This is a genomic window from Rickettsiales bacterium, assembly GCA_035765535.1.
Classification (GTDB): Bacteria; Pseudomonadota; Alphaproteobacteria; order Rickettsiales; family JABCZZ01; genus JABCZZ01.
On record DASTXE010000006.1, the window covers coordinates 1 to 57671 of the forward strand.

General features: G+C 51.7%; 59 protein-coding genes and 2 tRNA genes (1 of these 61 running past the window's edge). 25 read left to right on the plus strand and 36 right to left on the minus strand.

The annotated features are described in order from the left end of the window. On the minus strand, window positions 1-203 hold a 203-nt coding region (locus VFT64_08605), incomplete at its 3' end, for a hypothetical protein (protein ID HEU5047887.1). Window positions 204-231: 28 nt separating this feature from the next. Next, window positions 232-306, minus strand: a tRNA-Thr gene (locus VFT64_08610). A gap of 112 nt (window positions 307-418) precedes the next feature. On the opposite strand from VFT64_08610, the gene VFT64_08615 reads away from it, so the two are divergent. Genes VFT64_08615 through VFT64_08625 form a run of 3 tightly spaced genes read left to right on the plus strand, consistent with a single transcriptional unit; the run spans window position 419 to window position 3024 of the window. Next, on the plus strand, window positions 419-1849 hold the full coding sequence (locus VFT64_08615; protein ID HEU5047888.1) for a malonyl-CoA decarboxylase: 1431 nt from the start codon (window positions 419-421) through the stop codon (window positions 1847-1849). A 7-nt stretch (window positions 1850-1856) separates the two neighbouring features. Further along, entirely contained in the window at window positions 1857-2336 is a 480-nt protein-coding gene (smpB, locus tag VFT64_08620; protein ID HEU5047889.1) for an SsrA-binding protein SmpB, read from the plus strand. Beyond that, window positions 2320-3024 carry a SprT family zinc-dependent metalloprotease gene (locus VFT64_08625; protein ID HEU5047890.1) on the plus strand — a complete coding sequence of 235 codons (705 nt, stop codon included), beginning with the start codon at window positions 2320-2322 and terminating at the stop codon, window positions 3022-3024. Before smpB ends, VFT64_08625 begins: the two co-directional genes overlap by 17 nt. 2 nt (window positions 3025-3026) lie before the next feature. Here VFT64_08625 and VFT64_08630 read toward each other — a convergent pair whose 3' ends face one another. From VFT64_08630 to fliF, 8 genes are read right to left on the minus strand one after another with little or no spacing between them, the layout of a single operon-like run. Continuing rightward, the gene (locus tag VFT64_08630) at window positions 3027-3788 is read right to left on the minus strand and encodes an AAA family ATPase (protein HEU5047891.1); all 762 of its coding nucleotides are present in this window, start codon (window positions 3786-3788) and stop codon (window positions 3027-3029) included. Beyond that, the gene (locus VFT64_08635) at window positions 3785-4768 is read right to left on the minus strand and encodes an AAA family ATPase (GenBank protein HEU5047892.1); all 984 of its coding nucleotides are present in this window, start codon (window positions 4766-4768) and stop codon (window positions 3785-3787) included. Before VFT64_08635 ends, VFT64_08630 begins: the two co-directional genes overlap by 4 nt. A gap of 51 nt (window positions 4769-4819) precedes the next feature. Next, entirely contained in the window at window positions 4820-6940 is a 2121-nt protein-coding gene (flhA, locus tag VFT64_08640) for a flagellar biosynthesis protein FlhA (GenBank protein ID HEU5047893.1), read from the minus strand. Window positions 6941-6982: 42 nt separating this feature from the next. Then, on the minus strand, window positions 6983-8323 hold the full coding sequence (locus VFT64_08645; protein HEU5047894.1) for a sigma-54 dependent transcriptional regulator: 1341 nt from the start codon (window positions 8321-8323) through the stop codon (window positions 6983-6985). A gap of 12 nt (window positions 8324-8335) precedes the next feature. Next, window positions 8336-8629, minus strand: coding sequence for a flagellar motor switch protein FliN (gene fliN, locus VFT64_08650; protein HEU5047895.1), 294 nt, complete (start codon window positions 8627-8629; stop codon window positions 8336-8338). Window positions 8630-8644: 15 nt separating this feature from the next. Further along, window positions 8645-9400 (minus strand): FliH/SctL family protein, encoded by a 756-nt coding sequence (locus tag VFT64_08655; GenBank protein ID HEU5047896.1) that lies wholly within the window; start codon window positions 9398-9400, stop codon window positions 8645-8647. Window positions 9401-9410: 10 nt separating this feature from the next. Next, on the minus strand, window positions 9411-10433 hold the full coding sequence (gene fliG / locus VFT64_08660) for a flagellar motor switch protein FliG (GenBank protein ID HEU5047897.1): 1023 nt from the start codon (window positions 10431-10433) through the stop codon (window positions 9411-9413). 39 nt (window positions 10434-10472) lie between these two features. Continuing rightward, window positions 10473-12143, minus strand: coding sequence for a flagellar basal-body MS-ring/collar protein FliF (gene fliF / locus VFT64_08665; protein ID HEU5047898.1), 1671 nt, complete (start codon window positions 12141-12143; stop codon window positions 10473-10475). A 378-nt stretch (window positions 12144-12521) separates the two neighbouring features. Here fliF and VFT64_08670 point away from each other — a divergent pair, with 378 nt between their 5' ends. The 6 genes from VFT64_08670 (at window position 12522) to VFT64_08695 (ending at window position 17997) form a co-directional block, all read left to right on the plus strand. Further along, window positions 12522-12893, plus strand: coding sequence for a response regulator (locus VFT64_08670; GenBank protein ID HEU5047899.1), 372 nt, complete (start codon window positions 12522-12524; stop codon window positions 12891-12893). Window positions 12894-12910: 17 nt separating this feature from the next. Then, window positions 12911-14284, plus strand: coding sequence for a PleD family two-component system response regulator (locus VFT64_08675; GenBank protein HEU5047900.1), 1374 nt, complete (start codon window positions 12911-12913; stop codon window positions 14282-14284). Between the two features lie 89 nt (window positions 14285-14373). Next, entirely contained in the window at window positions 14374-15000 is a 627-nt protein-coding gene (locus VFT64_08680; protein ID HEU5047901.1) for a glutathione S-transferase family protein, read from the plus strand. 12 nt (window positions 15001-15012) lie between these two features. Further along, the gene (locus VFT64_08685; GenBank protein ID HEU5047902.1) at window positions 15013-15780 is read left to right on the plus strand and encodes a 16S rRNA (uracil(1498)-N(3))-methyltransferase; all 768 of its coding nucleotides are present in this window, start codon (window positions 15013-15015) and stop codon (window positions 15778-15780) included. A gap of 56 nt (window positions 15781-15836) precedes the next feature. Next, a complete protein-coding gene (gene gshA, locus VFT64_08690) occupies window positions 15837-17087 on the plus strand; it encodes a glutamate--cysteine ligase (GenBank protein HEU5047903.1) in 1251 nt (416 codons plus the stop codon). Window positions 17088-17103: 16 nt separating this feature from the next. Then, window positions 17104-17997 (plus strand): glycerophosphodiester phosphodiesterase, encoded by an 894-nt coding sequence (locus VFT64_08695; GenBank protein ID HEU5047904.1) that lies wholly within the window; start codon window positions 17104-17106, stop codon window positions 17995-17997. Window positions 17998-18001: 4 nt separating this feature from the next. Here VFT64_08695 and VFT64_08700 read toward each other — a convergent pair whose 3' ends face one another. Then, a complete protein-coding gene (locus tag VFT64_08700) occupies window positions 18002-19993 on the minus strand; it encodes an acetyl/propionyl/methylcrotonyl-CoA carboxylase subunit alpha (protein ID HEU5047905.1) in 1992 nt (663 codons plus the stop codon). A 283-nt stretch (window positions 19994-20276) separates the two neighbouring features. On the opposite strand from VFT64_08700, the gene VFT64_08705 reads away from it, so the two are divergent. Then, window positions 20277-20771, plus strand: a complete 495-nt coding sequence (locus tag VFT64_08705; GenBank protein HEU5047906.1) for a hypothetical protein — start codon at window positions 20277-20279, stop codon at window positions 20769-20771. Window positions 20772-20783: 12 nt separating this feature from the next. Here the strand turns inward: VFT64_08705 and VFT64_08710 are convergent, their stop codons facing one another. The 4 genes from VFT64_08710 to VFT64_08725 are packed head-to-tail and all read right to left on the minus strand — an operon-like array spanning window position 20784 to window position 22879. Continuing rightward, complete coding sequence (locus VFT64_08710; GenBank protein HEU5047907.1) at window positions 20784-21311, minus strand: FUSC family protein; 528 nt, start codon at window positions 21309-21311, stop codon at window positions 20784-20786. A gap of 47 nt (window positions 21312-21358) precedes the next feature. Then, a complete protein-coding gene (msrA, locus tag VFT64_08715; protein HEU5047908.1) occupies window positions 21359-21883 on the minus strand; it encodes a peptide-methionine (S)-S-oxide reductase MsrA in 525 nt (174 codons plus the stop codon). 58 nt (window positions 21884-21941) lie between these two features. After that, window positions 21942-22433: a peptide-methionine (R)-S-oxide reductase MsrB gene (msrB, locus tag VFT64_08720; protein HEU5047909.1), complete on the minus strand. Its 492-nt coding sequence runs from the start codon at window positions 22431-22433 to the stop codon at window positions 21942-21944. After that, window positions 22430-22879, minus strand: a complete 450-nt coding sequence (locus tag VFT64_08725) for a DoxX family protein (GenBank protein HEU5047910.1) — start codon at window positions 22877-22879, stop codon at window positions 22430-22432. Before VFT64_08725 ends, msrB begins: the two co-directional genes overlap by 4 nt. Window positions 22880-22962: 83 nt before the next feature. On the opposite strand from VFT64_08725, the gene VFT64_08730 reads away from it, so the two are divergent. From VFT64_08730 to VFT64_08740, 3 genes are all read left to right on the plus strand, one after another. Further along, window positions 22963-23502, plus strand: coding sequence for a sigma-70 family RNA polymerase sigma factor (locus VFT64_08730; protein HEU5047911.1), 540 nt, complete (start codon window positions 22963-22965; stop codon window positions 23500-23502). Between the two features lies 1 nt (window position 23503). After that, the gene (locus VFT64_08735; GenBank protein HEU5047912.1) at window positions 23504-24139 is read left to right on the plus strand and encodes a DUF1109 domain-containing protein; all 636 of its coding nucleotides are present in this window, start codon (window positions 23504-23506) and stop codon (window positions 24137-24139) included. 100 nt (window positions 24140-24239) lie between these two features. Continuing rightward, window positions 24240-24641, plus strand: coding sequence for a DUF2628 domain-containing protein (locus tag VFT64_08740; protein ID HEU5047913.1), 402 nt, complete (start codon window positions 24240-24242; stop codon window positions 24639-24641). Between the two features lie 24 nt (window positions 24642-24665). Here the strand turns inward: VFT64_08740 and VFT64_08745 are convergent. Together VFT64_08745 and VFT64_08750 are read right to left on the minus strand one after the other, a co-directional pair. Then, window positions 24666-24742, minus strand: a tRNA-Val gene (locus VFT64_08745). Between the two features lie 56 nt (window positions 24743-24798). After that, on the minus strand, window positions 24799-25608 hold the full coding sequence (locus tag VFT64_08750; GenBank protein ID HEU5047914.1) for a 2OG-Fe(II) oxygenase: 810 nt from the start codon (window positions 25606-25608) through the stop codon (window positions 24799-24801). Between the two features lie 116 nt (window positions 25609-25724). Between VFT64_08750 and VFT64_08755 the strand changes: the two genes are divergently transcribed. Both VFT64_08755 and VFT64_08760 read left to right on the plus strand, forming a co-directional pair. Continuing rightward, window positions 25725-27008 carry a DNA-directed DNA polymerase gene (locus VFT64_08755; protein ID HEU5047915.1) on the plus strand — a complete coding sequence of 428 codons (1284 nt, stop codon included), beginning with the start codon at window positions 25725-25727 and terminating at the stop codon, window positions 27006-27008. A gap of 42 nt (window positions 27009-27050) precedes the next feature. After that, window positions 27051-27191 (plus strand): hypothetical protein, encoded by a 141-nt coding sequence (locus VFT64_08760; protein HEU5047916.1) that lies wholly within the window; start codon window positions 27051-27053, stop codon window positions 27189-27191. 27 nt (window positions 27192-27218) lie between these two features. Here the strand turns inward: VFT64_08760 and VFT64_08765 are convergent, their stop codons facing one another. The 9 genes from VFT64_08765 to phaR form a co-directional block, all read right to left on the minus strand. Then, a complete protein-coding gene (locus tag VFT64_08765; protein HEU5047917.1) occupies window positions 27219-29204 on the minus strand; it encodes an SCO family protein in 1986 nt (661 codons plus the stop codon). A 6-nt stretch (window positions 29205-29210) separates the two neighbouring features. After that, window positions 29211-30842, minus strand: coding sequence for a methyl-accepting chemotaxis protein (locus VFT64_08770; protein ID HEU5047918.1), 1632 nt, complete (start codon window positions 30840-30842; stop codon window positions 29211-29213). Between the two features lie 34 nt (window positions 30843-30876). Beyond that, complete coding sequence (locus VFT64_08775) at window positions 30877-31194, minus strand: plastocyanin/azurin family copper-binding protein (GenBank protein ID HEU5047919.1); 318 nt, start codon at window positions 31192-31194, stop codon at window positions 30877-30879. A gap of 38 nt (window positions 31195-31232) precedes the next feature. After that, window positions 31233-32555: a hypothetical protein gene (locus VFT64_08780; protein HEU5047920.1), complete on the minus strand. Its 1323-nt coding sequence runs from the start codon at window positions 32553-32555 to the stop codon at window positions 31233-31235. Window positions 32556-32747: 192 nt separating this feature from the next. Then, window positions 32748-33845 carry a GNAT family N-acetyltransferase gene (locus VFT64_08785; protein ID HEU5047921.1) on the minus strand — a complete coding sequence of 366 codons (1098 nt, stop codon included), beginning with the start codon at window positions 33843-33845 and terminating at the stop codon, window positions 32748-32750. Beyond that, window positions 33845-35776, minus strand: coding sequence for an acetate--CoA ligase (gene acs / locus VFT64_08790; protein ID HEU5047922.1), 1932 nt, complete (start codon window positions 35774-35776; stop codon window positions 33845-33847). The genes VFT64_08785 and acs overlap by 1 nt, the downstream gene beginning before the upstream one ends. An 86-nt stretch (window positions 35777-35862) precedes the next feature. Beyond that, a complete protein-coding gene (locus tag VFT64_08795) occupies window positions 35863-36855 on the minus strand; it encodes a hypothetical protein (protein HEU5047923.1) in 993 nt (330 codons plus the stop codon). Between the two features lie 120 nt (window positions 36856-36975). Beyond that, a complete protein-coding gene (gene dapE, locus VFT64_08800; GenBank protein HEU5047924.1) occupies window positions 36976-38103 on the minus strand; it encodes a succinyl-diaminopimelate desuccinylase in 1128 nt (375 codons plus the stop codon). Further along, window positions 38100-38633, minus strand: coding sequence for a polyhydroxyalkanoate synthesis repressor PhaR (phaR, locus tag VFT64_08805; protein ID HEU5047925.1), 534 nt, complete (start codon window positions 38631-38633; stop codon window positions 38100-38102). The genes dapE and phaR overlap by 4 nt, the downstream gene beginning before the upstream one ends. A 103-nt stretch (window positions 38634-38736) precedes the next feature. On the opposite strand from phaR, the gene VFT64_08810 reads away from it, so the two are divergent. Both VFT64_08810 and VFT64_08815 read left to right on the plus strand, forming a co-directional pair. Then, entirely contained in the window at window positions 38737-39138 is a 402-nt protein-coding gene (locus tag VFT64_08810; protein ID HEU5047926.1) for a hypothetical protein, read from the plus strand. Beyond that, window positions 39023-40120, plus strand: coding sequence for an alpha/beta fold hydrolase (locus tag VFT64_08815; GenBank protein HEU5047927.1), 1098 nt, complete (start codon window positions 39023-39025; stop codon window positions 40118-40120). The genes VFT64_08810 and VFT64_08815 overlap by 116 nt, the downstream gene beginning before the upstream one ends. Here VFT64_08815 and VFT64_08820 read toward each other — a convergent pair. After that, window positions 40117-41184, minus strand: coding sequence for a COX15/CtaA family protein (locus VFT64_08820; GenBank protein ID HEU5047928.1), 1068 nt, complete (start codon window positions 41182-41184; stop codon window positions 40117-40119). The two genes, VFT64_08815 and VFT64_08820, sit on opposite strands and share 4 nt — an antisense overlap. 73 nt (window positions 41185-41257) lie before the next feature. On the opposite strand from VFT64_08820, the gene VFT64_08825 reads away from it, so the two are divergent. The 4 genes from VFT64_08825 to VFT64_08840 are packed head-to-tail and all read left to right on the plus strand — an operon-like array spanning window position 41258 to window position 47015. After that, on the plus strand, window positions 41258-42448 hold the full coding sequence (locus VFT64_08825) for an argininosuccinate synthase (GenBank protein HEU5047929.1): 1191 nt from the start codon (window positions 41258-41260) through the stop codon (window positions 42446-42448). Further along, window positions 42448-42711, plus strand: a complete 264-nt coding sequence (locus VFT64_08830; GenBank protein ID HEU5047930.1) for a succinate dehydrogenase assembly factor 2 — start codon at window positions 42448-42450, stop codon at window positions 42709-42711. Before VFT64_08825 ends, VFT64_08830 begins: the two co-directional genes overlap by 1 nt. Continuing rightward, on the plus strand, window positions 42695-46147 hold the full coding sequence (gene mfd, locus VFT64_08835; GenBank protein HEU5047931.1) for a transcription-repair coupling factor: 3453 nt from the start codon (window positions 42695-42697) through the stop codon (window positions 46145-46147). Before VFT64_08830 ends, mfd begins: the two co-directional genes overlap by 17 nt. A gap of 10 nt (window positions 46148-46157) precedes the next feature. Then, window positions 46158-47015: a prepilin-type N-terminal cleavage/methylation domain-containing protein gene (locus VFT64_08840; GenBank protein HEU5047932.1), complete on the plus strand. Its 858-nt coding sequence runs from the start codon at window positions 46158-46160 to the stop codon at window positions 47013-47015. On the opposite strand, the gene VFT64_08845 is transcribed toward VFT64_08840, so the two are convergent. From VFT64_08845 to VFT64_08855, 3 genes are all read right to left on the minus strand, one after another. Continuing rightward, window positions 47016-47747, minus strand: a complete 732-nt coding sequence (locus VFT64_08845) for an RNA methyltransferase (protein HEU5047933.1) — start codon at window positions 47745-47747, stop codon at window positions 47016-47018. After that, a complete protein-coding gene (gene cimA, locus VFT64_08850) occupies window positions 47747-49330 on the minus strand; it encodes a citramalate synthase (protein ID HEU5047934.1) in 1584 nt (527 codons plus the stop codon). The genes VFT64_08845 and cimA overlap by 1 nt, the downstream gene beginning before the upstream one ends. Window positions 49331-49405: 75 nt before the next feature. Continuing rightward, on the minus strand, window positions 49406-49927 hold the full coding sequence (locus tag VFT64_08855) for a hypothetical protein (protein ID HEU5047935.1): 522 nt from the start codon (window positions 49925-49927) through the stop codon (window positions 49406-49408). A gap of 149 nt (window positions 49928-50076) precedes the next feature. On the opposite strand from VFT64_08855, the gene VFT64_08860 reads away from it, so the two are divergent. Beyond that, window positions 50077-51072 (plus strand): diguanylate cyclase, encoded by a 996-nt coding sequence (locus tag VFT64_08860; GenBank protein ID HEU5047936.1) that lies wholly within the window; start codon window positions 50077-50079, stop codon window positions 51070-51072. Here the strand turns inward: VFT64_08860 and pdxH are convergent. Then, window positions 51069-51650 (minus strand): pyridoxamine 5'-phosphate oxidase, encoded by a 582-nt coding sequence (gene pdxH, locus VFT64_08865; protein ID HEU5047937.1) that lies wholly within the window; start codon window positions 51648-51650, stop codon window positions 51069-51071. The two genes, VFT64_08860 and pdxH, sit on opposite strands and share 4 nt — an antisense overlap. Before the next feature lie 95 nt (window positions 51651-51745). Here pdxH and VFT64_08870 point away from each other — a divergent pair, with 95 nt between their 5' ends. From VFT64_08870 to VFT64_08880, 3 genes are all read left to right on the plus strand, one after another. Continuing rightward, window positions 51746-52207 (plus strand): type II toxin-antitoxin system RatA family toxin, encoded by a 462-nt coding sequence (locus VFT64_08870; GenBank protein ID HEU5047938.1) that lies wholly within the window; start codon window positions 51746-51748, stop codon window positions 52205-52207. Beyond that, on the plus strand, window positions 52204-53589 hold the full coding sequence (locus tag VFT64_08875) for a DUF2142 domain-containing protein (protein ID HEU5047939.1): 1386 nt from the start codon (window positions 52204-52206) through the stop codon (window positions 53587-53589). Before VFT64_08870 ends, VFT64_08875 begins: the two co-directional genes overlap by 4 nt. A 182-nt stretch (window positions 53590-53771) precedes the next feature. After that, window positions 53772-53972, plus strand: a complete 201-nt coding sequence (locus VFT64_08880) for a DUF465 domain-containing protein (protein ID HEU5047940.1) — start codon at window positions 53772-53774, stop codon at window positions 53970-53972. Between the two features lie 2 nt (window positions 53973-53974). Here the strand turns inward: VFT64_08880 and VFT64_08885 are convergent, their stop codons facing one another. The 5 genes in view from VFT64_08885 to VFT64_08905 are tightly spaced (at most 16 nt apart) and all read right to left on the minus strand, a layout consistent with a single transcriptional unit that may run on beyond the window. After that, the gene (locus VFT64_08885) at window positions 53975-55516 is read right to left on the minus strand and encodes a dipeptide ABC transporter ATP-binding protein (protein HEU5047941.1); all 1542 of its coding nucleotides are present in this window, start codon (window positions 55514-55516) and stop codon (window positions 53975-53977) included. Continuing rightward, entirely contained in the window at window positions 55513-56544 is a 1032-nt protein-coding gene (locus VFT64_08890; protein ID HEU5047942.1) for an ABC transporter permease, read from the minus strand. The genes VFT64_08885 and VFT64_08890 overlap by 4 nt, the downstream gene beginning before the upstream one ends. After that, window positions 56545-57033, minus strand: a complete 489-nt coding sequence (locus VFT64_08895; GenBank protein ID HEU5047943.1) for a hypothetical protein — start codon at window positions 57031-57033, stop codon at window positions 56545-56547. A gap of 11 nt (window positions 57034-57044) precedes the next feature. After that, window positions 57045-57365, minus strand: coding sequence for a YbaB/EbfC family nucleoid-associated protein (locus tag VFT64_08900; GenBank protein ID HEU5047944.1), 321 nt, complete (start codon window positions 57363-57365; stop codon window positions 57045-57047). 16 nt (window positions 57366-57381) lie between these two features. Continuing rightward, window positions 57382-57671, minus strand: partial view of a DNA polymerase III subunit gamma/tau gene (locus VFT64_08905; protein HEU5047945.1) — the final stretch only. Its footprint extends 1360 nt past the window's final position; only the last 290 of its 1650 coding nucleotides appear in the window; its start codon lies off the right edge, out of view; it ends in the stop codon at window positions 57382-57384.

The window sequence follows — 57671 nt, forward strand, 5'->3', positions numbered from 1 at the left end:
TGGCTCCACCCTCCCCAGTAAACCGGAATACGCTGGGAGACTAACGTTACTCTACTAATACCCTCAAGAGCAGAAAGAAAAGGAGCGATATCGGACTTCGCATCAATATGTATGAAAAACCGGGCCCAAGGTGATTTCAGACGCAATACCAGCCGCCGCAGTAATTCGGGTTGATAATGAGCCAAGATTAAATAAGCTATCATGCCTACTTATATACGATTAATGGAAAAATGGTGCTGCTGAAAAGAATTGAACTTTCGACCCCGTCATTACCAATGACGTGCTCTACCACTGAGCTACAGCAGCACTGTCTTAAGAGACGCTATGGCTATAACAATACCCATCCGTAAAGGCAACTGGTAATTTTGCGCAAATTGCGATATAAGGGCTCCCTTGGTCATTCATACACATAAAGAATATGGCAAAAACGGCAGAAACCAAACCCTCCGCGACCCTCGCCAATTTTCGGCGCAAGGCGGTCGTGGGCGTGCTCAGGAAATGGCGTGAGATCAGCGGTTCGGCGCGGCTCGCGATCACGGGCGAAGTGCATCCGACGCTTCCCAAGGAAGATCTGGAGCATTTACGCCGCCAGATGAGCAGCTATCTGGACAATCGCGGCGGCGAAATCACCGCGCGTGCGCAGACTGTGGAACTGGGCAAGACCTATCTAAGCCTGACTGAGGCGGGCCGCCTGAGGTTTCTCAATATGCTGGCTGACGATTTCGATCTCGACCGCGCCCATCTCGATAAATGCATTGAAGCACTGAAAAATGCCAAGGATAAGAAAGACACCTCCAAACTGGAGAATGATCTGCGCGAGGCGCTCATTACCCCAAGAAGCAAAATATTAAAACATTTCAATTCTTTACCAGATGGATTTAAGTTCCTGGTGGATATGCGCGCGGACCTGCTGCAATTCAGCCGCAAAAGCCCGAATCTTAAGGGGCTGGAATATGATCTGAAACAGATCCTGTCCGCCTGGTTCGATATCGGCCTGCTGGATCTGGTGGAAATCAACTGGCAGTCTTCCGCCGCCGTGCTTGAAAAACTCATTGCCTATGAAGCAGTCCACAAGGTGCGCTCATGGGAGGATCTGAAAAACCGTCTCGATGCCGACCGCCGGGTCTATGGTTTCTTCCATAACAAGATGCCGCATGAGCCGCTGATCTTCGTGCATGTGGCGCTGACAAAAGGCCTGGCAGGCAGTGTACAGGAAATCCTGGATGAAAAATCCCCGTTGATGGATATTGACGGAGCGGACACAGCTATCTTCTATTCCATCTCCAACGCGCAGAAGGGCCTGACCGGAATCAGTTTCGGCAACTTCCTGATCAAGCGCGTGGTGGACAAACTCACGCGGGAAATGAAGCAGATTCGCCATTTCTCCACACTTTCACCCATCCCGAATTTCCGCACCTGGCTGGACCCGCTGCTGCATAAAGGCGATGAATCCATCTTCAACACAAAGGAAGTCAAGGAACTGCGCCTGTTGACGAAGAACACGAATGCAGCCAACGGCCTTGCTCATCTGCTGGAAAGCGACTGGAGGCAGGACGCTGCCACGGCTGAAAAACTCCACCCCATCCTGATAAGGCTGGCGGCGCATTATGTGCTCAATGAGAAGAATAAGCGTTATGCACTGGACCCTGTCGCACATTTCCACCTGACCAACGGCGCGCGCGTCAAACGCCTGAACTGGCTGGGCGATACTTCGCCTAAGGGAATGAAACAATCCGCCGGGATGATGGTCAATTACTACTATAATCTTGAAAAAATTGACGATAACCATGAAGACTACGTCACTGACGGCAATATCGACGCAAGCCGCACAGTAAAGGCGCTGCTATAGGCTCCCTATGACCGAAAAACCGAAAAAGACCAGCACTCTGATTGCCGAGAACCGAAAAGCCCGCTATGAATATTTTATTCTGGAAGAAGTGGAAGCCGGTATCGTGCTGACCGGAACCGAGGTCAAATCGCTGCGCACAGGCCGCGCCACGATTGCGGACGCGCACGCCGGGGAAAGAAACGGCGAGATGTGGATATTCAATCTCGACATCCCGGAATATAAGGCAGGCAACCGCTTCAACCACGAGCCCAAGCGCCCGCGCAAGTTACTGCTGCATCAAAAACAGATCAGCAAACTGCTCGGACAGGTCAAAGTCAAGGGGCTTACGCTCGTGCCGCTGAAAATGTACTTCAACGATCGGGGCATTGCTAAACTTCTGCTGGGGCTGGGCAAGGGTAAGAAAGAATACGAAAAACGCGAAACGATCAAGAAACGGGACTGGGAACGCGAACAGCGCGAATTACTCAAAAGTGGAAAACGCAGATAGCATCACCATAGACGGCCGCACGATCCCCATCGCCATTAAGCGCTCCGGCAGGGCAAGGCGTATCTCCCTGCGCATCTCCCCTGCCCGTGACGGTATCATTATCACCCTGCCCCGCCGCGCTTCCATCGCTGCAGGACTCAAGTTCTTTCACAGCAAAGCCGACTGGGTACTGGCCAATATCACCGCCCAAAGCAGAGTGATGTTGGCAGAAGGCAATATCATCCCCATTATGGGCAAGGATTACGCCATTAAATGCCTTCCCGGACGTGGAACCGCCAGGCTTGTGGAACAGGAAGACGGCATTAACATATTGGAAATCCACTGCGCCCCTGAATTTCTTGCCCGCCGCACAAAAGACTTTCTCAAGAAACTGATGCATTCCCACTGCCTTATCCGCTGCCAGGAACAGGCGAAAATATTGGGAAAAACGGTAACCCGGCTGACGCTCACACAAGCGCAATCACGCTGGGGAAGCTGCAACGGCAAAGGCGCAATCACTCTGAACTGGCTGCTCGTCTTCGCTCCGCCCAATGTGCTGGAATATCTTATCGCTCATGAGGTAGCGCATTTAGGAGAAATGAACCATAGCCCCAGATTCTGGAAACTGGTCGAACAATTAATGCCGGATATGAAAGCCGCTCGTAAATGGCTCAAGGAACACGGCCATATGCTGCACCGGTACGGATAATATTAAACCAGCGCGCGCTGCATAAGCTTGATTGTAATTGCTGCAGCATCAGAAGCAGCCGTACAGTGAGGTGCACGTGCAACAAGCGATTGCTGATGGCGTATAGCATCCTTCACCTTGCCGTCCTTGCGGATAACACCAAGGCATGGAGGCGAAATCTTCAGAAAATTAATACATGCTTTGTGTAATGAAGCATAGGTCTTCTCGCCTTCTTTCAAACTCGGCGACTGGTTCACGACAACATCAATGAAAGGAGATGTATCGCCTGCCGTGCATAATTTGATGAAAGCATAAGCATCCGTAAGCGAAGTCGGCTCGTCCGTTACCACGACGATGCAACGGGAAGCCAACGCCGCAAGCGCACGCACATGCTCCTCTACCCCAGCTCCAAGATCGATAAATACGAAATCATACTTTCCCGAAAGGCTCAGCATCTCGTTTTTGAGCATGGCCAGTTTCTCCTGCGGCAGAACCGAAAGATTCCCTGAGCCGGAGCGCCCCGCAATAATATCGAAATTGGGCGAATGCGGCGTTACTACATCCACGAGCTTAGCACCGTTGAAAAATACCTCGCTTAAATCACGTTGTGGCATAAGTCCGAGCTGCACATCCACATTGGCAAGACCGATATCGCCGTCAAACAGCAGCACCTTACGGCCCGTACGCGCAATAAGCTGGGAAAGCGTGATCGCAAGCCAGGTCTTGCCTACTCCGCCCTTGCCGGAGGCAATCGCAATAATATTATTGGCTGGCCCCGTCTTCATATCATATCCTTCTTCTGGTATCCCAGCAGCAATTCCGTCAGCGTAGCAGGGTCGAACGTCACGAATTCACCAATAATGCGCGAGGAGTTGCTCGCATGCGAGAAAGCCAGCCTGCCGCTATGCGCCGCTGTCAAAATGCTGCCGTAACGTCGCGCCGCATCGATACGCGTCACCAGCAGGCGGCGCACACCAAGCGGCGCGAACGCACGGGCCATATCGTCCGCTTCAGCGCTGTCGCTTCCTGCGGCTGCCACCAGCACCGGCTCGATGCTGCGGTCCAGTTTGATATATTCGGCCAGCTCACGCAGATCCGTCATATTGTAAGGGTTCACACCGCCCGTATCGATCAGCAACCGCCCGTGATGGGCAAATTCCTGTAGCAGGCGCCAGAGTTCGCCGCGATTATCGGCCACGTGCAGCTCAATGCCGAGAATCGTCGTGAAAGCTGAAAGCTGCTCCACCCCACCCGCACGCTTGTTATCCGTCGTGATGACAATGGGTTTTTTCTTCTCCATCACCACCTGGGAGGCCATCTTGGCGATCGTCATCGTCTTGCCAGTACCTGGGGGTCCCACCAGCATGATCGTGTATGTATCCTGTTCCAGCGGCAGCGGCGCATATTGAAAACTTGCGGCCATAAGGCGCGTAAGATCCGTATGCATATCACGCCCCTGCAGGCACAGATGCCGGGCGGTTTCGAGCATGCGGTTCACGACATAATCCGGCGCGGAATGAAAACGTAGTACCGTTTCGATTTGTTCCAGCACAGCCTGCGAAGTAAACGAAGCCGCGTGCAGAAAGGAGGTTACCGGGGGCGAAGATGCTTCATGCGCCGGCTGCTCGGTTGCAGCTGTTACCACAATGCCATTGCCGCCAAGCGCCTGCCCGCTGGAAATGATGATCGCTTCCTCGCCCAGCGTTTCGCGGATCATCTGCATGGCAACCTTCATATCCGGGGCGTTAAAGGTCCTAAGGCGCATAACCGCCCTCCTTAACATTTCCCACAGAAAATATAATGTGCAGCATCACCATTATATCTGTCCCAGAGTTTTGATTTTCGCCCTCGGATGGATCTCGTTCTGCGAGAGTACAACGGTTGCAGGGCGGAAACGTTCAATGATCGAGCGCACATAGGGGCGCACATTCGGACTGGTGAGCAGCACAGGGTTCTCACCCTGCATGGCGAATTGCTCATACTTCTTGCGGATAATGGAAATAAACTCATGAATCTTACTCGGCGCAAGATTCAGGGTGCGCTCTTCAAGCCCGCCTCCCATAAGCGATTCGGAGAATGTCTGCTCCCACACCGGAGAGAGAGAAACCACCGGGATATAACCGGCATCCGTCGTTGCAACATGGCTGATCTGGCGCGCCAGGCGCGTGCGCACATGTTCGGTGATCATGGTAATATTCTGCCCAGCGCGGGAGGCTTCTGAAACCGCCTCGACAATCGTGGGAAGATCGCGGATGGAGACATGCTCAGCCAGCAGGTTCTGTAACACACGTTGAATGCCGCTGATCGTAATCTGTGCCGGGATAACTTCGCTGATAAGCTTCTGCTGCGTCTTGGGCAATTCATCGATAAGTTTCTGCGTTTCCACATAGGACAGCATTTCAGGCATGTTGTCCTTGACGATCTCGGTCAGATGCGTCGTCAGCACCGTCGGCGGATCGACGACCGTATAATTGCGGAACTGCGCCTCTTCGCGATAACTATCCGGCACCCACATGGCAGGCAGGCCGAAAGTCGGCTCGGTCGTTTCCTCGCCCGGCAGTTCGATCTTGGTGCCCGTGGGGTTCATAACCAGCAGCATATCTGCTTTTAACTCACCGCGGCCGCTTTCCACCTCTTTCACCTTGATAACATAGGTGTTAGGCGGCAGCTGCATATTATCCTGGATGCGCACGGGAGGAATAATAAACCCAAGATCGCGCGCCATCTGCTTGCGCAACGCCTTAATCTGCTCGGTCAGCCTGTGCCCCTTCTGGTAATTGATCAGCGGCAATAGCCCGTACCCAAGCTCAAGCCTGAGAATATCGATATGCAGCGAATCCGTAATCTGTTCTTCCGCTTTAGCCGCTTCCGCAGTCCCTGGAGCACCCGCACCCGGCGCGCCACCTTTCACAGGCTGCCCGGCAATGGAAAGTTCATCCACGTCCTTGGCCTTTCCTTTGTTCATTAGCCCCCAGGCGATATAACCGGTGAGACCGGAAAGAAAAATAAATGGCAGACCGGAAAACCCAAGCAGAATCCCCATGAAGAAGAGCAATCCGCTCGTAATGCCGATAGCCGAGGGAGAACGGCTTAACTGGCCAAGTACTGCCTTCTCCGCCGAACCGGCAATACCCGCCTTCGTTACAAGAAGACCCGCTGCAGTCGAGATGATCAGCGCCGGAATCTGCGAGACCAGACCGTCACCCACGGTCAGCACGGTATAGGTCTGCAAGGCTTGCGCAAAGCTCAGGTTCTTCTGGACCGTTCCGATAATAATACCGCCAACGAAGTTAATGAACGTAATTAAGATGCCTGCGACCGCGTCACCGCGTACGAACTTGCTGGCACCGTCCATGGCACCGTAAAAGGAACTCTCATCTTCCAGCTCCTTACGCCGTGTCTTCGCCACTTTCTCATCGATCAAGCCGGCGGAAAGATCCGCATCGATCGCCATCTGCTTACCGGGCATTGCATCCAAGCTGAAACGTGCGGAGACTTCCGCGATACGGCCGGAACCTTTCGTGATGACCACGAAATTGATGATCGTCAGGATGATGAATATGATACCCCCAATAAGCACCTGCCCGCCTGTCACCAGCGTACCGAATACGCGAATAATCTGTCCCGCCGCATCCGATCCCAGATGCCCGTGCGACAGAATCAACCTGACCGAGGCAATATTGAGCGAAAGCCTGAGCATTGTCGCAATCAGCAGGATTGTGGGGAACGAACTGAGTTGCAAAGGCTTTTCCACAAACAGCACCGTCATCAGGATCAGCACCGCAATCGTGATCGAAATGCTGAGCAGCAGATCCAGCACCTGCTTCGGAATAGGCACCAGCAGAACCATAATGATGGCCATGATGCCGAGCGCGAAGAAAATATCCCCGCGTTTGGACACTGCATCGGCAAACCGTTGCAGTGTTGGTACATTCATGCCTAATTGTTGTTCTGCGGCCATAGTGACGTTGTTTCCGTTTTACGTGCCGGTTTTTTCTTCCTCGCCGTACATCTTCAGCTTATTGCGCAGCGTGCGGATGGAAATACCGAGAATATTGGCAGCGTGCGTGCGGTTGCCAAGACAGTAATTGAGCGTATCGATAATCAGCTCGCGCTCAACGCTTTCCACTGTACGCCCGACTAATTCGCTTTTATTGAGCGGCGTTGTCCCCGCCAGTTTGTCTTCCGGAGCCTGTACTGCAACCATTCCTGCGGAAGTTGGTACGTTCGGCAGAGTGACTGCATCGGCAGAAATTTCATTGCCGCTGGCAAGCAATACCGCCCTGTGAGTAATGTTTTCCAACTCACGTACATTGCCCGGCCAGCTGTAATGCATCATCTTCTCCAGCGCACCGGTAGAGAATTTGCGCACCGGCACACCGTTTGCCTTGGAATATTTATCCACGAAAAACTCCGCGATCGGCAGGATGTCTTCCTTACGCTCACGCAACGGGGGAATATGAATGCTGATCACGTTCAGGCGGAAATACAAATCCTCGCGGAACGTGCCTTTCTTTGCTTCCTGTTGCAGATCGCGGTTACTGGTAGCCAGAATGCGCAGATTGATTTTCACCGGCTTCGTACCGCCGATACGGTCGATCTCGCGCTCCTGAATGACGCGCAAAAGCTTGGCCTGCAGGCGCACATCCATTTCGCTGATTTCATCCAGCAGCAGCGAGCCGTTGTTCGCTTCCTCGAATTTGCCGATACGCCGCGCCACCGCTCCGGTGAATGCGCCTTTTTCATGACCGAATAATTCTGATTCCAACAGCGCTTCCGGGATCGCAGCACAATTAACGGAAATGAAATTATTGCCAGAACGTTTGCTCTTGCGGTGAATATATTGCGCAATCACTTCCTTGCCCGTGCCTGATTCGCCGGTAATCAGCACACTTGCATCCGATCCCGCCACCTGGTCCGCAAGCTCAAGCACGCGCCTCATCTGTGGTGAAGCATGGATAACCGTATGGGATTCTGCTGTGATCGCCTCGAGCACCGCCGCAATCAGATCTTCGTCCGGTGGCAGGGGAATATATTCCTTCGCCCCGGACCTAATGGCGGAAACCGCAATATCACTATCCGAATGCACGCCGCACGCTACCACCGGAATAATAATACGCTCGGATTCGAGCATCCCGATCAGTTTTTTAATGTCCGCCTTGGCATCGATCATGATCATGTCGGCGCCCTGACCGTTACGCAGCAGCGTCAGCGCGGAATCCACCGCCGGAGTCTGCGAGACCTTCGCTCCTCTACTCCGCGCGATTCTGCTGGCTGCACCGATCTGCCCCTCGAGTTCACCTATAATCAATAAACGCATACCAAACCTGCCTTATACTTTATCCGCCTTGATGATTTCCGTCATGGTGACGCCGATGCGGTCTTCAATGACCACAACTTCGCCACGCGCAATCAGGCGATTGTTCACATAGATATCGATAGGCTCCCCTACCTTTCGCTCGAGCTCAATCACCGCACCACGCCCGAGCTTCAAAAGCTGGCTGACCTGCATGGAAGTCTTCCCCAGCACCACTGAAATCTGCACGGGAATGTCATAGACCGCCTCAAGCGTGACATTGCTGTTATCTTCATCCCCGGACAGAATATTTTGTGTCTCATTTGCCATTATCAGTCCCTTTTGTTACAAACGTTTACTTAAAGGCATCCGCATGATGACCGTTTCCAGATCCTTCCACAGCTTTGCCGCATCCCGCTCTGCATGGCCGCCGCGCCACTCCACGCGGCAGTCGTTCTCACCGAGTGTTTCATCTTCTTCCACGGCAATCTCACCGGTGAACTCCGGCATCAGCGGACGCAGGCCGTCAATACGCTGGCGCAAGCCAGACGCCATGGAAGGCGCTACTACCACTACTATTTTATCCTTGCCGGCAATCAGGGACATGCATTCGCGCAGCAGCATTTCCACTCCTTCGTAAGGCGCGGCCTTAAGAGCATCACCGGCCACCTTTCGTGCCACCGCCATGACAAGGCTGTTCATCACTTCAAGCTTGTCGGCAAGGTAAATTGCGTTTTCCTCAGCCGCGAGCGTTACGCGATTGGCAATGACCTCCAGCAGGGACTTGATAGTTTCCTCACGCTGTATCTCGGACTTCGCTACAGCGCTTTCGCATTCTGCATACCCTTCCCTGCGTCCCTTTTCATATCCCTCCGTGCGCGCCTGCTCCAGCTCGGCTTCGCTGATCACATGCTGCGGTTGCGGATGCAGCGGCTGAACAGGTTCGGCCGGATGCCTGACGGAAACATCCTGTAAGAGCGGTGCTGGCGTCGGCACAGGAACAGCAGCAGCGTCCGGCAGTTTTTCCGGTGCTTTTTTCTCTTCTCCCCCGAAAGAGGAAAAGCTGAAACGCTGGACGCGATGCGATGTAGATGTCGTCATATTATCCATCTTAATACACTAACTGGTCCTCTCCCCCCGGTTCGGCGATATTGATTTCGCCCTTCGCCGCCAGGTCCTTGGCTGCCGTCACGATGATCATCTGCGCTTCGTCCACATCGCGGATGCGTACTGGCCCCTTGGATTCGATATCCTCACGCAGTATCTTGGCTGCACGTTCAGACATATTGTCGAAGAACAGCGTTTTGATCGCATCGGATGCGCCCTTGAGCGCAATGGCAAGCTTATCTTTGTCGATAACGCGCATGAGAGCCTGAATGCCTGCACCATCGATCTTCTTGAGATCTTCGAATGTGAACATCAGTGCACGGATACGATCCGAAGCTTCCTTATCGCGCTCCTCAAGCACCTTCATAAAGCGCGACTCAGTATTACGGTCGAAGTTATTGAAGACATCGGCCATCATCTCAAAGCTATCGCGCTGCTGCGTCTTGGCCAGGTTACTCATGAACTCGAGACGCAACGTCTTCTCAATATCTTCCAGCACTTCTTTCTTGACCGGCTCCATCGTAAGCATACGCATGATAACTTCCAGCGCTAGTTCCTGCGGCAGCACGCTCAGAACCTTTGCCGTATGATCCGCCCTGATTTTTGACAGTACCAGCGCGATTGTCTGCGGATATTCGTTTTTCAGATATCCCGCCAGCACATCTTCACCGACATTGCCAAGCTTGTCCCATGTCGTTTTACCGGCAGGACCGCGTATATCCTCCATGATGCTGTCAACACGCTCCTTACCCAGCGCCTTGATCAGCAAGCGTTCCGCCGTATCATACGTGCCGACGATTGCACCGGAAGCGCTCATCTGCTCAGTAAATTCAAGGTAAAGTCTTTCTACGGTTTCCGAGCTGATCTCACCCAGCGTTGCCATGGTATTGGAGATCTCCTTGATCTCGTCGTCATCCATCATGGAAAAGAGCTTTGCCGCGTTTTCCTCTCCAACCGACATCAACAAAATGGCGATCTTTTGCGGGCCGGTAAGCTTCCTAAAATCATCTTTCTGCGGTGCTGCCATTTATTTCCATCCATTACCCATATTGCGTCAGTGCAAAGCTTACGAGCGCTTTGAAGCCCACTGGCGTATTACGTTCAGCGCCTCTTCGGGGTGCTTCTCGACCAGTTCATTGAGCCTGTTGTAGCTGGAAGATTTCACACGGCCCGTCACGCGGCTGATATCGATAGACCCTTCTTCCGACTCATCGCCGATATCCATCGCCGCACCGGCCGTCACAATAGGAGCAGGCGCTCCGGCCCCGGTGCCTGCAAATAATGCTCCCGTCTGCGGAATAGCTGCAGCGCCGCCTGTCGCAGCTTCAGCAGCGGCATCGGCCATGGTCGTTTCGATGATGCGGTTGACAATCGGGCGGATCACGAGCAGCACCACGAGCACTGCCACCGCACCGAAGACCAGGGTCTGGACTACCCCATGGAGATCCTGCTTGAGGGATTCCACAAAGGACATGTTACCTTCTTCGCCATTTTCGGCAATGAAGCGCATATTGACCACATCCACTATGTCGCCGCGCTTGTCATCGAAACCGATAGCGGACTTCACTAGCGACTGTATCTCGTCGAGATTTTCTTTCGTGCGCGGCGTATAGACCTCTTTCCCGCTCTTGTCTTCCGCATATGTGCCGTCCACCATTACAGCTACAGAGAGCTTCTTTACCGTGCCGCCCTGCTTGATATGATTCTGCACAGTTTTAGAAATTTCATAATTTGTGGTTTCGTCCGTCTTGGCAATGATGCGGCTGGAACCATTGGAACTCTGATTCGATTGTCCATTGGGCAGGTTGGTGGAAGCGCTCGTATTCTGGCTACCTTCCTTGTCTGTCGTCTGCTCTTTGTCTTCCCCTGTCTGCACGGACCTTGCCACCTGGCCGTTAGGATCGTAGGTTTCGGAATTCGTCACCACCCGGTCGAAATCGATATCGGCATTGACGCTTACCTTTACCTTGCCCGCACCCAGCGATTTCTCCAGCAGCCCTTCCAGCGTATTACGCATGCGGTTCTGGTAAGCCACGCGGTATTCTTCGGTTGATGAAGCCAGTCCCAGCATATCCGTAGCTTCGCCACTCCCCCCTGAAAGCATATGCCCGAGTGTATCGAGAATGGTTACATTGGTCGGCTTAAGCCCCGGCACGGATGCCGCAACCAGATGTGTAATCGCATCCACTTCCGCCTTGCCAAGCTCTCTCATTCCGCGCAATTTAATAACCACGGAGGCAGTAGCTTCTTGCTTATCCTTACTGAAAAGCTGCTCTTTCGGAATCACAAGATGCACACGTGCCGATTCCACCTGTGTGAGTGACGCAATCGTACGCGAAAGCTCACCTTCGAGTGCCCTGAGCATGTTAATATTCATGACGAAGCTGGATGTGCCCATCGTATCGCTGCGGTCGAAGATCTCATATCCTACGATAGATCCAAGTGCAGGCAATCCCTGCTGGGCCAGCGAAAGACGCAGCTTCAGCACCTGCTCCGTCGGCACATATATCTGGGTTCCATTGCCGCGCAGATCATACTGAACGCCTGACTTATCAAGCTCCGCAACGATTTTACCGCTATCTTCCATGGAAAGGTCGGTATAAAGCGGTGCCAGTGACTGGGTGGAGAAATGAGCCGACATAAACACAGCCATGCTCAACACCGTGATAATCACCGCCGCGAGAATCGCCATCTGCATCTGGCTCAGGTCTTTGAACGACTGCAAAAAGGAATTCATAACGATCTTTACACCCTAAGAAGCCTTGACCACACGCTGTATTTGGCCAGTAGTATAGCGCAAAAATTCATGCGTCAAAACAAATATTTTGTGCAAACTAGGCAAAAATTGCCTAGTTTGCGAAACTGTACCGTATATGCCACAGTCAAAGCACACATGCCGCCTCCGATCAGGTGAGCTATTTTGCCGTTAATCGAAGAACTTCCACCTCACCGTTCCCCAAAAAACACACTGCCGTAAAAACTCTTTCTATCTTTACAAACTATTAATAATTCTTGTGTTAGAATCCGTTTCAACGATAAATACATTGTCTACTTGCCGAGTTAGCGGATTAAGCGACACACGGCAGGACCTTTAACTATAAAAATTGTTATAAATATGAGTAAAAAAGTCCTTATAGTCGAAGACAATGATTTAAATCTGAAATTGTTCAACGACCTATTGGAAGCCCACGGTTATGAAACGGTGGAAATTAAAGACGGTCTGGATGCGGTAGCCGTTGTTAAACGCCATAGGCCCGATCTGATACTGATGGATATCCAGCTACCGGAAATTTCGGGGTTGGATGTGACCAAAAAAATCAAGGCTGACAAGGAAATCGCCGATATTCCCATTATCGCCGTCACGGCTTTTGCCATGAAGGACGATGAGGAGAAAATTCTGCGCGCCGGATGCCAGGCGTATATTTCCAAACCCATCTCTATCGTCAGCTTCCTGGATACGATTCGGAAATTTCTTGGTGAAGGCTAGATTAGGGGATTAAAGTAATGACAGCAGAGATACTGGTTGTTGACGACGTTCCTGCAAACGTGAAGCTGCTTGAAGTAAAGCTCAGCAACGAGTACTACGATGTCATCACTGCGAAGGACGGTTTTGAGGCGATTGCGGTCGCCAAGAAAAAGAAACCGGACCTGATCCTGCTGGATGTGATGATGCCAGGAATGGACGGGTTTGAAACCTGCCGGAAACTCAAGGAAGATCACGAAGTATCGCATATTCCCGTCGTCATGGTGACGGCGCTGTCCGAAATAGCCGACCGCGTGCGCGGTCTGGAAGCGGGAGCAGACGACTTCCTGACCAAGCCGATCAACGACATTGCCTTGTTCGCCCGCGTAAAATCGCTCGTGCGTATCAAGGTACTGCTGGATGAATTGCGCCTGCGTGATAAAACCGGCCTTGAAATGGGCGTAGTGGACGAAGGCCAGAATACATTCACACAGAATGTCACCGGTTCCAAGATTCTCCTCATCGATGACGATGTCGTGCAGTTGCGCAACGTGACGGAGCGTATGTCGAAAGATTATACCATAGAAGGCATAGCCAACCCGGAACAGGCGCTGCCCAAAGCACTAGAAGGCAATTACGACCTGTTCATCGTCAGCACGCAGTTAAGTGATATGGACGGCCTGCGCCTTGCTTCGCAGCTTAAAAGCCAGGAAGCTACGCGCAACGTTCCCGTCCTGATGCTCGTGGATGAAGACGATACTCGCGCCATGCTCAAAGGCTTGGAACTCGGTGTGAATGATTACATCATTATGCCGGTCGACTATAATGAAATGGCCGCTCGCATCAAAACGCAGATACGCCGCAAGAAGTATCAGGACGCGCTGAAATCCAATTACCAGCAGACCATCTCGCTTGCCATTACCGACGCGCTGACGGGCCTCTATAACCGCCATTACCTGAATGCCCATTTGGACAACATGGTTAACCAGTCCATTCGCAACAGCAAGCCCCTATCGCTGATGATTATGGATATGGACCATTTCAAGGCGGTCAACGATACATACGGCCATGATATGGGCGACGTCGTGTTGAAACAGCTTGCGGAGATCATTATCAAGACTGTCCGCAGCGCCGATCTGGCCGCACGTTTCGGCGGCGAGGAATTTGTCGTGTTGATGCCGGAGACGGATAAGAAACAGGCTATGGAAGCTGCGGAACGTATCCGCAAAATCGTGGAGGCCGCAGAGTTTAAGCTGACCAACGGTGACGGCCATATCAAGAAAACCGTCAGTATCGGCGTTTCGTTTCTGGATGAACTGGGCGATTCCGGTCAGGCCCTGCTCAAACGCGCGGACGAAGCTTTATACAAAGCCAAGGAAACCGGCAGAAATCGCGTTATCACCAGCGAACTCTGAACGCTGCTTCGGCAGTTTTTACTAGACTGCAAAGTACAATCACCGTATAAAAAACCTCTTATTCCCACCACATGGCAATGGAGGCTCTCATGTACAAACTCTATTATTTCGCTGGCGCATGCTCAATGGCACCGCACGTCATTCTGAACGAACTGGGTCAGGAAGTCACTCTGGTAAACGGACGCGATGCACAAGGCAAAGCCACCGAAGAATTGCTCAAAGTAAGCCCGCGTGGCGTTATCCCCGTGCTGGAAGATAACGGTCATGTTATCCATGAAGGCGCTGCAATCATCCTGCATCTGCTGGAAAAACATAAAAACAACCTTATGCCCGCTTCCGGCCCGGCCAGAACGGATACGCTACAATGGCTGATGTTCTGCAATGCCACGCTGCATCCCGCCTATGCGCGCTTGTTCTTTGCATTGAAAGCCCTGGAAGGCGATGCCCAGGCGAAGGTTCTGGAAGCGACATACGCTTACATTAACAAGCTTTGGGCAGAAGTAGAGGAAAGACTCTCGCAATCACCGTTTCTCGCCGGTCAAGAACTGACAGTAGCCGATATCCTGCTGACGGTCATCGCCAACTGGTCCACACGCTTCGAAGGCAAGATCAAAATCGGTGAACACACTAAGCAGTTACTGCGCAAAGTAAGTGCTCGCCCCGCCTACCAGAAAGCACTCGCTACCGAGCAGGTGGAATATAAGGCAGCCGCATAAGCGTAGGCAGCAATGTCACCCTGCACGCAATCATGCCCCCGCCTGTATGTGGAGGATCCGCTTACAGGCGGTGCAAGTCTTGCTCTGGGCGAGAAGCAATCGCATTATCTCGTGAATGTGATGCGCCTGAAGGAAGGTGATGGCGTAACCCTATTCAATGGACAGGATGGCGAGTGGAGCACTATTGTTGAACATGCTTCAAAGAAACGAGTCGAGCTGCTGTTGCGCGAGCAATTGCGCCCGCAATCCCCTTCCCCCGATCTCTGGCTCATCGCCGCACCGCTGAAAACCGGCAAAAGCGAGAAAGTGCTGGAGCAGGCAACAGAGCTGGGTATCTCAGGCTTTATCCCGGTGACGACACGTTATACCGTCGTACATCGCATGAACCATGAGCGCTTGAGTGCCATTGCAATTGAGGCTTCCGAACAATGCGAGCGATTGGATGTGCCGCAAGTCAGGGAGCTAACACCGCTCACAAATCTACTTGGAGGCTGGGACCCCGCCAGAAAGCTTATCTACGGCGATGAATCCGGCGCAGGCAAGCAGGCAAAAGAGCTTTTTCCTGCACTGGGCAGCGGCAAATACGCCGTACTGATCGGCCCGGAAGGCGGCTTCAGCGCGGAAGAACTCGCATTGCTTGCGAGCCTTGATTATGCGTATGCCCTCTGTATGGGCCCCCGTATCATGCGCGCCGATACGGCAGCAATCGCCGCTGTCACGCTTGCTCAGTCCTGGCTCGGCGACTGGAAGGCAAAACCTGCTTTTCGTTCGCAAGGGTAGAAAAGTATAGAAACGGCACTATATAATTACCTTAACTCACCAACAGCGTATTTCTCATGTCATACATCATTGATACTCTCGATAATCTGCTGAAGAATCGCCATTCCGAAATCGAGGACTGGCTGCATGAGAAACGCACATCCCGCCCCCCCTTTATCTATAGCTCGGTCGATTTACGCCATTCAGGCGCCAAGCTTGCACCGGTAGATACAAACCTGTTCCCGGCTGGATTCAATAACCTCTCTCCCGCAGCCTGTAATCGTGCCGTCACCATGTTTCGTGACCGGTTCGACGCAATGCCGGTAAGACCACAGCGCATACTCATCGTCCCTGAAAACCACACGCGCAACCTCGCCTATCTTGAGAACCTTGCCATTCTGGCCGATCTCGTAGCAAAAGCCGGAACCGAAGTCCGCATTGGCAATGTCAGTATTGAAGAAACGCTGACGCTCACTTCCATGAACGGTAAAACCGTTGTGGAATCTCCTGTCACGCGTAAGGATAACAGACTCAGCACTACCGATGGATTCACGCCAGACCTGATCCTGCTCAATAACGACTGCACAGCAGGCGCTCCTGAAATCCTGCACGGATTACATCAGCCGATCGACCCGGATTACAGCATGGGCTGGTATGCGCGCCGCAAGAGCGAACATTTCCGCGCTTATGAAGAGCTGGTGCAGGAATTCAGCAGGAAGTTCAACATTGACCCATGGCTGATTTCCGCACCGTTTCATCGCTGCGGCGTCGTCAATTTCCAGGAGCGTAAAGGCATTGAATGCGTGGCGCTGGGGGTCGAAAAGATCCTGCACGTCACACGCCGCAAATACGAGGAATACGGCATTACCGAAAAACCTTACGTATTCATCAAAGCCGACAGCGGCACCTATGGCATGGGTATCATGACCGTGGAAAGCAGCGACCAGCTGCTGGAGCTGAATAAAAAAACCCGCAACAAGATGAATATCATCAAGGAAGGCACACAGAACACCGAGGTCATCATCCAGGAGGGTATCCCCACAATCGACCGTGTAGAGGGTTCGCCCGCCGAGGCCATGATATATCTGGTGGACGGCGTGCCGGTCGGCGGCGCCTATCGGGTTAACACCGAGCGTGACGATCATTCCAACCTGAACGCCAGCGGCATGAAGTTCGTCGGCATGTGCGACGAAAGCGAATGCGGCGAAAAGGAAAAGGTGAAGATTCCCAACTGCAATTTCTGTGTATTCGGACTGGTATCGGCACTCGCTGCACTGGCCGCACCGCACGAAACCTATAACAGCCTCGATATTGGATTCGTCATCTAACAACCGGCAGGATAATATGACGACACAGACAATAATATGCGGACATCGCGGTGGCGGAGGCGATCCGCAAAATGTTGGGCTGTTGGTCGGCCAAAATAATACGCTCGATCATTACCAGAAGCGCGATCTCTGGGGAAACCGCCGTAAAACCTTCGAGCTTATGCTTAAGCAGAGTATACGATGCTTTGAATTCGACTTGCTGCCAAGTAAAGAAGGCGAAGCCATCGTCGTCCATGATTCTTATATCAATGGCAGGCATGTTGCAGAACAAAGCACATCTGAACTGGCAGAAGCAGGCTATATTACATTTATAGAATTGCTGGGCCTGATGGACAGCTTCCGGGGCAATTTATTGCTGCTGACCGAACTCAAAGGCTCGCACTCCTCCGAAAATGCAACGGACGCCGGAGCAGACGGCATTCATCCCGAATCCGTAGCACTTACACGCAGAACAGTGGAAATTATTACCCAACGCGTTAATAGCGGGCATTGGAACTATACCCAGATTCCCGTTATCGGCTTCAATCACAAAATGCTGAGACTCGCGCAGGAATGTAATCCGCAAATTGAAGTCGGCCTTTCCTTTGCGGGAGAGAATTTCCATATCGATATCCCTGCGGGGCTCGATGACAACTCCCTAAAAGGAGCTTATAATAAACAGATACTGCAGCAGGTGGATGATTTCATCCAAAGCGGCGGCAGGCCTTATGCCATCACGCCCGACAGCCGTTTCGTCGATGAGGCTCTGGTAAAAGCCATCCATGCAAAAGGATTGAAGGTGCAAAGCTGGTCAGCCTTCCGCATCGCAGAAAAACCGGAAATTATCGCCATTTCTGACATCTGGATCACCGATTGCCCGCTCGCAGCGCAAAAAACTCTGCGACAGATAGCGGACAAACGCAGCAGCTAGAGCGTTACTCGCCCTCGAACTCGATCAGGATCTGGTCTGCCTGTACGCTTTCCTTGGCTTCAACATGCACTTTCTTGATTTTCACATCGTGATCGGCATAGATGACGTTTTCCATCTTCATCGCTTCGATGACGACGAGCTCTCCGCCGCTCTTCACGACATCGCCTTCTTTCACGCGCACATGCTGCACAAGCCCTGCGATCGGCGCAATCAGTCGGTCCTTGCGTGCACCGCTGCTCACGCGCGGCATATAGTCCGCGAGTTCTGCTACGCGTGGCGTACGCACCATCACGCGCACTTCCGAACCGGCATGGGTCAGCAAATACCCTTCGTCACGGTAACGCAACAGCACACTTACAGGCTTGCCGTTGATTGTTCCCTGGAACAGGCGGCGCCCCAGCTTCCATGAGCTGCGCACAACGATAAGACCTTTATCGTAGCTGATGTCATAGCCGTAATCCTTGGCGCGCACATAAATCGGATAGCTTGCGCCGTCGACGCTGACAACCCAGCGTGAACCGATAGCGCGTTCGCGTCCGGGCAACTGGCCGCTAATACGGCTTGCGCGTTCCGCGTCACGCAGGAAGATGAACAAACCTACGCCCAGAAACACTTTAGAGGTTTCGGAATTGAGTTCCGCACCGGTAAAACCGCCCGGATATTCCTGATCGATGAAGTTCGTGGAGATATCGCCTTTTTCAAAGCGCTCATGGCCGAGAATCGCTTCAAGGAAAATAATGTTGTGGTTGATGCCACGTATGTCGAACGCCGAAAGCGCTGCTTTCATAGCTTCAATCGTCTTCTGGCGCGTATCGGAATGGGTGCAGACCTTGGCGATCATCGGATCGTAGAACATGCTGACTTCGCCGCCTTCATACACGCCCGTGTCGATCTGGACGTGATGGTCGGTCATCGGCTCCTGATAACGCGTGATACGGCCGATGGAAGGCAGGAAGCCGCGGCGCGGATCTTCCGCATAAATACGCGATTCCATCGCCCAGCCATCGAGCTTCACATCATCCTGCGTCATGGTAAGTTTCTCACCGGCAGCGATGCGAATCATCTGCTCAACGAGATCGATCTTCGTCACCAGTTCCGTCACACGGTGTTCCACCTGCAGACGCGTATTCATCTCAAGGAAATAGAAACTTCCCGTCTGGTCGACGATGAATTCCACCGTGCCGACGGAGTTATAATTGACTTCCTTCGCCAACGCCACAGCCTGCTCGCCCATTTCCGCGCGCATCTTCGGCGTCAGGAACGGACTCGGCGCTTCTTCAATCACTTTCTGGTGGCGACGCTGGATAGAACATTCGCGCTCGCCCAGATGGATCGTGTTGCCAAACTTATCCGCCATGATCTGAATTTCGATATGGCGCGGATTATCAAAAAATTTCTCGATGAAAACACGGCTGTCAGAGAAACTGGAAGCTGCTTCGCTCGCAGCATACTTAATACCGTCCAGCAATTCTTTCTCATTGCGTGCAACGCGCATGCCTTTGCCGCCGCCGCCCGCAGCGGCTTTAATCATCACAGGATAACCGATCTCAGCCGCGATCTTCTTGGCTTCCTTGGCAGAACTGACCACGTCCAGTGTGCCCGGAACGGTGTTCACACCCGCTTTTACGGCAATTTTCTTGGACTCAATTTTATCACCCATCATCTTGATGGCTTCTGCGCTCGGACCGATCAGCACCGCACCGGCTTTCTTGACCGCGCGCGCAAAATCCGCCTTTTCAGAAAGGAAACCATAGCCAGGATGGACCGCTTCCGCACCGCTATGCTCGATAGCGCTGATAATATTGTCGATTCTCAGATAGCTCTGCGCGGACGGCGACGGACCGATATAGACCGCTTCATCCGCCTGTTTCACATGCAGCGCGTTCGTGTCCGCTTCGGAATAGACTGCCACCGTCTTGATCCCCATGCGTTTAGCGGTGGTCATGATGCGAACGGCGATCTCGCCGCGATTGGCTATAAGAATCTTTTCAAACATAGGTCAGGAACTACACTCATTAAAATTGCATCAATTCATAATGGAATTTCATTAGGATTACAACGTTCTGAATTGTAAAAATCTCCATTATTCTTCCAATTGGCCTTACGAACAGGGGCGGCAAGATATAGCGAACAAACTCAATGGTAAAGGATTTTTGTAAACAGCTGTATAATAAAGCATTTTTTATAAAGAAAAGAGAGCATGCAAAACAAGGTGACATCCGCCCTTCTCATTTCTAGAATACACCCATTCCCAATACTCTCTACCGATAGGTTCTCATATGAAGAAAATACTCGCGCTCGCCTTGCTGACACTCCCTCTCCAGGCCCACGCTGAAGCGATCGGTCCTCAGGGACTGGCAAAAGTAAAACAATGCATTATGCAGAATAACACGGCTCTTTGCCACGCCGTACTCACGCAGAATTCCTATGCACTGTTCGACAAGTTTGCGAATTATCAGCTCCTGCCGTGCCTGCCGACCGATTTTGAATATGTAGATGAAAAATCCGCAGGCGCTGGAGAGACTATCGTCAAAGCGTCTCTGCCGAAAGATTCCGGACATGATTATTACTTCAAAATGGTGTTCGTAAATGGCAATGGTGGCGCAAAGGTGGACTTGCCGCAAACGCTGCAGATGGGCCTGGGGCCGGACTGGAAGAAAAAAATGGATATGAGCGAACAGCTTTTCCTGATGCTGAGCCAGAATACGCAGAATAAGCAACTGACCTGTCAGGTGCTGCAGAACATGGCCGAACCGCACAAGGGTAATTTATAATCTAATCCGAGCTTATTCTCCGGCGTAATGCTTCATGTGTTTATGGCGCACCAGCGTAACCGCCTTAACCTGCGTGATAGCGATGGAGAGCGACACCAGACATCCGGCCACGATTTCCCCTGCCCTCGCCACGGCGTAGTAGATTTCATCATGATACGTCACTGCATCGCGGCTTGCCGCCATTACAATGATTACCGTCACCGGCGTTAAACGCCAGTTGGCCGGATACCCTTCGATGCAGGTAATGACGAATACGATCAGGGACGCGGCAAAAAAACTGACCAGCGGATTATAGCCGAAGATCAGCAGCGTGATAAGACCGACCGCACAACCGACAATCGTGTTGATCACACGCATGCGCGCAAGCGTGATAGCCGTACTGAGATCGGGGTCGCTGACAAGAATAACCGTGATGATGGACCAGATAGGGTCCTGCATCCCCAGCCACGAAAGACTGTACCAGCAGATGATGGATCCCAGCAGAATATTGACGGAATACAGCACCGACTTACTGGTCAAAGCAAAAGATAAACGCGACATAGGATGACTTTGAAAGAACGTTTACGGTTATGGAATATATACTGCGCTTATTTGTTCCACAACTCTTTTAGTCTCGCATCACGCCCGCATCCCGTCCGGTACTGCTTATACCGTGTCCGGTTCTTGATATAAAAATCCTGGTGATAGTCTTCAGCCGGATAAAATTCCGAAGCCGGTCCGATAATCGTCGCAACGGGCTGCTTGAACATGGCCTTGACCTTTTCCTTTGAATGCTCGGCTAGTGATTGCTGTTCGCTGTCATGGTAAAAAATACCTGCGCGATATTGGCTGCCCTTATCGCAGAACTGGCCGTATTCGTCAAGCGGGTCAACATTCTCCCAGAATACATCCAGCAATTTTTGGTAACTGACTTTCTGCGGGTCATACGTCACTTCGATCGCCTCAAAATGCCCCGTATCTCCTTCTGAAACCTGCTCATAAGTCGGATTCTTCGTATGGCCGCCCGTATAACCCGCCACCACTTTGCTTACGCCCGGTATCTGCTGGAACTCTCCCTGCATGCACCAGAAGCAACCGCCTGCGAATGTTGCCTGTTTTACAGTCTCAGCCATAACACCTCCGCATAATAAGGAAAGAAACGCCGTCAGTACCAGAAAACGCCGCATGATGCTACCCTTTCTCCGGCGTGAATGTCAGTGCGACACCGTTGTTGCAATAACGCAGTCCCGTAGGTTTCGGCCCGTCCTCAAATACGTGGCCCTGATGCCCACCGCATTTCGCGCAGTGATATTCAACTCGCTCCATGCCAAGGGTACGATCTACTTTGGTTTCTACACGTCCCTCAATCGGCTGGTAGAAGCTCGGCCAGCCGGTACCGCTGTCGAACTTAGTCTTAGAGGTAAAAAGTTCCAGCCCACAGCCAGCGCAAGCGAACACACCAGCACGTTTCTCTTCATTCAACGGGCTGGAGAAGGGCCGTTCTGTTCCTTCTTCACGCAATACGCAATATTGTTCTTTCGTCAGCATATGCTTCCACTCCTCTTCTGTTTTATAGATTTTTACAACTGCCTGTCCGGCTGCAAACGCGGCAGGAATGCGCGCCATCGCATAGCATGCGCAGGCACCGCCGAACGCCAGCCTGATAAAATGCCTTCTGTTCATATGCTCGCCTTTCTTTCATACAGCTTTCCAGCCAGGTAATCGAGCGATAACTTACCCGGACCGTAGAAGAAAATCATGCCTAACAGTATAGACCAGTAATAATGTTCCGTCAGGTTCTCATAGGTAAAGTTGATGATAATCGTCATCACAAGCAGCGGTAGCGCGGCCAGCCTTGCCATAAGCCCCAGCGTCAGCAATACCGGGCAACTTAGTTCAAACGTCGTTGCCAGCACCGCCGCTGCCACCGGAGGCAGTAACGGAACGTGATATTCATTGGTAAACAGATAGATCGTATTGCTGAAATCGCTAATCTTCACCAGTCCCGCTGCAAAAAACACATGTGCAATCCATAACCGTACTACCAACATCATTGCTGGACTTAAACAACTGACATAGTGTAAAAACACCATGTATGCGTTTATGGCTGGTTTGAGAGTTTTTTCCATAATCTTACCTTTTTGTTGCTTTCCATCAGACAATTCGCATCCTGAAACGAAAAAGTTACACGCTATTTAGCGTATGGACGGTTATGGCGGCATCTGACGCGGAACTGGCAAAGCTCATGCTTCTCGCCCTGGAGGGCGACCGGCAGGCCTATAATGCCGTCCTGCAGGAAACGAGCCGCTTCTTACGCCCCTATCTCAGCCGCAGAATCAATACGTCAGCGGATACGGAAGAAGTGTTGCAGGAAATCCTGCTCTCCATTCACAAGTCCCGCCATACGTTTGACGGCAAACGCCCTTACAGGCCCTGGGCGTTCGCCATCGCCCGCTTCCGCCTGCAGGATTATTTAAGAAAAATCTATGCCGATCACCTGCGCCATGCGGGCGATCTGGAAGAAGCGGAACAAATTTCAGCAGGGGATGTAACCAATTCCCCGCTTACTTACGAATTAATAAAAGATGAAATAGCGGGACTTCCGGGCAAACAGCCCGCCATCCTGCATTTACTCCATAGTGAAGGGCATACTTCGAAGGAAGTGGCGCAGAAAATGAACATGACGGAATCGGCGGTTAAAGTGGCCGCGCATCGCGCTTACAAAGCGCTGAGAAAGAAGCTGGCGGGATAAAATGCAGACCGGAGACCTGATAGAAGAACTTTCCAGAACCATGGATAAGGTTAATCCAGCCCCATCCCCCTGGTATCTTTTTGCCAAATGGCTGCTATTGTCTGCAATCTATATCACTGCGGTTTTATTGCTTTTTCTGCACCCAAGACCGGATCTTCCGCTTAAACTGCATGCAATTTTATTCGATATGGAACTGCTGGCACTTGCTGCGGTGATAATATCTTCCCTGCTGAGCGCTGCACTGCTGGCATTTCCGGATATCTATCAGCAAAAGAAGCTGACTTTTCTACCCATTGCCGCATTCGCGGTTTTCTGCATCGTACTGCTGGCCGAATGGCATGGCGACACACCGCCCTCCCCGCTGCCACGGCACGCCATGGCCTGCCTGCGCTGCATAACATTGCTTTCCCTGCTGCCCGAAGCCTTTATCCTCTATAACATCCGTAAACTCGCCAGCACGCATTATTACCTTGCAGGATGCCTCTCCTTCCTGGCCGCCTTCGCCATAGGAGCGTTGGCGCTCAGGCTGGCCGAACCGACCGATTCCATCATTCACCTGCTGCAATGGCATTACCTGCCGATGGCCGCAGTGGCTGGAATCGGCCTGCTTGCAGGAAAACTCTGCTTGAAATGGTAGCCGCTTGTTCCTATAATAAGCCTTGTTATCTCCCGGCCTCTATCCAGGACATTTCTGAAATGACAGATTCGCTGTCATAAAGCGTTACGAATGAAAACATATGAGCCGTTTGCGCGTCTATACCGTCCATATCGACCCTTCGCTTCCACATCCATACGAAGAAGCCTCGTTTATTGAAGAAGGTTTCAACTGGAAAGCCTTCATCTTCGCCTCGATCTGGGCGCTCTACCACAGGATGTGGCTTCTGGGAGGAATCATCATTGGAGTCGACTGCCTCATTGGCCTGCTGTCCATGGACGGCCTGAGTTCAACCGGGGTAATCTGCATGCAACTGGCCTGGCGCCTTGTGATCGGCTATGCCGGTAATGACTGGATACGCAAGAAACTCAAACGCAAAGGCTATGTAATGGCCGATATCGTCACAGGAGATTCCCAGCTGCGCGCCGAACAGCGTTTCTTCGACCGATACTTTGCTTCCGACAAGATGGCTTTTGTGTCTTAAAACAACTAACCGAATAATAAGGGATGGTGGGCGATACAGAACTCGAATCTGTGACCTCTACCATGTCAAGGTAGCGCTCTAACCAACTGAGCTAATCGCCCTTAAGGGAAGCGGCATAATAGCCATATATTTGCAGAGTGCAACAGGTTATTGTGGCTTACTGCTTGTAATAATGCTTGGTTTCCTTGATTCCTTTAGGAAACAGCTTGCGTATCCCCATGCGCAACATCTGGTCCGCCTGCAGCACAATATTGCGCAGCTTCTGTTCCGGCCTGCCGCGGAACGACGTTACGTGGAAATAATCTTCGGAATGGGCCGGATAAGCCGAAAAATAGTAATTGGAAACGCAACAGCGATTATCGTCCACAGTGATGGGAGAAACGGAGTGCCAGGAAGTTTTATCTGTCACCATCACAGCCAGACGGTTAAAACGGCTTTCGACCGTCAATGGCGCGCCTTGCGGCCCCTCAGGCCAGAGCTCGAGATTGCCACCGTTTTCCATCTTCCAATCCGGTGAAACATAATACAGAAGATTAAGCACCCTGTATTTTTCGCGGTTTTTATCATGTGAATTATCGATATGCGGATTAAGGAAATGCCCCTTCCCCATCATGGAAATCCCACCGGCATAGAGCAGTGTATCTGCTTCTAATGCCTTAAGCCCCGTAATCTGCGCGACCAGTTCCACCACGCGCGGATCCTGGAACGCATAAAGCGCTTCCTCCAGCAAGGGATTATACTGGTTCATCTGCGCTGCAATATGTTTAAGCTCGCGCAGGCTTTTCTTAAGCCGCATTTCGCCTGCAGGCGGATAGGCTATGCGAATGGCATGAGCAATATGCTCCGGCAGCAGGTCATCAATAAAGAAATGGCGAACCCGCCCTGAATTATTCCATTTCTGCCGGAGTTCCTCTACCATTGGGGTTAGCTTTTCAACAATATAGGAAGCAATTTCAGAACGTTGCATAGATTGATCCATCGGCTGCATTAATTTATAGCAGGAAACACCATAGCGCCCCATTTTGCAACAGACAATTTGCGGCCTGCCTAGACAATTTTCGTTCCCGGCTTTAATATATACTCATGTCTTCCGAATCCGTAACCGAGTTGCCCAATACGCTACGCTGGCTGTATGTCGATTTTAACAGCTACTTCGCCAGCGTGGAGCAGCAACTGCGCCCGGAATTGCGCGGAAAACCTGTAGCAATCGTGGCTGTAGATACGGATTCCACCAGCGCCATCGCCGCCAGTTATGAAGCCAAGGCGTTCGGGGTTAAAACAGGCACCCCGATCTGGGAAGCCAAGCAACTTTGCCCCGGCATCATTTGCGTAGTGGCGCAGCATGAACGCTATGTAGACTTTCACCACCGTATCCTGGAGGAAGTGAACAACCATATTCCCGTCAGCGCCGTATGCTCGATTGACGAGGTTGCCTGCCGGCTGATGGATAACGAGACCGCTCCCGAACGCGCCACACAGATAGCTCTCTCCATTAAAAAAGGCCTGGCTGCCAATATAGGAGAATATGTGCGCTGCTCTATCGGCCTCGCGCCGAACCGTTACCTTGCTAAAATAGCTACTGATCTCAAAAAACCGGATGGTTTGACAATCCTGAACGGACAGGATCTGCCCGGCAGATTGCTGCAACTCTCCCTGCGGGATCTTCCCGGAATCGGCCGCAATATGGAAAAGCGCCTGCTGCTAGCAGGTATTAACAACATGCATAGCTTATGGGCACTCGATGCCGCACGTATGCGAAAGGTCTGGGGCAGCGTATGGGGAGAAAAAGTGTGGTACCTACTGCGTGGCTATGAACTGCCCGATGAAGAAACCGTACGCCGAACGATAAGCCACAGCCATGTGATGGCGCCGGAGCTGCGCGTGCCTGAGAAAGCCCGTTACGTCGCCCGCCGCCTTATGCTGAAATCCGCCAGCAGGCTGCGGCGCATGGGCTATTACGCTGCACGTTTCCACCTCGCGCTAAGACTGGAAAACGGGTTGCGCCTGGAGGCAGAAGAATCCTGTTACCGCGCGCAGGACAGCATGACGTTTCTGCATCTGCTGGATAAGGCATGGGAGAAGCTTCTGGGCAATAACAAGCATATGCGGATCCGTAAAGTATCATTATACATACACCACCTGATGCCTGCCGATGAACTGCAACCGGAACTGTTTGCCGAATTGCCGGAAGCTGAACTGAAACAGCGCCTGAAAGCAGAGAAAATGTCACATGCGCTGGATAGAATAAATCAGCGCTTCGGCCGCGATTCAATTCTGGTGGGAATGCTGCCTTCACAGGGCCGCAGCTTTTCCGGCAGTAAAATCGCCTTCACGCGCATTCCCGACAAGGAAGAGTTCCTAGAATAAAATTCTGTTGCAAACTATAACAGTTTTGGCATTAATATTTACATGCGTAAATTTGTAGCCATCATGATTGTAACCGCCTTAAGCTTCAGCCTTGCTGGTTGTTTTGTGCTGGCGGTCGGCGCGGCAGGCGCAGGCGGCGGTTATATTTACAAAGACCAGCAGGATAAGGGCAAAGTACCCTAAGCGAATAGACGCGACTGAACAAACTTCTTATTCGTCGTCGTCCTTATCATCTTCCTCGTTATCATCCTTGCTCTTATCTGTGCTTTTAGCATCTGTAGCGGGCTCGTTGCTGCCATTTTCCAGATGCTTCTGTATATCCGCAGCAATATACCATGCGCTTGCATCTATAGCGTAAGCATTGACATATTTATGCTGCTTATCCAGCAGGTAGATATAATCGGAATGTACCGTACCCGGAAACTTTCCGCCTTTGTCATTTTCCGCAGCTCTATTGCGATAAGCTTCATGCAGCTTATCCAGCAGCTGCTTCTGTTCCTGGCTTCCCACCAGTCCCGTAAGAGCTCCATTAAAGGGCTTCAGATAATCCTGCAGCACCGAAGGACTATCGTTCATAGGATCAACTGATACGAAAACGGGTGCGACCTCACTTCCCTGTTTCTTCAGAACATCCATCACCGACGCCATGCGATGCAGCGCATGATGGCAGACATGCATGCAGTGGGTAAATCCGAAAAATACCAGCATATACTTATCCCGGAAATCTTTCTCCTGAACGGATTTTCCATCCTGATTGGTATAAGCAGGTGCGGCGTTATCAGCAAAGGGCTGGAAGAAAGAAGCGGCATCCTTAACCGCCGGATCATAGACTTCCACATGAGCCATCATACCTTTATCCTCATGCTCCAGCACATGGCAATGCGCAATAAACGTGCCGACAATGGCCGGATCGGTGAACGGAATAATCACCTTGACGGTACTGCGCTCAGGAACACCGGCATTGTCCACATAACCATTAAATGGCACCTCTTTGCCATTCACCTCTACGACCTGAAAATGCAGCTGATGGATATGAAAAGTGTGAAAATCATCGGAGTCGTTGCGAATCGTCCATTCTTCCACATGCCCCAACGGCACACGGAAATCGACACGGTTCATATTAAAGAGCTGACCGTTTATATAATATTTGCCTTCATCTGCCGACTCCGAATAGACAAAATCTCTGGTCGCATCGATCTTATCAGAGCGTAAATCATGCTCTTTAGGAAATTCCGTAATGGCAGGTAGCGGGGTTTCCGGCATACCGCTCACAATCACTTTGCCCTGTACGCGCTCAAGTTTGCAGTTAGGGTAGCATCCGGTCATTACGTTCTGCGTCACAATTTCGTGAATTCCTGGCTGTCCTGCCGTCACCAGTACTTCCAACCGGCTGGCGGGTAAAACGGTCAATACATCGGTCATAGTTTCATGCAACGTGTGGCGGCCATCCATTTCGACAATGCGGAACTGCATCCCTTTTACGGCCAGATGAAACAGGCGATTCGGGCTCTGGTTGGAGAAGCGCCAAAACTGAGTTTCCCCCGGATGCATACGGAGTACAACATCCGTCTGCCCGTTAATCGTTTGGATCACCCGGTGCAGGTCGCGCACAATATGAGGGTCCTTAGACTCCGGAAATTCATAATCTTTCAGCACGAATACGCGCTGCTTGAGCCTGGCGAGCTGAGGCAGGACGTCCTCAATCCCTTCCACTTCCAGTGCTCCGCTCAACCCACGCATAACATTCTTTTCGGCGATTCCATGCGTATGGTCATGATACCAATATAGCCCCGGAGCTTGATCCTTGGATACACGGACATCGTAATCGAAAGTCTGGCCCGGCTCCACGTTGACGTGGACATTATCCCCATTCCCCAGCGGTGAGGTTTCTATTCCGTGAAAATGAATATTGGTGGGACCGGAAGTATGATTGATCAGGCGGATACGCATTCTGTCTCCGGGACGCACACGGAGTAAAGGGGCCGCATACTGATCGTTATAAACAGAAGTATTAACGGTCACCCCGTCCAGTGTAAGCTGCTTATCCGTAGCTTCCATAGTAGCATCCAGCACACCGTCAGCGCTACTGATCTCCGTCAAGCCCCGCGTTTCCGGGATGGAATCGGGAGATGCCAGAAACACGCTATATACCAATACCGCAGCAATCAGAAGAAAACAGACGCCGAACGCTTTCATGCAGAATTAAGCCCTTATTCCTTGGAGCAGCATCCGAACCTGGTGCCGCAATGTATCGGAATGTTCGGACAACATCTTCGCCGCGTCAAGCACATTCTTCGCTTCATGGTCCACTTCCCCCATGCCTTGGGAGATAGAAGAGATATTTTCCGTAATATGCTGCACCCCGGTCAGGGCATGCTGCATATTGGTTGAAATCTCCGTCGTCGTGGCCGACTGCTCTTCCGCAGCCGCGGAAATCCCGCCCGCATATTGATTCACATCTGAAATGGAGGTCTTAATGGCATTCAGGGCAACAGTCACATCCTTGGAAACAGCCTGGATATTATTAATATGCTTCGATATCTCTTCGGTAGCCTTGGCAGTCTGGCTTGCAAGATTCTTCACTTCGGAGGCGACAACAGCAAACCCCTTTCCGGCATCCCCCGCACGTGCAGCTTCGATAGTGGCATTGAGTGCCAGCAAATTAATCTGCCCTGCAATATTCTCAATGAGTAAAAGAATCTGACTGATCTGCTCAACCGCCGCCGCCAGTACCTGGGTGGTCTGGTCCGCTTTATCCGTCCGGTGAACCGTTTCCGTAACCAGCGCCGTGGATTTGGCAATTTGACTCGATATTTCCTGTACCGCCGTGGAAAGTTCCTCAACCGCTGTTGCCACGTGCTCGACATTGGCCGCTGTCTCACCCGAAGCCGCAGAAGCTGAATTGCTCTTCTGGCTTACATCGCCTACGACACGCCCCATTCCCTCTGCGGTATTGTTAAGCGCACTGGCCGCCGCATTAATGGACTCGATAATCCCATGCACGCCGGATTCAAAACTATCGGCAAGTTTCAGGCGGCTGCTCCTGGCTTCTTCCGAAAGCAGCAGTTCTTTCTTCTTCCCATTTTCAATTTCCTTAAGATTTTCTGCCAACGCATTTTGCATGACGGACAAAGCTGTAAGCAATCGCTTCGCTTCAAGGCACCCGCTAACCTTAATATTATTATCCAACCGCCCATCCGCCACAGCATTGGCCACAATCGCCGCCTGCTTCAATGATGGTGTAATATACTGGCCTAATACCAGGGCAATAATCAAGGCGATCAAAGCAGCTCCAACAAGCGCTATGATTAACAATTTCTCATTTTCAGCAAGTGCCTTATGGGCAGTAGAAACCTGACGGTCCGCCTTGGAGCGGTAAAGGAAACCACCGTCGGAAAAATTATCGACTAACTGAGAAAGTCCCTTATCTATCTTCGTAAGATCCGCCTGCGTGGTCAAAGCCGGCTCATCCATGATATGTTTGATCTGTCCTCGGATATTTTCTGCCTGATGCTTGGTCTTGTCATTCATCGCACGCTCGATGTCGACATCCATATTATCCAGAATCGTTTGCAGCTGCTGTTTGGAGGCACTATCGCCGAAAGAAGCGGTTGCCCCTTCATGACTCGCCATAAATTTGACGAACAAGGTCTGGACGCGGTGGGCATAATCCACCCCTTCAAACGCCTTATCATACATATCCATCGCCACCGTGGACAATGCATCCACACTGGCAGCAGATTTCTTTAACTCCTGATAGCCAAATCCCCCTATCCCTATGATAAGCATAAGGATAAATAAATTTCCCAGCATCAACGCCAATCGAATGGACATGGCTCCCCCAAAATCGCCTTGCCTTAACTCTACCTTACTTTACTTCTACCGTCATCTTCATAGTGGGGTGGATAGCACAGCGGACTTCATATTCCCCTGCTTTATCGAATTTTACGTCAATCGCCTGACCCGGCTTCTGCAATCCCTTATCCTGAGCATCGCCATCCGGTGTGATCACCTTGATGTTGTGGGTTACAGTGTCTTTATTATTATAGTGTACCGTATCGCCGGGCTTAACGCTGATCTGGTCGGTAGAAAACAGTTTGTCTGCCTGATCGACCGTCACATCCGCATAGGCAGAAGATGCCATCGCCGAAACCGCACATACAGCAGCAAAAAATATTTTACGCATTTTAATCTCGCTTGTTTGAATTAAACCGATCCGAAGTACTAATTAGAACCTTTTTTGTCATAATCGCCATTCAGATAGGGCACAGGATCAAAAAATATCCCAAGATTCAGGAAAATCGTATTATTCGCTCCCGCATGCGTGCTTACCCCGTCAAACTGTGTATAGCCTGTATACTGTAGTTCGAATCGTGCATTCGCTCCCTGGATAATAGAGTCTTCTTTCCCCCAGGGAACATAGGCAAGTTCAGCTGTATAACCGGCGCTGTTCGGGCTGGCGCTTCCGGTGGAAGTCTGCCAGTAAGCGGCATCGTCGGAGCCCCATGTGCGGAAGTAACCGATGGTCGGTATCCAGGTGTTCTTATAGCTGTAAGAAACATTCGCCTTGAACTCCTGCAGCTGATCCGAGCTGTTGGTCCCTGCAAGCACTTCGCTTGCATGCAGGTCCGTGTTTTCATGCATATAGAGAGCATGGGCGGAGATAATATTCTCTTTGCCAAGCCACTGGTAATTGGCATCGAATCCTACATCGGTCTTCTTATCGCCGACGCCTGCGCTCGCATCGCCGCCCGGATTGACGTTCGCCATCATTCCCAGAGCGCCGACTTCCAGATACTGCCTGTGATGGTCGAAATCATGCTGCAAGGCAAGACGCCAGTATGGCATCACCCCTTCATACGTATCCGTTCCGGTAACGGGGATAGCGCCCACAAAATTGCGCGTTCCGGCGCTTAAGCCATGATACAGCTCGAATTCGGCATACACCCAGTTATTAAACATGACGTATGCACCGGCACCGGCCACCTGGAACCCAGCAGTTCCATCGCCAAGCAGAGTGCCTGCTGTCGGGGTTGGTGCAAGTTCCACAGCATCATACGGCCAGCCCCATTGCGGCGTTGCATTCCATAAATCTGAAACGGTGGGCGCATTATTGACCGTGATACCGGCGATATAATCCTTATGGAATAACTTGCCTTCATGCACTACACGCACTTCGGAGTTTGCCCAACCGGTATTGCGCGAAGCGCCTTCATAGGAAATCGGCTCAAGATAAACGCCGATATTGTCTGTCACCTTTCCGGTATAGAACAGCGATGCTTCACCAATGCTGAAGTTATCGTTAGTGCCGTAGCCATGCTCCGGCGGTGCACTCTGGCTATCTTTAGTGTGCGTAAACGTTGTACGCTCCATAAACGCTACCGGCGGAAAATGTTTTTTTCCGTCATCCGCGGTATAGCCATACAGCTTAAAATCACGTCCATACGGAGTCAGCTGCGGCCCGTACGCACCAACGTGACACGCTTCGCAAGGCTGCGAAGTTTGTACTGCAAAAGCCGGTGTTGCCTCTGCCTGGCTGGAAAACATGCAAACGGCAAGTCCTCCAAGTAAAGCACTTGACTTTAAAAGGTGCAAAATCTTCCGCATGATATTTTCCTGATTAAGGGTGAGTTTTTATAAAATTCTTACACTAATCACCTTATTGCAAGAGCAAACTACGCACGCATAAGTTTTATATGTGGAAGTTGCATTTTCAGCACAAATAACTGAGAATAATTATTATTTTCTCTTAAAGGATTTTTTGTACCATCCGATAAGCGAACGCTTATATGGCCCCAACTTGCTTCTGATATCGCGCCGTCCGATAAACAGTTTTGCCCCAAGCCATCCGTAGAAAGATGTACTGGCGGTATACTCAACACACTCGCGCACATCATTTGCAAACTGATACTTGTAGGCGAAATCGCCCTGCATATGATCAAACTCCTCAAGACCATGCTCAAGAGCCCAGCTAATCGCATTCAGGTTTGCAAGATGGCCGGGAGAATATTGAAAATAAGCCGCATCATTGGAAACGACATAGCTGATAAGCTTTTTACCATATCGCAGCGCCAGATGGTGTGCAATGACGTCCTCACCACACTGCAGCCATGCAAGGAAAAGTTCACCGCGTTTTGCCGCTTCCGCCGCAAAAAGACGGAAGAACGCCAGCACGTTCGGCTGATCGAACATGCCTTGCAGGCCAAGTTCATTGCACCACGCTGTCTTTTGCTTAACCATGCCTTCAATAATACCTTCAGGCAGCGGTAACGATTCGCACACCGTATATTTCACCGGCGCTTTTTCTTCCAGGCGGCGCAGGCGGCGGTTCAGATCCGTACGCACCTTGCGTGGCAATGTTGCCTTATAGGTTTCCGCGTCTTTCCACTCCAGCTTCAGGTAAGGTGCCCGGTTGCGTTCATGCGCCGTGGCGAAAGAGTTCAGCGCCTGCTCGTCCAGCGAACCGGGGCAGACATCGCGTATATGAATAAAGTCATATGCTTTGCTATTTCTGGCTGCCTGCCACAATGCCTGTGCCTGCTCAGGATTCGCGCAAAGAATATCGGCCTGATAGAACGCCTCTGCACCGGTCGCCTGCAAAACACGGAATCCCTTGCGACGCACCACCGCCAGTGGCAACACACCAATAAGCTTACCGTTCTCTCTCGCGGTAACGATATGCAAAACACGCCCATTTGTGTTTCCTGTGGTGCGCCACCAGCAGTCAAAATAATCGAAACCGGAAAAAGGGCTGGTTCCTATAGCGTTATGAAGTTGCCGCCATTCTTCAGCGATAACAGCAATTTCCGTGTCCGACGTTAATATGGCAAAATCCATTACTTCGCAGCGCCTTTTACTAAATGATCAACAATATCCGGATTGGCAAGCGTGGAAGTATCTCCCAGCGCCCCAAGCTCTCCTTCCGCGATTTTGCGCAGGATGCGACGCATGATTTTACCGGAACGAGTCTTAGGCAGCTCATGGGTAAAATGAATATGATCCGGCGTCGCAATCGGGCCGATCTCGGCACGCACCCATTGAATAAGCTCCTTGGTCAACTGGTCATTGACCTTCACACCGGCATTGAGCGTCACATAGGCATAAATACCCTGCCCCTTAATATCATGCGGAAACCCGACGACTGCCGCTTCCGCCACAAGCTTATGCGCCACCAGCGCACTCTCGATCTCCGCCGTGCCCAGACGATGACCGGATACGTTAATCACATCGTCAACACGGCCCGTGATCCAGTAATAACCGTCTTTATCGCGCCTGCACCCGTCACCGCTGAAATAATAGCCTTTGAACGAGGAGAAATAAGTTTGCTCGAAGCGTTCATGGTCGCCGTAAACCGTACGCGCCTGACCAGGCCATGAATCGGCGATACAGAGCATGCCCTCGCCTTCCCCTTCGATCACCTTACCGTCACTGTCCAGCAATACGGGCTGCACGCCGAAGAATGGCACCGTGGCGGAACCGGGTTTCAGATCCACCGCTCCTGGCAACGGGGCGATCATATGACCGGCGGTCTCCGTCTGCCACCACGTATCCACGACCGGGCAGCGTTCTTCACCCACCATATTGTAATACCACATCCAGGCTTCCGGATTGATGGGCTCGCCGACACTCGCAAGCAAGCGAAGGCTACGGCGAGAGGTAAGCTGCACATAGGAATCCCCCTCACGCATCAGCGCACGGATGGCCGTGGGAGCCGTATAAAAAATACTGACATCATGCTTGTCCACCACCTGCCAGAAACGCGAAGCATCCGGATAACTCGGCACGCCTTCAAACATCAGCGTCGTCGCGCCGTTGCATAACGGACCATAGACAATGTAACTATGCCCAGTAACCCAGCCCACATCCGCCGTGCACCAGTAAATCTCGCCTTCGCGGTAGTCGAACACCAGCTCATGCGTCATGGCCACATAGAGCAGGTAACCCGCCGATGTATGCAGCACTCCTTTGGGCTTGCCCGTTGAACCGGAGGTATAAAGAATAAAAAGCGGATCTTCCGCATCCATCGCTTCCGGCGTATGGGTGGCGGATACTGTTTTAATTTCTTCGTGATACCAAAGATCGCGCTTCGGATGCCATTCTATATGCCCGCCCGTGCGATGCACCACAAGCACATGCCGCACCTGGGGCAGATCGTGTATGGCCTTATCGACATTGCGCTTGAGCGGAATAGCCTTACCGCCGCGCACGCCCTCATCCGCCGTGATGATAAAATCACTCTTGCAGTCTTCAATACGCCCTCGCAACGCCTCCGGCGAGAATCCGCCGAACACCAGCGAATGCACCGCGCCGATGCGCGCACAGGCGAGCATGGCATAAGCGGCTTCCGGAATCATCGGCATGTAAATCGTCACGCGGTCGCCTTTTTTAACGCCGCGCGCAATCAGCACATTCGTCAGCCTGCAGACATATTCATGCAGTTCACGATAGGTTATATGGCGTGATTCGGAAGGATCATCCCCTTCCCAGATAATAGCCGTCTTATCGGCCTTCTTTTCCAGATGGCGGTCGATGCAGTTTGCACTCACATTGAGCTTGCCGCCCTCAAACCACTTAATCGATACATCCGGCGTAAAACGTGTATTCTTTACCTTATTCCACTTACGCGCCCACTCTAGCCGCTCCGCCTGCTTTCCCCAGAAAGCTTCCGGCGCTTCAATGCTCTCCTTATAAAGCTCCAGATAGCGCTCACGATTAATATGCGCCGTCTTTGCAAATGCAGGATCAACCGGAATAATTTTCTCAGACATAACAATGCCCATAAGTAGATTTTATATTGAGCGATTCACTTTATGAGCACCGGCTGTTTTATGCAAGCACTGTAACGTTCGTTATTTCACAGCTGCTGCTCCTGTGATTCCTTCCAGGCTTGCCTTAAAGAAGTGAGTCTTTCCTGATGGCTGGAATCTTGTATCGCAGGATATGTTTGCCCTAGCCTTGCAACATGCCCGCCTGCATCCGCCCGATGCTTTTGGGTGTAATTACTTTTTACAATACGCTGCGCACCATAGACACCTTCCGCAGCCACAATGAGTCCTGTAATCGCTGTCTGCCGTGCAAGATGTTTTGCCTCTACGCTACTTCTTCCCTGTTTACGCCAGGCTTCTATCCCTGCAAATGCTGGAGAAAATACATTCAATACACTCCCAATCAAAAATACTCTGTCATGCTTCCACATCTTTTTAATGGGGACAAACAATTCCGTATTCAGCTTGCCTAAACCGCCTGGACCGGAAACGGATAGTGATCTCACATCTTCAATAATAGGCTCATCATTATGTTTTCTAAAATGGCCATAGCCTTTTAATGACTGCGCTACCAGCTGATATAATCCTGAATAAAGCCTTATTTTCTCAGGTGCATACGCTATCTCTCCTGCCTTCAATCCAACACCGTGCGCTTTAAGACCTAACTTGATATGATTCAGGTTATTGAACATGAACACCGGCATCAGGATCAGCCATTCAAACTGGGTAGAAGAGCGCTGCGGGTGCAGGAAGGCATTCGTTATACGTTGCCCCAGTGTATGGCCTTCAGGAAACATTCCACCCCGCGCAGAAGAGAAAGACCAGACTTTTTCAGCTATCTGCACCTGTGCACTGAATTCCCTCGGCCTGTCTCTGGTAAGTTTGCCATGCACCAGCCGGGTGCGGGCTGACAGCAGGGATTCATAATTGACGTAAGCGAAACAAGCCGTAATAAGACTGCCAAACCAGTTATCACTATTGAAACGTGATTTTGCATAACCCCAGATTTTTTGGCCGAAGCTTTGCCGCGAATGCGCTTCATTCGCCGGGGTATCCGGTGCGATAGTATTGGCCTCTGCCATAATCTACCCGTAAGGACATGATCTGGCTCAACAATACAAAAATATATCCTGCAATCCAACTCGTAAGGACTGCTGTCACACAATGTTCAAATTAGTTAATAAATCAGGGGGTTAGTCTGTCTAGAAATGGCGCAGCACGTGCAGGTAAATGTCTTTGAGCTTCACCAGATCTTCCACCTTCACACGTTCGTCGATGGCATGCGGAGTGAGACCTGTAGTGCCGAACTCGACAACAGGACAGATATCCTTGATAAAACGCGCATCTGACGTGCCGCCCGTCGTGGAAAGATCCGGTGTCAGACCGGTCACTTCCTTGACAGCCTGTACCAGCAAAGCACTCAGTTTACCGGGCGGTGTGATGAAGGATTCGCCCGAGACACGCCATTCGAGCTTGGTCTCAGCCTGCGTCAGTGCAATCTGCTCACGCACCCATGCTTCAATGGTCTGCGCATTGTGCTGATCGTTGAAGCGGATATTAAATTGCGCGCGCGCTTCCGCCGGAATAACATTCCCTGCGGTATTTCCAACATCAATCGTAGTGATCTCAAGATTAGAGGGAGGAAAAAATTTGCTTCCGCTATCAATCGGCGTCGCCTTCAGCCGCTGCAATATCTCGATGATACTGGTGACGGGGTTATCCGCCAGCTCAGGATAAGCCGCATGGCCCTGTTTCCCGATAACGGTCAATTTACCGTAAGCACTGCCGCGTCGGCCGATCTTTGCCATCTGACCAAGTTCTTTGGGATTGGTAGGCTCACCCACAATGCAGCCGTCAATCTGCTCACCGCGCGCTCTCAACCACGGCAGCATTTTGCGCGTGCCATTGACTGCCACACCTTCTTCATCTCCGGTGATTAGCAGGCTGATCGAGCCTTGCATCGGCGTTTTAACCCGTTCACTTACAGCAGCCACAAAAGCCGCAATCGCGCCTTTCATATCCTCTGCGCCGCGCCCGTAAAGATAACCATCTTTGATAACAGCCGCAAACGGATCGACTGACCATTTTCCGGTATCTCCCGTCGGCACGACATCCACATGACCGGCAAAACATATGTTAGGCTGTGCTGTACCAAGCCGCGCGTAAAGATTTTCAGTGGGCTCTCCCGGCGCATCCGAAAACGTAACCTGATGGCAAACGAATCCCAGCGCCTCAAGATGTTTCCTGAGCACGCCCATGACACCCTCATCTTTCGGAGTAATACTGGGAACGCGGATTAATTCCTGGGCAAGTGCAACCGGATCGATCATTTCTTACCGGCAACCTTGCGCTGCTGCGACTCTTCTGCTTCGGTTTCTGCTTCCGGCTGCGGTGCTTCCTTAGCAGTAGCGTCAAAAGGATTGAACATCGAGAATGCCTTGGTGAACAAGGCAAAATTCTGCTTTCCGATTTCCTCGAACTGGGAAAAAGGCGAGAACGTGGAATTACGCGAGAAATAATCGAACATACGGTCCTGGTTCACAGTGAAATTCTCCATTGTGGCTTCCAGATAGGAAGGCAGGAACTTCTGCATTCTGCCGCCGTAAAACCCGATGATCGTGCGCAGGAATTTAATCGGGAGCATGCTGTAACCCTTTGATTCCTGATCGAATATGATTTGCGTCAATACCTGGCGGGTAAGGTCTTCTTCGGTTTTTGCATCAATAACAATGAAATCTACGCCATTTTTGACCATAGTGCATAGATCATCCAGCGTAATATAGCTGCTCGTATTGGTATCATAGAGACGACGATTGGCGTATTTTTTAATTACCACCTGACCGTTTGTCATGCCTGGCATAAATCCTCCTCACCGTCTTTTCTATTGTATTTGCTGATAAAGGGTGCAATTATGCACGTTTATTCTCCATTTCTAGCACGTTATTTGCTGCATCGCAACACAAATGTCTGAAAAAGATGAATATCGGAAACTTGCAGGCCAGTTCATTGATCTGTGGCAGAAAAACACAGCAGCCCTGATGAATGACAGCGAATTCGTGCGCACATTCTTACAAATGATGCAGGCAACGTCTTTTTCTGCTAAAGATAACGCAACTTATGGTCACCACTCTACTTCATCACCGTCAGCAGGCGCTTCCGCTGCATCTGTTCATGAACATGCTTCCCTTGCTGGCATCGAGGAGCGCCTTACAGCTCTCGAAGGCCGGATCGGGGCCCTTGAATCCTCCTTTGTCAGGATCATCTCCGGCATCGGCAGCCTTTCTGCAGAAAGCATGGAACGACCTGCAAAGCGACAGCAAACTCGCGCTCGCAGTGGAAGAAGAGGCGGAAAAAAGAACAGCTGAACTGCTGGCCTGCGTTCATAAATTCAACCGCACTGATTTCACGCGCGATATTCCGGAACCGAATGCCGTAATCACAATAGGCAGTGCCAGGCTGCTGGATTATGGCTGTGACAAAGCCAATGCGCCTGCGATTCTGCTCATCCCCTCGCTGATCAACCGCTATTACATCATGGACCTCACGAAACGGCTGAGTTTTGCGCGTTATCTGCGTGAGCATGGGATACGCGTATTCATTGTGGATTGGGGAACGCCCCGCGAACAGGAATATTATCTCAATTGCGCGCTGTATGTGACGGAAGTCCTGGTGCCGATGGCGGAATATATACGCAGGCAAACGACCGGTTCGCTGGCGTATGGCGGCTATTGCATGGGAGGATTGCTCGCAATGGCACTGGCCTGTACCCGCCCCGAACTGGCCGATAAAATCGCATTCTTCGCAACACCGTGGGATTTTTTGGCACCGAGCTTCCCCCGTTTCGCATTGGAAGAACCGGAGATCGAAGAGCTCAGAAAACAGCTAAACGCGAGGGATACTATACCGGCGGAATTCATCCATCTGTTATTCCACTACGCTAATCCTTGCGCTTTTCAGAACAAGCTGAAAGACTTCGCCGCCATGGACCCGGCCGCACCGGCTACGCAGGATTTCATCGCGATTGAACATTGGGCGACAGACGGTATCGACATGACCCGCGGCGTGGCCCATGACTGCCTGATCAACTGGACGCAGTATAACCAGCCTGCCAAAGGGCAGTGGCATGTCGGTGGCAGGCCGGTGCTTCCCCAGGAGCTTACTATTCCAAGCTTTGTCGCCATACCCAAGGATGACAAAATTGTGCCGTCGGACTGCGCCCTTCCGCTTACCGCTCAATTGAAAAATCCCACCCTGATCGAACCGTATAGCGGCCATATCAGCATGATGGCCGGAAGGCGGCGCAAATCCGCACTCTGGGAACCGTTCCGGGAATGGCTCGTCGACTAGAAATCGTAAGAAATGCTTTTAATCGGGATAAACAGTCTGTGTACGACACTGACTGCAATGCCGAATACTAAAATTGCATCCGCATAATGCAGCAGCGAAATGGAAGTAGGCTCGGCAAAAAGCAACGTCAGGGTTCCCAGCAGCACCTCCACCACAAAGATCGAAAACAGAATCGCCAGCAAGTGAGCCACATGAGGGTTATTACGCCCGACAATCCAGAACAATGTAATCAGTCCGAACAATCCCCCCGCAATCAGTTTATGCACGAATTGCGCCGTCGTAGCATCTTCAAAAAGATTACGGTACCACTGCGTCATCGGCCATAAACCTTCCGGCAGCAGACTGTTATTATCCATGACCGGCACCGTATTGAAAGTCAGTACCGCATGCAGGCCCGTTTTTGCTCCCCCTAGCACTATCTGCAGCGAAATACCCGCCAGCACGATACAGGCAAAGACTTTCATGAACCAGGAAGGTTTGGGAAGTTCAAAGCCGCCTATCCCCTGCTTCGGGTAAGTGAAACTAAGCAACTGCCACAACATAAGCGCAAAAAAGACAAACTGCATGCCAGTCTGTATGCTTAAGCCATAAGGTACGAAATACGGCTCTGCATATAAAGAAGCCGTACTCATATACAGATCGAGAAAATTCCTGACGCTCCCCCACAGAAAAATGGCTGTAAATGCCGCCACATTGAGCACACTGACCCGCTTAAAACAATAAAAGCATAAAAGCGGAATCAGATACAGCCCGACCAGCAGATATTCCAGAATATAGCGAGCATAATCGACGAGATAGATTGTCTTGAACCCATATACGTCCATTTCCGGAAACGTCTTGGTAAACTGGGGCAGCTTCCGGTAATCCTCAAAAATAGCCTCGAATTGCGCATCGTCTACCGGAAACGTTACGGTTTCCAGCGGCTTCCATTTGGTAATCGCGACACCGCCTCCCATAAAATTAGCGGCATAATCCAGCATCATAATGGATGCGAACACGGCCAGGCACAGCGAAATCCATATGCTGACCGCAACATTGGGAGTTTTTGAGGTTTGTAGTTGCATAGCTCCTATTAATGCCTATAAAAGCGAAAAGCAATTTCTACATAGCATATCGGGGACTACCATGAGCAAAAAAATAAAGAAAGTCGTGCTGGCTTATTCCGGCGGGCTGGATACTTCCATCATCCTGCGCTGGTTGCAGGAAAAATACGAATGCGAGGTTGTCACCTTTACGGCTGATCTCGGCCAGGGTGAAGAGCTGGAACCCGCGCGCAAGAAAGCCGAGATGATGGGCGCAGCCAGAATCTATGTGGAAGATCTGCGCGAAGAGTTCGTGAAGAACTACGTATTCCCGATGTTTCGCGCCAATACGCTTTATGAAGGCGTCTACCTGCTCGGCACCTCCATCGCACGTCCGCTGATCGCCAAGCGCCAGATTGAGATTGCGCTGGAAACCGGTGCAGACGCCGTAGCTCACGGCGCCACCGGCAAAGGCAACGACCAGGTACGTTTTGAACTCGGTTATTACGCACTGAAACCGGATATCAAGGTCATTGCTCCGTGGCGCGAATGGGATCTGACGTCCCGCACGAAGTTGATCGAATACGCGGAAAAGCACCAGATTCCGATTGCCAAGGATAAACGCGGCGAAGCTCCCTACTCCACCGATGCAAATCTTCTGCACATCTCCTATGAAGGCAAGGTGCTGGAAGACCCGTGGCAGGAACCGCATGAAGACATGTTCACACGCTCTGTTGCCCCGGAAAAAGCACCGAACGAGCCGACCTATATCGAAATCGAATTTGAAGGCGGCGATCCGGTGGCTGTGGACGGCAAGAAAATGTCTCCCGCTACGCTGCTGACACACCTGAACAAACTGGGTGGTGAAAACGGTATCGGCAGGCTGGACCTTGTAGAAAACCGCTATGTCGGCATGAAATCGCGCGGCATTTATGAAACCCCAGGCGGCACGATCCTTCTGGCAGCGCATCGTGGTATGGAAAGCCTCACGCTCGACCGTGGCGCAGCACATCTGAAAGACGACCTTATGCCGCGCTATGCCGAGCTGATCTATAACGGTTACTGGTGGTCACCGGAACGTGAAATGCTGCAGGCATTGATCGACAAATCCCAGGCCAATGTCACCGGCACGGTACGCCTGAAACTGTTCAAAGGCTCCGTCACCGTTGCAGGCCGCAAATCGCCCGTAAGCCTCTACAGCCAGCAGCATGTAACGTTTGAAGAAGACAGCGTCTACGACCAGAAAGACGCCGCAGGCTTCATCAAGCTCAACGCGCTGAGGCTTCGCTTGCTCGGAAGGCAGTAATGGAAAAACAGATCCGCATCAAACGCCTCTATTTCCGCTCGGCGCATCGTGGCTCCAAGGAGATCGACCTGATCCTGGGCCCCTATGCCGCCGAGAATCTGGAAACGATGAGCGACGATGAACTGGATGAATTCGAGGCCTTTCTTTCCGAAAACGATACCGATATCTGGGACTGGGTTACCGGAAAGGCGGAGCCTGAGGAAGCATGGAGATACAAAAACCTCCTGGCACGCCTGAGGAAAATTTATGATGTCACCGGCTGAACATACCGAACTGCACGGCGTGCCGCAAGGCAGCGAAGGGTATGTGCTGGCCGGAATTCTGCAGGTTTCTGCGAAAGATATCATCTTCATCGCCTCAAGCGACCGCGATATGGAGATGGTACGCGCAGGTCTCGAGTTCTTTGCACCCGACGTAAAAATCATCACCCTGCCCGCATGGGACTGCTTGCCGTATGACCGCGCCTCGCCGAATGCCGCCGTACTGGCCGCACGTATCGTAGCGCTTTCGCAGATACTGGCTCCCACTAAGGGCAAACGCGCAATCCTGACCACGGTCAATGCCGCTTTACAGAAGCTACCACCTAAAACGCTCATGCAGCGCGCGCACTTCAGCCTGAAGACAGGCGCAGAATTTTCGCATGACGCATTAACACATTTCCTGATCGAAAATGGCTACCGCCGCAATGCCAAGACCATGGAAGCCGGGGAATTTGCCGTACGCGGCAGCATCATCGATATTATCCCTCCCGGCATGGCCGACGGTGTACGACTGGACGCTTTCGGCAATACGCTGGAATCTATCCGCCTGTTCGACCCCATATCTCAGCTGACCAAGGACAAGCTGAACGAAATCATGCTTCATCCTGCGAGTGAAGTACTACTGAATGAAACGACCATCAAACACTTCCGCGAACAATACCGCAACGCATTCGGCGCCATCACGCGTGAAGACCCGATTTACGATGCAATCTCCGAAGGCCGTGGCAGTCACGGTATGGAACATCTGTTACCGCTCTTTTATGAATCGCTGGATACGCTATTCGACTATGTGCCGGAAGCCAAAGTCATCCTCGGAGCGCAGGCGCGCATGGCCTGCCGCGAACGGCTGGAACTGACGCAGGAATATTACGCAGCACGCAAGAATATCGACAACACCAAGCATTATGGCGCTGCTCCCTACCCCGCTTTGCCGCCCGACGCGCTGTATCTCAACGAAGGCGGCTGGGAAAGTTATCTTACCGCACATCACGCTTTAGCGGTAACGCCGTTCGTTTCGGAAGGCAAACCTGGCATGAATTACCGTCCTGCGCGCAACTTTGCCGCTGCCAAACTGACGGGTGAAGCTTTATTCGACGATCTACGCCATTACTCCGCGAGCGAACGCAGCCGGGGGCGCAGCACCATTATCGCCTGCTATTCCCAAGGCAGCCGCGAGCGTATCGCGACCATGCTGCACGAGCATGAACTGCATCCGCTGCGTATCGATTCCTTCAATGAAGTCAAAAATATCAGCGGCAAGACGATCGGTCTCGCTATTATCGCACTGGAACGCGGCTTCGAGGCCGATACGGTAACGTTGCTCAGTGAGCAGGATCTGTTCGGCGAGCGTATCATCCGCAGCTCGCAGAAGCGCAAGAAAGCAGAGAATTTCTTAAGTGAAGCCGCAAGCTTCATGCCGGGCGAGCTCGTCGTCCATAAGGAACATGGTATCGGGCGTTTTGAAGGCTTAATTACGCTTGAAGTACTCGGCGCACAGCATGACTGTCTGAAAATCATTTATGAAGGCGACGACAAGCTCTTCCTGCCCGTGGAAAACATTGAAGTCATCTCGCGCTTCGGCAGCGAGGAAGAAGGCGCAAAACTGGATAAATTAGGCAGCGCATCATGGCAGGCGCGCAAAGCCAAACTTAAAGAGCGCATCACCATAGCGGCAGAAGAATTGCTGCGCACCGCTGCCGCACGTGAAATCAGTTCCGCGCCTCCTTTCGAACCACCGCAGGGGTTATATGATGAATTCTGCGCTCGCTTTCCTTATGCGGAGACCGAAGACCAGGCCAAGGCTATTGAAGATATTCTTGCCGATATCGCTTCCGGCAAACCCACAGACCGCCTTGTCTGCGGCGATGTCGGATTCGGCAAGACCGAAGTGGCATTGCGCGCAGCTTTTGTCGCTGCTTGCGCAAATACCGAGCGCGGCAAGGTGCAGGTCGCGGTCATCTGCCCGACCACTCTGCTTTGCCGCCAGCATTACCATACCTTCAGCGAGCGCTTCTCCGGCATGCCGTTTACCATCCGTCATATGTCGCGCCTGACGACGGCAAAGGAAAATAAGAAGACGCTCGAAGGCCTGGAAAATGGCAGCATAGACATTGTCATCGGTACGCATGCGCTGCTGGGCAAGAATGTGAAATTCAAGAATCTCGGCATGCTCATCATTGACGAAGAGCAGCATTTTGGTGTAGCGCAGAAAGAAAAGCTCAAATCCTTACGCAGCGACATTCACGTCATTACCCTGTCTGCCACCCCAATCCCGCGCACTTTGCAGCTTGCGCTTTCCGGCGTGCGCGAACTCAGCATTATTGCCACCCCACCGGTGGACCGCCTTGCCGTACGCACCTTCGTCACACCGTTCGACTCTGTGGTGCTGCGCGAAGCAATCTTGCGCGAATATCATCGCGGCGGTCGTATTTTTTATGTGACACCGCGCATCAAGTATATGGCGGAACTCCAGACGATGTTGCGCGAAATTGTGCCGGAAATCCGCGTGGCCACCGCCAACGGCCAGATGCCGCCAGCAGAACTCGACGATATCATGAACAAATTTTATGATGGTTCGTACGATTTGCTGCTCTCCACGACCATCGTGGAATCCGGGCTCGATATCCCGACCGCGAACACCATCATCGTTGACCGCGCGGAAATGTTCGGCCTGTCGCAGCTCTACCAGTTGCGCGGGCGTGTCGGAAGAGGCAAGACACGTGCTTATGCATACTATACGCTGCCGCACCGCAAGCAGCTCTCCCGTGCCGCAACACGCAGGCTGGAAGTCATGCAGACTCTGGACAGCCTCGGCGCAGGTTTCACGCTCGCAAGCCATGACATGGACATCCGCGGATTCGGTAACCTCGTGGGCGAAGAACAGTCGGGCCATGTGCGCGAGGTCGGTATCGAACTCTACCAGCAGATGCTTGAAGAAGCCGTTGCCGGTGCAAAAGCCCAGCGCAAGGGCGAAAAACCGGCTGCATCCGACGAATGGAGTCCCCAGATTAACCTCGGTATGACGGTACTGATACCGGAAGCGTATGTGCAGGATCTGGAAATGCGCTTAGGCCTTTACCGCCGCGCAGCAAGCCTCGCAACCGAAGAAGAAATCCATGCTTTTGCTGCCGAACTGATCGACCGTTTCGGCAAACTGCCGAGGGAAGTAGAGCATCTGCTGGCCGTCATGCGCATCAAACAGCTCTGCCGTAAAGCCGGAATCGAGCGCATCGATGCAGGTCCCAAAGGATTGCTTATATCCTTACGTAATAATACGTTTGCTGCGCCGGAGAAACTGCTCGCTTATATCGCAAAGAATGCCGCGAAAGCCAAAATCCGCCCGGACCAGAAACTGTTCCTTTCACATGAATTCGCCAATGAGCGCAAAAAACTACAGACCACTCGCGAAGCAGTTGAAGAACTGGCCAGTTTAATATAATTAGTGGAGCATGTGCAGGCGCTCCGGAAATATACAGGCCTTTACGCTGATAGAACTAAGCATAGTCCTTGTGATTATCGGGCTAATCGTAGGCGGCATATTAACGGGACAGGATTTGATCAATGCAGCGCAGACACGTGCGCAAATTGCGCAGATTGAGAAATACAGCACCGCCGCCCGCACCTTTCAGAATAAATATGGCTATCTCCCCGGAGACATACCGAATCCGGCAGCAAGTAATTTCGGCTTTGCGGCAAGAGGTCAATATGCTGGAGAAGGTGATGGAAACGGTCTTATAGAAGGCATTTGGGGCGATGGAGCGGGTAATAACTGGGGCGTTTACCAGACCGGTGGCGAAACCTCCATGTTCTGGGTAGACCTAAGCAAAGCAGTCCTGATCGACGGCAGTTTTACCACCGCTTCTCCCACCACTGCAACGGCCAGTCCCGTCACAGGAAGCCAGATCAATAATTACCTGCCCCAGGCAAAAATCCAAGGTAATGATGTGCTGGTTTACGGATTCCCGGACCCCAAATTTAACAGCAACAATTTCTTTGCCATCGGCGGAATTACCGGACTGGATTTCGGCAATGCAAATTCCATTGTGCTGACACCGGCACTATCCGTATTGCAGGCCTATAATATCGATAAGAAAGTGGATGACGGCTATCCCCAGACCGGCACCGTCATGGCTATTCTTAAACGCTGGGGACAAGACTGGATAGGAGCATCGGGTACAACTGCTACTCCTGCATCTGCCACCACATGTTATGACAACGGCAATACCGGCGGCGCTACGCAAAAATATTCTGTAGGACAGAATGGAGGAAATGGTCTGAATTGCGCTCTCTCTATGAGAATGCAATAATTACTGCGGTTCCGCCAGCGCCCGGATCACTCCGTGCAGCGTGCGCACTTCCTGCTCGGTAAGGTTCGCACGAGTGAAGATGTTCTGAAGGTTCATCCACATCTTGGATTTCTTTTCATCCACATTCCAGAAATTCACTCTATCCAGCCTGCGCTCCAGATGGTCAAAGAAACCTTTTAACTCTTCCTTCGTCGTAAACGGGCTTTTGGTAACAAGTTGAATATCATCACGGATATCAGAAGAGGCCTCGCCTGCCCCTTCGATATTGCTCTGGAATAACTGATAAGCTACTACCACTACGGACTGCGCAATATTCAGCGAAGCAAGCTCAGCCGTAGGAATCGTGATAATTGTGTCGGCAAGCGTTACATCTTCATTCGTAAGCCCTGTACGCTCAGGCCCAAACAGAATAGCAGTCTTCTGTGCTTCTTGCTTTATCAATTCAGCAGCCTGTGCGGGCGTAGCCAGACGCTTCACCATCTCGCGCGGACGGGCTGTGGAAGCATAGACACGCTGCATATCCGCCACGGCTTCCTGTGTCGTTTCATAGACTTTTGCATTATCCAGAATGGATGCCGCATGCGCTGCCAGATCATAAGCACGCTTATTCGGGAACGGCTCACGCGGACCTACAAGGCGCATTTCGCTCAGGCCAAAATTCATCATCGCGCGCGCGGCCGCGCCGATATTCTCAGGCATCTGAGTGTTTACAAGAACAACAACAGGATTCATCACTTAGCGCTCACTATCAAACGGTAAGTAATCGCATCGTAAAGCGCATCGAAAGACGCATCGATGATATTGGGCGAAACGCCGATCGTATTGCAGATACGGCCCTTCGCATCCCGGCTTTCGATCATCACGCGCGTGAGCGCCTTCGTGCCTTCCTGCGGCGTAAGGATACGCACTTTATAATCCGTCAATATGATGTCCTTCACCTTCGGATAATGCTTGGCGAGCGCTTTACGCAGCGCCGTATCCAGCGCATTGACCGGGCCATTGCCTTCCGCCACCATCATGATCTCTTCCTCGCCGATCACCACTTTTACCGTCGCTTCCGAAACCGTGATCAGCTGACGTTTTGCGTTCCAGCGGCGTTCATCCAGCACGCGGAATTTCTGCACGCTGAAAAACTCCGGCACCTGTTCAAGCTGGCGGCGTGCAAGCAGTTCAAAGCTCGCTTCCGCTCCTTCATAAGCATAGCCCTGCACTTCGCGGTGTTTTACTTCGCTGACGAGCTTCGCAATACCCGGATGGTCCGGTGGGAGATGGATGCCCATACCCGTGAGCCGGTCGATAATATTGGACTTGCCTGCCTTATCCGAAACGAGAATCGTGCGCTTATTGCCCACCAGCGCCGGATCAATATGTTCATAGCTTGTGCTGTCCTTCGCCATTGCAGAGACATGAAGGCCTCCCTTATGCGCAAAAGCAGAACTGCCGACATAAGCAGCCTGCATATTGGGCGCACGGCTGATTCGCTCATCCACGAAGCGCGAAACCTCTGTCAGATGCACAAGCTTTTCTTTCGGAATCCCCGTTTCAAACCCCATCTTGAGCATCAACGTAGGGATAATGCTGATAAGATTGGCGTTGCCGCAGCGCTCGCCGATACCGTTGATTGTGCCTTGCACCTGACGCACGCCTGCACGCACTGCCGCCAGCGAGTTCGCTACTGCGTTTTCTGTATCGTTATGACAATGAATCCCCAGATACGTTCCCGGAATATGCTTCGTGACTTCCGTTACGATCTGCTCGATTTCATGCGGCAGCGAACCGCCATTAGTATCGCACAGCACAATCCAGCGCGCACCCGCCTCATAAGCAGCCTTGACAACTTCCAGCGCAAATGCGGGATTGGCTTTATAGCCGTCGAAAAAATGCTCCGCATCAAACAGCGCTTCGCGTTTCTTCTTCGCCAACAGCGCGATGCTTTCACCAATCATGCGGATATTTTCGGCTTTGGAAATTCCAAGCGCTTTTTCCACCTGCCGGTCCCACGCTTTACCCACCAGGCAGATACTCCCCGCGCCGCTTTCCAGCAGGTCCGAAAGGCCGGGATCGTTTTCTGCGCTCCGCCCTGCGCGGCGCGTCATGCCGAAAGCCGATACTTTTGCATTTTTCAGTTTGGGCAATGAGGCAAAAAACTGATCGTCATTCGGATTGGCGCCCGGCCAGCCGCCCTCGATCACATCGATGCCAAGACGGTCAAGCTCGCGCGCAATGGCCTGCTTGTCGGCCACAGTAAAATCCACCCCCCTTGCCTGCGCCCCGTCCCGCAAGGTGGAATCATATAAATAAACTCTGTTTTTCATTTGGTTATGAATATAACCTGAAGAATCTAATCAGGTCAAGTGCTCTATCACAGCAGAAAATCTTGATCACTGCCTCTACGAACGCCCCCCCCTACCGGCACCGCTTCCCGCCTCTGCCGCCGCTTCTCTCGCGTGCTTAACACTATATTTTTCAACGCCATATTGTTCGCACAATGCGTCCAGTTTTTCAGGATTAAATCTTATACCCCAATGTTGCACTCTTTCGTAGTCGATACCGGAACTTGTAACACGCTTCCAATACACGATCGGCGGAAGCTCATAAGGCTTTCCATTACAATCTGCATCTCTCATTTTTTCTGCTATTGCCAGTACGGTTTCTCTAAATGCCCCTGTATTATTTATATATTTACCGGCATTCCCCTTATAGGAACCACTATATCCTTTTGGATCCAAGCCACTCTCAGTCATTTCATGCATGACCATACCCACGGCATCTTCAACGCTAAAATTATCATAATATCCCACCGCACGAATGAGAATTGCTTCACGCATATCGCTATCAAATTTTTCAAACCATGCCAGGGCTTTTGCGTGATAATCCTCATCATGTTGCGAAGGTGTGTGATAATTGGCCATAATCTGTCCCGGTATAAAACTTATTCAACCTAGTTTACATCAAAATACCCTTATTTGTGATGAAGCTTTTGTTACAATTTGCCATTTCTGGTTATTGCGATATAGTAGAAGACGCGAATAATTATTAACCAGCGGACGGGAAAAGCATCTTGTTTCTTATACCAGAAACCGCGAAAAACGCTATATCCAGAGCTTTTGGAAAGCTTTCGGCAGTCGCCAGACTTCAGGCAGAGGTAGATTTGCTGACGGGTTATTCCGGTGATACGGTGTACCGGCTGCGTTACGACACCATGCAGTATGATTACATCAGCCCGGCCGTGATTAATCTTCTGGGATTTACTTCCGAAGAACTGATGCAGATGAACCTGCGTTCTCTTATCATTGAAACCAAAATCGTAAGCGACGGCATGAAAACCGTGGAATCTTATGAAGGATTGGAAGAAAACCGCAAGCGTGGCAATGTTCAGAAATGGCAGGCCGACTATCTGATGCGCACCAAGGACGGCAGGAAAATCTGGGTATCGGACGTTTCCCATCCCTGGTTCGACAAAAAAGGCGCCATCATAGGCTCAAAAGGATCATTGCGCGATATTACGGACCGTATTGAGGCCGAACAGAAACTGCATAATGAACTGTTCAAGCATGATTACACCGACGAATTAACCGGGCTCGCCAACGCGCGGACATTCTGGGTGCGGCTGGAAGAAGAACTCAAACGCACGCAACGCGCAAAAGACACCATGTCGCTCATGCTCCTGCATATCAACCGGCTGGACGCAGTGCGCAATACATACGATGAAAAAATGGCGGAGGACATCATCATCGCCACGGGTCTGTTGCTACGCAAGAGTATGCGCGAGATCGACATCATTGCGCGCATCGAGGGCAGCACCTTGGGCGTGATCATGCCCGATACCCCAACTTACGGCGCCTCTGCCGCTGCACAGCGTATTACAAGAATTGTAACGGAAGACAATTTCCTTGCTTCCTCTCCGGAAGAAAAAAACACTGGTATCACCCTCTCCGTGGGGCTTGCAAGTTCCAGCATCAAAGAAGATATCGGCGCGAAAGAACTTTATAAAGTTGCAGAAAGCCAGCTCTACGCCGCAAGAAAGCAGGAAGAAGAGCAGACTATCAGCGCTTAAGGATAAAGCTTCTGCTGCGTCCAGTGATTGCCCAGGCGCGTATAAAGCGTGCGGTCGTGCAGGCGGAAGTCGCCCTCTTTCCAGAACTCAATCAGCGAAGGAACCACCCGCCAGCCGGACCAGCGGTCAGGGCGTGGAGGCGGACTCATTTCTGAATAAATACGCTGCGCATCCGCCACTTTCTGCATAAGAACTCCATGGCTTTCCAGCGGACGTGACTGCTCGGATATAAGAGCGCCGATACGGCTGACCAGCGGTCTGCTGGCGAAATACTGATCCGCCTCTTCATCGCTGACCTGCTCGACAATGCCTTCTATTCTCACCTGACGCCCCAGCGGCTGCCAGTAGAAGCACAGCGCGGCATAAGGGTTCTGTTTCAGCTCAAGCGATTTCCTGCTTTCCATATTGGTATAAAACGTGAAACCCCGGTCATCGAATCCTTTCATCAGGACAATGCGCACGGAGGGCATGGCTTCCTTGGTAGCCGTTGCCAGGCTCATCATGGTAGCATCGGTAATGGACGGGTGATTTTTTGCTTCCTCAAACCACTGGGAAAAAAGGGTAAACGGATTTTCCATAACATTCTCCCGCTAAAATTTCATAAGCCTGAGCAAACCTATATTTTATTTCATTGAAGATCCGCAATAATTATTTATACAATTGCCTCTCAATTATGCATGAATTCAACGAAACCCAGCATTCACCGTATAGCACGCAGCAGCTGTTCGATCTCGTGATCGATATTGAGCGCTATCCGGATTTTCTTCCCTGGTGCCGCGCCAGCCGTATTCTGGAGCGCAATGAAAACAAGGTGCTGGCCGAACTGGTAATCAGCTTCAAACATATCACGGAAAGCTACACTTCCGAGGTAAAATTCCAACGCCCCGCCACAGCACAGGACAGCGGATTCATTGACGTTATCATGGTGCGTGGCCCTTTTGAAAAACTGGAAAATCACTGGAAGTTCATCCCGTCGCCGGAAGGCTCCACGATCGACCTTAACCTCTCATTTAAATTTCGCTCCCGTATACTGGACTCCATCATCGGTCTCCTGTTCGGCAAAGCTTCCGCCAAAATGGTCAACGCTTTCAATAAACGTGCCGACGAGTTATACGGCCATGCCGGGCAACCATGAATATGCCCGTATGGAAACGCCTGATCGAGCGGCCAGACCTGCTGTTCCTTTTACTTGCCATACCATTCGGACTTTTATTTCTGGCACTCGTGCCACCGCTGGGTAATAGCGATGAAAGCTTCCACTACCAGCGCATCGCCAGTATCGCGTATTTTCAATTGATGAACGAGCCCGCCTCTATCCCTTCCGGGATACAAGTCTTTATCCAGGCGGGACAGGATTTCTTCCATGAGGGGCTGGCCCCTCCTTTTCACTATCCGCATTCACAATGGCAGGCAATGGCGCATGTCCCCTTGCACTCCTGCTTTCCGCCAGGCATGCAGCCGAACTACATGACTGTGCATAATCCGTTTAATTACCTGCCGCAGGCTATAGCTTTCCGGATAGGAGCAGCAATAGGCCTTACCCCCATGTCTTTGCTCTACCTCTCAAGGCTAATAGCACTGGCAATGGGAATAGGGCTCACCTATGCAGCAATCCGCACCGCACCCACGCATAAATACCTGCTATGTGCACTGGCGTTGCTGCCCGTCATCAGTGTAACCCGCAGCGCACTCAATGCCGACACATTAGTGGAAAGCCTCGCATTTCTTTTTGTAGCGCTGATACTGCGCACGATACAAAACGCAAAAACTCTGCAACTGCGCGATATGGCTTTAATAGCCGCAACCGGTTTTGCGATGGCGCAATGCAAAACGCCCTATGGCTTTCTGTTATTGCTCACTGCCGCGATACCGCCCGAACGGTTTACCAGCGCTCGCACACGTATCTTTTTCCTGATTCTTTCGATTCTCCCCGCAATAGCCTGCAGCCTGGCATGGATGATCGCCATTAAAAATTCCACCTTTGCAGGCCTTCAATATCACACCTGGGGCGGTGACGCTTACCCGCAGATGCAGACACTCTTTATCCTGCATCATCCACTGGACTTCCTGTGCACATTACTGCGAACTTTATTCACCACACCGCTTTTACCGGTCTCAATCCTCGGTATTGTCCGCGATATGGGGCTGGGTTCGGGTTTTTACCTGTCGATTCCCGTAACATTCGCAGTGATATACTGCTTCATCGCCACCGCTATCGCAGACCCGACCTCCTCAACGCACTACCCGGCAAACCTGAAGACGCTCAGTGCTTTTATATTCATCATCGCATTTACCGCTATCATGGCGCTGCTCTATATTCACTGGAGCGGACTCGAATCCCCTCTGATATCAGGTTTTCAGGGACGGTACTTTTATCCTTTGCTGCCTTTGCTCTTTCCGTTCATAAAAACATCATCCAAAAAGTTAATGTCACAGAAGCCCGGAACTTACATATTGCTAATGGGCTGCGGCGGATTAGCCATGACAGGATTTATGTTGTTCACGAACTATTATTAACCTCTTACACCGCAGAAATCCTAAGCTTTCCTCACTATTCGCTTCAAGTTGAAACACGCAGGCAAAAAGTGTTAAAATAGCAACAGTGCCAGTATAAAAATGCTGTGCATTATACTATTTTTTTGCTATAATAGCGTTTCGTCATTTCCGGCAATCCCTAATTTAGTAGACGCTGATTCACCATGGATGAAGAACTGCAACTTGTGAAGAAACTGGAAGCACTTACGCTTCGCCACCAGGAACTGGATGGTCTAATCGACAAGTTAAACTCAGAGAAGTACAAGGATGAATTCAGCCTTCATAAGCTGAAAAAGGAAAAGCTGTTTCTCCGTGACGAAATCAGCAAGCTGCAGGACGCTATCTACCCCGATATTATCGCGTAAACTTAAAACGCAGCTGCCAGCAGAACACGCGTATAACGTTCCTTCGGATTGGCAAAAATCTCCGCCGTGCTCCCGCTTTCCACCACAGCGCCTTTCTGCAGCACCATAATTCTATGGCTGATGGCGCGAATCGTGCGCAGATCATGGCTGATAAAGATATAGGACATGCCATATTTATTCTGTAGCCCGATCAATAAATCCAGAATCTGCGCCTGAACGGAAATATCCAGCGCCGAAGTCGGCTCATCCAGAATGATAAGCTTCGGCTGCAATACAAGCGCACGCGCAATACTGATGCGCTGCCTCTGCCCGCCCGAAAATTCATGCGGATAGCGATGCTTCATCTCCGGCAGGAGGCCAACCTCCGCCAGAATTGTCTCGACCTTTGCCTCGCGCTCCTGCAGGCTTGTATCCGCTTCATGCACGTCCAGCCCTTCGCGGATAATATCGCCCACGCGCATGCGTGGATTCAGACTGGAATAAGGGTCCTGAAATACAATCTGCATATCGCGTCGTCTGGCGCGCAAAGCGCTGCCCGAAAGCGTGTCAATCCGATCTCCACCAAAGCAGACTTCTCCTTTACTGCCAAGTAGCTGCAGCAAGGCAAGCGCCAAGGTGCTCTTGCCGGAACCGGACTCTCCCACAATTCCAAGCGTTGAGCCTTCCATGACCTGCAGCGTCACATGTTCCAGCACCTGTTTATAGGTTTTCTTCCATGCAAAAAAACCGCCTCTTTCAACGAATCCGACCTGCAGATCCTTGCATTCCATCAGTACCGGCGCGTGACCATCAAATTCCCTGCGCATGGCCGAAGGCACCGCCGCCAGAAGCTTCCGTGTATAGGCATGGCTGGGGTTGCGAAACACTTCCGCTGTCAGCCCGCTTTCAACAATCTTACCTTGAGACATGATAGCCACCCGGTCCGCCACGCGCTTCACAATCGAAAGATCATGCGTAATCAGCAGCACCGACATCCCCAGACGTTTTTTCAATGAGATCAGCAATGCCAGTATTTGCGCCTGGACGGTGACATCAAGCGCCGTGGTCGGTTCATCAGCCACCAGCAGCGCCGGATCATTGGCAATCGCCATGGCAATCATGACGCGTTGACGCTCTCCACCGGAAAGCTGGTGCGGATAAGCATCCAGCCGCTCGCTGAATGACGAAAGCCCTACCGCCGAAAGCAGTTCCAGTACGCGGGCACGCACTGCAGCTTTCGCAAGAAGAGGCTGATGGATTTCGATCGCCTCGCTGATCTGCCGCCCGATAGTATGCAGCGGATTAAGCGAAGTCATCGGCTCCTGAAACACCATGCTGATCTGCTTGCCGCGAAAATGTTTCTGTTTCGGCGTCTCGTTTGTTACTCGCTTATGCAGTTCCGGCGGCAGCAGATCCATCACGGAAAGCGCTGTCAGCGTCTTGCCGGAACCGGATTCCCCGACCAGCGCGAATATCTCTGCCTTATTGATGCTGAACGAGACATCGCTGACCAGTTCCCTGCCACGCAATGAAACACTCAGATTATCGACGGAAAACACGGTCATTCCGCTCCTCCGCTCTTACGGGGATCGAGTGTGTCGCGAACCGCCTCACCGATAAACACCAGCAGGCTCAGCATAATTGCAAGCGTCATAAATCCGGTCAATCCGAGCCAGTATGCATGCGTATTATTCTTCCCCTGTGCCAGCAATTCCCCTAGCGAAGCTGAACCCGGCGGCAGGCCAAAGCCGATAAAATCAAGCGAAGTAAGCGTAGTAATGGAACCGTTCATGATGAACGGAATATAGGTAACGGCGGAAACCAGCGCGTTGGGGAGGATATGGCGCAAGATAATCTTCCACTCGCCTACCCCCAGCGCGCGCGCCGCGCGTACATAGTCGAAATTGCGGGTGCGCAGAAACTCTGCTCGCACCACACCGACCAGCGACATCCAGGAAAACAGCGTCATCAGCCCGAGTAGCCACCAGATATTAGGGACGACAAGACTCGCCAGGATAATCAGCAGGTATAATTCCGGCAATCCGCCCCATATCTCCATGAAACGTTGGAACAGCAAGTCCGTCAGCCCACCGAAATATCCCTGCACCGCCCCCGCAGTGATCCCGATCACGGAACTCACAATTGTCAGTGCAAGACCGAACAGGAGCGAAACGCGGAACCCGTAAATAAGCCGCGCCAGCACATCGCGTCCCTGGTCGTCCGTTCCCAGTAGGTTCTCGCTACTGGGCGGCGATGGTGCAGGCACAGCTTTATAATTGATTGTGGAGTAGTTATAGCGTATAGGCGGCCATATCATCCAGCCATCCGCACTGATCTTCTGCGCGATATAATTGTCGCGGTAATCGGCCTCCGTCTGGAAATCGCCGCCGAAAGTGGTTTCGGGGTAAAAATTCAGAATCGGAAAGTAATAAGCGCCATGATATTTGAGAACGATAGGCTTGTCGTTCGCTATGAATTCAGCGAACAGACTCACGAAGAACAGCAGACCCAATATCACCAGCGACCAGAAGCCGCGCTTGTGGGAATAAAAAACCTTCAGCTTGCTGCTGCCCGGTGCCATGTCTGATGGCACCTAATAACCGCGTCCGGTATCGCCGCGTGTCTGGGCCTGTCCCACGGAAACCGGCGAGATCTGGCCAAGCTCGGTTTCGCTCATGCCGATTCGGTCCACCGTCACTCCATTCCTGGCTAAGGTCTGTCCAGCCTGCTTGATGGCATTGGCAACGTCAGGACGCGCACGCACCAGCAGCATGACGCGCTCCATCGCCTGCCTGGCAGTAACAGCCAGAGCAAGCTTCATCCGAATCAGGGTGCTTTTGGAAGGAACATCCGCTTCGCCGCTGGGCTGGCGCAGTCCGCGCTTCTTCAGCGCCTCGGCAAACTTCTTCTTGATCTTGTCTTTCTGGCCGGCAGGCAGGTTGGAGAACATCACCTCCTGCAACTGCTCCACATTTTCGCCCTTCGCAGCAGCCTCAACGGCCTGCGCGATCATCTGGTCGATCTGCGCTTCCTGCTCCTGGCGGAAATAGGCTTCGTCTTCGGGATTATAATTGCCGGCCATGCCTCACCTCATCAGAAAGGAAGTTTCATACCGGGCGGCAATGATAACCCGCTCGTGATTTTGGACATCTGATCGCTCATATTGGTTTCGACCTTATTCTTGGCGTCGTTGAAGGCGGCAACAATCAGGTCCTCGAGCATTTCCTTGTCATTGGGGTCGATGATGCTTTTATCGAGCGTCAATTTCTTCACGGCTCCCTTGCCGTTCATGACAACGCGCACCATGCCGCCACCGGAGCTGCCTTCGCTTTCTTCCTCTTCCAGCTTCGCCTGCATGGAGGAAATCTTATTCTGCATCTCCTGCGCCTGTTTCATCATTTTCTGTATATTCATCTGTCCTGATCCTTATCTACGATTGATGTGTAATCTTTACTACTTCCGCTCCCGGAAAGCTTGCCAGCACTTCCGCTATAAACGGATGGGAGGCAATGGCTTCACGCTCGCGCCGTTCTTTCTCTTCAAGCTGCGACTGCAGCGTGGCCTGTCCCGGCTCGCGCGAGAGCATAACGACCCAGCGCGTCCCCGTCCAGTCGCTTAAACTTTTACCGACACGGCCTGCAAAATCAAGCGGCACTTCCACATCGATATTCAGCTCGATCCGCCCCATCTCAAATCCGACAAGGCGCACATGGCGCATGA

Bases quoted from the DNA above. Each gene is read 5' to 3' on its own strand.
- VFT64_08655 (HEU5047896.1), bottom strand. From the start codon at position 9,400: ATGACGACATCTACATCGCATCGCGTCCAGCGTTTCAGCTTTTCCTCT.
- VFT64_08885 (HEU5047941.1), bottom strand. From the start codon at position 55,516: ATGACCGTGTTTTCCGTCGATAATCTGAGTGTTTCATTGCGTGGCAGG.
- msrA (HEU5047908.1), bottom strand. From the start codon at position 21,883: ATGGCTGAGACTGTAAAACAGGCAACATTCGCAGGCGGTTGCTTCTGG.
- VFT64_08615 (HEU5047888.1), top strand. From the start codon at position 419: ATGGCAAAAACGGCAGAAACCAAACCCTCCGCGACCCTCGCCAATTTT.
- VFT64_08845 (HEU5047933.1), bottom strand. From the start codon at position 47,747: ATGAATCCTGTTGTTGTTCTTGTAAACACTCAGATGCCTGAGAATATC.
- fliF (HEU5047898.1), bottom strand. From the start codon at position 12,143: ATGAATTCCTTTTTGCAGTCGTTCAAAGACCTGAGCCAGATGCAGATG.
- VFT64_08675 (HEU5047900.1), top strand. From the start codon at position 12,911: ATGACAGCAGAGATACTGGTTGTTGACGACGTTCCTGCAAACGTGAAG.
- VFT64_08795 (HEU5047923.1), bottom strand. From the start codon at position 36,855: ATGGCAGAGGCCAATACTATCGCACCGGATACCCCGGCGAATGAAGCG.
- VFT64_08630 (HEU5047891.1), bottom strand. From the start codon at position 3,788: ATGAAGACGGGGCCAGCCAATAATATTATTGCGATTGCCTCCGGCAAG.
- phaR (HEU5047925.1), bottom strand. From the start codon at position 38,633: ATGCCAGGCATGACAAACGGTCAGGTGGTAATTAAAAAATACGCCAAT.
- msrB (HEU5047909.1), bottom strand. From the start codon at position 22,433: ATGAACAGAAGGCATTTTATCAGGCTGGCGTTCGGCGGTGCCTGCGCA.
- smpB (HEU5047889.1), top strand. From the start codon at position 1,857: ATGACCGAAAAACCGAAAAAGACCAGCACTCTGATTGCCGAGAACCGA.
- VFT64_08810 (HEU5047926.1), top strand. From the start codon at position 38,737: ATGTCTGAAAAAGATGAATATCGGAAACTTGCAGGCCAGTTCATTGAT.
- VFT64_08685 (HEU5047902.1), top strand. From the start codon at position 15,013: ATGTCACCCTGCACGCAATCATGCCCCCGCCTGTATGTGGAGGATCCG.
- VFT64_08895 (HEU5047943.1), bottom strand. From the start codon at position 57,033: ATGGCCGGCAATTATAATCCCGAAGACGAAGCCTATTTCCGCCAGGAG.
- VFT64_08670 (HEU5047899.1), top strand. From the start codon at position 12,522: ATGAGTAAAAAAGTCCTTATAGTCGAAGACAATGATTTAAATCTGAAA.
- VFT64_08840 (HEU5047932.1), top strand. From the start codon at position 46,158: ATGTGCAGGCGCTCCGGAAATATACAGGCCTTTACGCTGATAGAACTA.
- VFT64_08705 (HEU5047906.1), top strand. From the start codon at position 20,277: ATGAAGAAAATACTCGCGCTCGCCTTGCTGACACTCCCTCTCCAGGCC.
- VFT64_08735 (HEU5047912.1), top strand. From the start codon at position 23,504: ATGCAGACCGGAGACCTGATAGAAGAACTTTCCAGAACCATGGATAAG.
- acs (HEU5047922.1), bottom strand. From the start codon at position 35,776: ATGTCTGAGAAAATTATTCCGGTTGATCCTGCATTTGCAAAGACGGCG.
- VFT64_08760 (HEU5047916.1), top strand. From the start codon at position 27,051: ATGCGTAAATTTGTAGCCATCATGATTGTAACCGCCTTAAGCTTCAGC.
- VFT64_08635 (HEU5047892.1), bottom strand. From the start codon at position 4,768: ATGCGCCTTAGGACCTTTAACGCCCCGGATATGAAGGTTGCCATGCAG.
- pdxH (HEU5047937.1), bottom strand. From the start codon at position 51,650: ATGGAAAATCCGTTTACCCTTTTTTCCCAGTGGTTTGAGGAAGCAAAA.
- VFT64_08830 (HEU5047930.1), top strand. From the start codon at position 42,448: ATGGAAAAACAGATCCGCATCAAACGCCTCTATTTCCGCTCGGCGCAT.
- VFT64_08900 (HEU5047944.1), bottom strand. From the start codon at position 57,365: ATGAATATACAGAAAATGATGAAACAGGCGCAGGAGATGCAGAATAAG.
- VFT64_08645 (HEU5047894.1), bottom strand. From the start codon at position 8,323: ATGCGTTTATTGATTATAGGTGAACTCGAGGGGCAGATCGGTGCAGCC.
- VFT64_08820 (HEU5047928.1), bottom strand. From the start codon at position 41,184: ATGCAACTACAAACCTCAAAAACTCCCAATGTTGCGGTCAGCATATGG.
- VFT64_08855 (HEU5047935.1), bottom strand. From the start codon at position 49,927: ATGGCCAATTATCACACACCTTCGCAACATGATGAGGATTATCACGCA.
- VFT64_08880 (HEU5047940.1), top strand. From the start codon at position 53,772: ATGGATGAAGAACTGCAACTTGTGAAGAAACTGGAAGCACTTACGCTT.
- VFT64_08730 (HEU5047911.1), top strand. From the start codon at position 22,963: ATGGCGGCATCTGACGCGGAACTGGCAAAGCTCATGCTTCTCGCCCTG.
- VFT64_08680 (HEU5047901.1), top strand. From the start codon at position 14,374: ATGTACAAACTCTATTATTTCGCTGGCGCATGCTCAATGGCACCGCAC.
- VFT64_08700 (HEU5047905.1), bottom strand. From the start codon at position 19,993: ATGTTTGAAAAGATTCTTATAGCCAATCGCGGCGAGATCGCCGTTCGC.
- VFT64_08870 (HEU5047938.1), top strand. From the start codon at position 51,746: ATGCATGAATTCAACGAAACCCAGCATTCACCGTATAGCACGCAGCAG.
- mfd (HEU5047931.1), top strand. From the start codon at position 42,695: ATGATGTCACCGGCTGAACATACCGAACTGCACGGCGTGCCGCAAGGC.
- gshA (HEU5047903.1), top strand. From the start codon at position 15,837: ATGTCATACATCATTGATACTCTCGATAATCTGCTGAAGAATCGCCAT.
- fliG (HEU5047897.1), bottom strand. From the start codon at position 10,433: ATGGCAGCACCGCAGAAAGATGATTTTAGGAAGCTTACCGGCCCGCAA.
- VFT64_08780 (HEU5047920.1), bottom strand. From the start codon at position 32,555: ATGTTTTCCAGCCAGGCAGAGGCAACACCGGCTTTTGCAGTACAAACT.
- VFT64_08740 (HEU5047913.1), top strand. From the start codon at position 24,240: ATGAGCCGTTTGCGCGTCTATACCGTCCATATCGACCCTTCGCTTCCA.
- VFT64_08785 (HEU5047921.1), bottom strand. From the start codon at position 33,845: ATGGATTTTGCCATATTAACGTCGGACACGGAAATTGCTGTTATCGCT.
- VFT64_08710 (HEU5047907.1), bottom strand. From the start codon at position 21,311: ATGTCGCGTTTATCTTTTGCTTTGACCAGTAAGTCGGTGCTGTATTCC.
- cimA (HEU5047934.1), bottom strand. From the start codon at position 49,330: ATGAAAAACAGAGTTTATTTATATGATTCCACCTTGCGGGACGGGGCG.
- flhA (HEU5047893.1), bottom strand. From the start codon at position 6,940: ATGAATGTACCAACACTGCAACGGTTTGCCGATGCAGTGTCCAAACGC.
- fliN (HEU5047895.1), bottom strand. From the start codon at position 8,629: ATGGCAAATGAGACACAAAATATTCTGTCCGGGGATGAAGATAACAGC.
- VFT64_08695 (HEU5047904.1), top strand. From the start codon at position 17,104: ATGACGACACAGACAATAATATGCGGACATCGCGGTGGCGGAGGCGAT.
- VFT64_08770 (HEU5047918.1), bottom strand. From the start codon at position 30,842: ATGTCCATTCGATTGGCGTTGATGCTGGGAAATTTATTTATCCTTATG.
- VFT64_08875 (HEU5047939.1), top strand. From the start codon at position 52,204: ATGAATATGCCCGTATGGAAACGCCTGATCGAGCGGCCAGACCTGCTG.
- VFT64_08725 (HEU5047910.1), bottom strand. From the start codon at position 22,879: ATGGAAAAAACTCTCAAACCAGCCATAAACGCATACATGGTGTTTTTA.
- dapE (HEU5047924.1), bottom strand. From the start codon at position 38,103: ATGATCGATCCGGTTGCACTTGCCCAGGAATTAATCCGCGTTCCCAGT.
- VFT64_08750 (HEU5047914.1), bottom strand. From the start codon at position 25,608: ATGCAACGTTCTGAAATTGCTTCCTATATTGTTGAAAAGCTAACCCCA.
- VFT64_08755 (HEU5047915.1), top strand. From the start codon at position 25,725: ATGTCTTCCGAATCCGTAACCGAGTTGCCCAATACGCTACGCTGGCTG.
- VFT64_08775 (HEU5047919.1), bottom strand. From the start codon at position 31,194: ATGCGTAAAATATTTTTTGCTGCTGTATGTGCGGTTTCGGCGATGGCA.
- VFT64_08765 (HEU5047917.1), bottom strand. From the start codon at position 29,204: ATGAAAGCGTTCGGCGTCTGTTTTCTTCTGATTGCTGCGGTATTGGTA.